This is a genomic window from Pseudobutyrivibrio sp. UC1225, from assembly GCF_900115215.1.
Lineage (GTDB): Bacteria > Bacillota > Clostridia > Lachnospirales > Lachnospiraceae > Pseudobutyrivibrio.
In genome coordinates, this window is the sequence record NZ_FOVQ01000009.1 from 57,672 (window position 1) to 111,088 (window position 53,417).

The 53,417-nt window shown below is 40.2% G+C and carries 56 protein-coding genes and 1 riboswitch (1 of these 57 only partly in view); of the genes, 5 read left to right on the top strand and 51 right to left on the bottom strand.

Annotated features, from left to right (window positions below):
• The 22 genes from secY to rpsJ form a co-directional block, all read right to left on the bottom strand.
• Window positions 1–930, bottom strand: partial view of a preprotein translocase subunit SecY gene (secY, locus tag BMZ41_RS11320; RefSeq protein WP_090169221.1) — the 5' portion only. The gene continues 384 nt to the left of window position 1, outside the view; only the first 930 of its 1,314 coding nucleotides appear in the window; its start codon is at window positions 928–930; its stop codon lies off the left edge, out of view.
• Window position 931: 1 nt separating this feature from the next.
• Entirely contained in the window at window positions 932–1,375 is a 444-nt protein-coding gene (gene rplO, locus BMZ41_RS11325) for a 50S ribosomal protein L15 (protein ID WP_090169219.1), read from the bottom strand.
• Window positions 1,376–1,392: 17 nt separating this feature from the next.
• Window positions 1,393–1,578 carry a 50S ribosomal protein L30 gene (gene rpmD / locus BMZ41_RS11330; protein WP_015548343.1) on the bottom strand — a complete coding sequence of 62 codons (186 nt, stop codon included), beginning with the start codon at window positions 1,576–1,578 and terminating at the stop codon, window positions 1,393–1,395.
• Window positions 1,579–1,592: 14 nt separating this feature from the next.
• On the bottom strand, window positions 1,593–2,102 hold the full coding sequence (rpsE, locus tag BMZ41_RS11335) for a 30S ribosomal protein S5 (protein WP_090169217.1): 510 nt from the start codon (window positions 2,100–2,102) through the stop codon (window positions 1,593–1,595).
• 11 nt (window positions 2,103–2,113) lie between these two features.
• On the bottom strand, window positions 2,114–2,482 hold the full coding sequence (gene rplR / locus BMZ41_RS11340) for a 50S ribosomal protein L18 (RefSeq protein WP_015548345.1): 369 nt from the start codon (window positions 2,480–2,482) through the stop codon (window positions 2,114–2,116).
• An 18-nt stretch (window positions 2,483–2,500) separates the two neighbouring features.
• Window positions 2,501–3,040 carry a 50S ribosomal protein L6 gene (gene rplF, locus BMZ41_RS11345; RefSeq protein WP_015548346.1) on the bottom strand — a complete coding sequence of 180 codons (540 nt, stop codon included), beginning with the start codon at window positions 3,038–3,040 and terminating at the stop codon, window positions 2,501–2,503.
• A gap of 135 nt (window positions 3,041–3,175) precedes the next feature.
• Window positions 3,176–3,577, bottom strand: coding sequence for a 30S ribosomal protein S8 (gene rpsH / locus BMZ41_RS11350; protein WP_015548347.1), 402 nt, complete (start codon window positions 3,575–3,577; stop codon window positions 3,176–3,178).
• Between the two features lie 40 nt (window positions 3,578–3,617).
• The gene (locus BMZ41_RS11355) at window positions 3,618–3,803 is read right to left on the bottom strand and encodes a type Z 30S ribosomal protein S14 (protein WP_015548348.1); all 186 of its coding nucleotides are present in this window, start codon (window positions 3,801–3,803) and stop codon (window positions 3,618–3,620) included.
• Window positions 3,804–3,813: 10 nt separating this feature from the next.
• On the bottom strand, window positions 3,814–4,359 hold the full coding sequence (gene rplE, locus BMZ41_RS11360) for a 50S ribosomal protein L5 (protein ID WP_028234422.1): 546 nt from the start codon (window positions 4,357–4,359) through the stop codon (window positions 3,814–3,816).
• A gap of 22 nt (window positions 4,360–4,381) precedes the next feature.
• Complete coding sequence (rplX, locus tag BMZ41_RS11365) at window positions 4,382–4,693, bottom strand: 50S ribosomal protein L24 (RefSeq protein ID WP_015548349.1); 312 nt, start codon at window positions 4,691–4,693, stop codon at window positions 4,382–4,384.
• A 12-nt stretch (window positions 4,694–4,705) separates the two neighbouring features.
• Window positions 4,706–5,074 carry a 50S ribosomal protein L14 gene (gene rplN / locus BMZ41_RS11370; protein ID WP_015548350.1) on the bottom strand — a complete coding sequence of 123 codons (369 nt, stop codon included), beginning with the start codon at window positions 5,072–5,074 and terminating at the stop codon, window positions 4,706–4,708.
• Window positions 5,075–5,092: 18 nt separating this feature from the next.
• On the bottom strand, window positions 5,093–5,347 hold the full coding sequence (gene rpsQ / locus BMZ41_RS11375) for a 30S ribosomal protein S17 (RefSeq protein ID WP_028234423.1): 255 nt from the start codon (window positions 5,345–5,347) through the stop codon (window positions 5,093–5,095).
• Window positions 5,348–5,387: 40 nt separating this feature from the next.
• Window positions 5,388–5,594 (bottom strand): 50S ribosomal protein L29, encoded by a 207-nt coding sequence (gene rpmC / locus BMZ41_RS11380; protein ID WP_015548351.1) that lies wholly within the window; start codon window positions 5,592–5,594, stop codon window positions 5,388–5,390.
• The gene (rplP, locus tag BMZ41_RS11385) at window positions 5,594–6,022 is read right to left on the bottom strand and encodes a 50S ribosomal protein L16 (RefSeq protein ID WP_015548352.1); all 429 of its coding nucleotides are present in this window, start codon (window positions 6,020–6,022) and stop codon (window positions 5,594–5,596) included. Before rplP ends, rpmC begins: the two co-directional genes overlap by 1 nt.
• 1 nt (window position 6,023) lies before the next feature.
• Entirely contained in the window at window positions 6,024–6,683 is a 660-nt protein-coding gene (gene rpsC, locus BMZ41_RS11390; RefSeq protein ID WP_072914965.1) for a 30S ribosomal protein S3, read from the bottom strand.
• 11 nt (window positions 6,684–6,694) lie between these two features.
• Window positions 6,695–7,084 (bottom strand): 50S ribosomal protein L22, encoded by a 390-nt coding sequence (rplV, locus tag BMZ41_RS11395; RefSeq protein ID WP_015548354.1) that lies wholly within the window; start codon window positions 7,082–7,084, stop codon window positions 6,695–6,697.
• Between the two features lie 22 nt (window positions 7,085–7,106).
• Window positions 7,107–7,388, bottom strand: a complete 282-nt coding sequence (rpsS, locus tag BMZ41_RS11400; RefSeq protein ID WP_028242197.1) for a 30S ribosomal protein S19 — start codon at window positions 7,386–7,388, stop codon at window positions 7,107–7,109.
• An 11-nt stretch (window positions 7,389–7,399) separates the two neighbouring features.
• Complete coding sequence (gene rplB, locus BMZ41_RS11405) at window positions 7,400–8,242, bottom strand: 50S ribosomal protein L2 (protein ID WP_015548356.1); 843 nt, start codon at window positions 8,240–8,242, stop codon at window positions 7,400–7,402.
• Between the two features lie 86 nt (window positions 8,243–8,328).
• On the bottom strand, window positions 8,329–8,628 hold the full coding sequence (gene rplW / locus BMZ41_RS11410; protein ID WP_028248325.1) for a 50S ribosomal protein L23: 300 nt from the start codon (window positions 8,626–8,628) through the stop codon (window positions 8,329–8,331).
• Complete coding sequence (rplD, locus tag BMZ41_RS11415) at window positions 8,628–9,248, bottom strand: 50S ribosomal protein L4 (protein WP_090529714.1); 621 nt, start codon at window positions 9,246–9,248, stop codon at window positions 8,628–8,630. The genes rplW and rplD overlap by 1 nt, the downstream gene beginning before the upstream one ends.
• 29 nt (window positions 9,249–9,277) lie before the next feature.
• Window positions 9,278–9,961: a 50S ribosomal protein L3 gene (gene rplC, locus BMZ41_RS11420; RefSeq protein ID WP_015548359.1), complete on the bottom strand. Its 684-nt coding sequence runs from the start codon at window positions 9,959–9,961 to the stop codon at window positions 9,278–9,280.
• Window positions 9,962–10,130: 169 nt separating this feature from the next.
• Window positions 10,131–10,442, bottom strand: a complete 312-nt coding sequence (gene rpsJ / locus BMZ41_RS11425; protein WP_015548360.1) for a 30S ribosomal protein S10 — start codon at window positions 10,440–10,442, stop codon at window positions 10,131–10,133.
• Window positions 10,443–10,914: 472 nt separating this feature from the next.
• Between rpsJ and BMZ41_RS11430 the strand changes: the two genes are divergently transcribed.
• Window positions 10,915–11,802, top strand: coding sequence for a class I SAM-dependent methyltransferase (locus BMZ41_RS11430; protein ID WP_090529717.1), 888 nt, complete (start codon window positions 10,915–10,917; stop codon window positions 11,800–11,802).
• A gap of 88 nt (window positions 11,803–11,890) precedes the next feature.
• On the top strand, window positions 11,891–13,261 hold the full coding sequence (locus BMZ41_RS11435; RefSeq protein WP_090169211.1) for an MATE family efflux transporter: 1,371 nt from the start codon (window positions 11,891–11,893) through the stop codon (window positions 13,259–13,261).
• Window positions 13,262–13,349: 88 nt separating this feature from the next.
• On the opposite strand, the gene BMZ41_RS11440 is transcribed toward BMZ41_RS11435, so the two are convergent.
• The 10 genes from BMZ41_RS11440 to BMZ41_RS11475 all read right to left on the bottom strand — a co-directional run bounded on the left by BMZ41_RS11440 (window position 13,350) and on the right by BMZ41_RS11475 (window position 21,539).
• Entirely contained in the window at window positions 13,350–14,639 is a 1,290-nt protein-coding gene (locus BMZ41_RS11440; RefSeq protein WP_090169208.1) for a diguanylate cyclase, read from the bottom strand.
• Between the two features lie 42 nt (window positions 14,640–14,681).
• Complete coding sequence (locus tag BMZ41_RS11445) at window positions 14,682–14,930, bottom strand: hypothetical protein (RefSeq protein ID WP_090169206.1); 249 nt, start codon at window positions 14,928–14,930, stop codon at window positions 14,682–14,684.
• A complete protein-coding gene (locus BMZ41_RS15945; RefSeq protein WP_255405334.1) occupies window positions 14,927–15,055 on the bottom strand; it encodes a hypothetical protein in 129 nt (42 codons plus the stop codon). Before BMZ41_RS15945 ends, BMZ41_RS11445 begins: the two co-directional genes overlap by 4 nt.
• Window positions 15,052–15,732, bottom strand: a complete 681-nt coding sequence (locus tag BMZ41_RS11450) for a hypothetical protein (RefSeq protein ID WP_090529721.1) — start codon at window positions 15,730–15,732, stop codon at window positions 15,052–15,054. The genes BMZ41_RS15945 and BMZ41_RS11450 overlap by 4 nt, the downstream gene beginning before the upstream one ends.
• Before the next feature lie 138 nt (window positions 15,733–15,870).
• Complete coding sequence (locus BMZ41_RS15950) at window positions 15,871–16,005, bottom strand: hypothetical protein (protein ID WP_255405335.1); 135 nt, start codon at window positions 16,003–16,005, stop codon at window positions 15,871–15,873.
• A gap of 24 nt (window positions 16,006–16,029) precedes the next feature.
• Window positions 16,030–16,374: a hypothetical protein gene (locus BMZ41_RS11455; protein ID WP_090529724.1), complete on the bottom strand. Its 345-nt coding sequence runs from the start codon at window positions 16,372–16,374 to the stop codon at window positions 16,030–16,032.
• Window positions 16,375–16,761: 387 nt separating this feature from the next.
• Window positions 16,762–17,793, bottom strand: coding sequence for an ABC transporter permease subunit (locus BMZ41_RS11460; RefSeq protein ID WP_090529726.1), 1,032 nt, complete (start codon window positions 17,791–17,793; stop codon window positions 16,762–16,764).
• The gene (locus BMZ41_RS11465) at window positions 17,793–18,857 is read right to left on the bottom strand and encodes an ABC transporter permease (protein ID WP_090169199.1); all 1,065 of its coding nucleotides are present in this window, start codon (window positions 18,855–18,857) and stop codon (window positions 17,793–17,795) included. The genes BMZ41_RS11460 and BMZ41_RS11465 overlap by 1 nt, the downstream gene beginning before the upstream one ends.
• Window positions 18,857–20,371, bottom strand: a complete 1,515-nt coding sequence (locus tag BMZ41_RS11470; protein WP_090529728.1) for a sugar ABC transporter ATP-binding protein — start codon at window positions 20,369–20,371, stop codon at window positions 18,857–18,859. Before BMZ41_RS11470 ends, BMZ41_RS11465 begins: the two co-directional genes overlap by 1 nt.
• Before the next feature lie 70 nt (window positions 20,372–20,441).
• Complete coding sequence (locus BMZ41_RS11475) at window positions 20,442–21,539, bottom strand: ABC transporter substrate-binding protein (RefSeq protein WP_090169195.1); 1,098 nt, start codon at window positions 21,537–21,539, stop codon at window positions 20,442–20,444.
• A 348-nt stretch (window positions 21,540–21,887) separates the two neighbouring features.
• On the opposite strand from BMZ41_RS11475, the gene BMZ41_RS11480 reads away from it, so the two are divergent.
• Complete coding sequence (locus BMZ41_RS11480; RefSeq protein ID WP_090529730.1) at window positions 21,888–22,850, top strand: GntR family transcriptional regulator; 963 nt, start codon at window positions 21,888–21,890, stop codon at window positions 22,848–22,850.
• A 7-nt stretch (window positions 22,851–22,857) separates the two neighbouring features.
• Here BMZ41_RS11480 and BMZ41_RS11485 read toward each other — a convergent pair whose 3' ends face one another.
• The 6 genes from BMZ41_RS11485 to BMZ41_RS11510 form a co-directional block, all read right to left on the bottom strand.
• Entirely contained in the window at window positions 22,858–23,868 is a 1,011-nt protein-coding gene (locus BMZ41_RS11485; protein WP_090529734.1) for an ABC transporter substrate-binding protein, read from the bottom strand.
• Window positions 23,861–25,306 (bottom strand): sensor histidine kinase, encoded by a 1,446-nt coding sequence (locus BMZ41_RS11490; protein ID WP_090529736.1) that lies wholly within the window; start codon window positions 25,304–25,306, stop codon window positions 23,861–23,863. The genes BMZ41_RS11485 and BMZ41_RS11490 overlap by 8 nt, the downstream gene beginning before the upstream one ends.
• Window positions 25,303–26,910 (bottom strand): response regulator transcription factor, encoded by a 1,608-nt coding sequence (locus tag BMZ41_RS11495; RefSeq protein ID WP_090529739.1) that lies wholly within the window; start codon window positions 26,908–26,910, stop codon window positions 25,303–25,305. The genes BMZ41_RS11490 and BMZ41_RS11495 overlap by 4 nt, the downstream gene beginning before the upstream one ends.
• A gap of 39 nt (window positions 26,911–26,949) precedes the next feature.
• Entirely contained in the window at window positions 26,950–27,549 is a 600-nt protein-coding gene (locus tag BMZ41_RS11500; protein WP_090529742.1) for a cytidylate kinase-like family protein, read from the bottom strand.
• A 222-nt stretch (window positions 27,550–27,771) separates the two neighbouring features.
• A complete protein-coding gene (locus tag BMZ41_RS11505) occupies window positions 27,772–29,121 on the bottom strand; it encodes an ArsB/NhaD family transporter (RefSeq protein ID WP_090169185.1) in 1,350 nt (449 codons plus the stop codon).
• A gap of 77 nt (window positions 29,122–29,198) precedes the next feature.
• Window positions 29,199–31,946, bottom strand: a complete 2,748-nt coding sequence (locus tag BMZ41_RS11510) for a glycoside hydrolase family 3 C-terminal domain-containing protein (protein WP_177184213.1) — start codon at window positions 31,944–31,946, stop codon at window positions 29,199–29,201.
• 150 nt (window positions 31,947–32,096) lie between these two features.
• On the opposite strand from BMZ41_RS11510, the gene metF reads away from it, so the two are divergent.
• Window positions 32,097–32,951, top strand: a complete 855-nt coding sequence (gene metF, locus BMZ41_RS11515; protein ID WP_090529748.1) for a methylenetetrahydrofolate reductase [NAD(P)H] — start codon at window positions 32,097–32,099, stop codon at window positions 32,949–32,951.
• A gap of 33 nt (window positions 32,952–32,984) precedes the next feature.
• Window positions 32,985–33,866, top strand: coding sequence for a serine O-acetyltransferase (locus BMZ41_RS11520; protein WP_090169178.1), 882 nt, complete (start codon window positions 32,985–32,987; stop codon window positions 33,864–33,866).
• A gap of 36 nt (window positions 33,867–33,902) precedes the next feature.
• Here BMZ41_RS11520 and BMZ41_RS11525 read toward each other — a convergent pair whose 3' ends face one another.
• The 13 genes from BMZ41_RS11525 to dapA form a co-directional block, all read right to left on the bottom strand.
• Window positions 33,903–34,682, bottom strand: coding sequence for an SDR family oxidoreductase (locus tag BMZ41_RS11525; RefSeq protein WP_090529751.1), 780 nt, complete (start codon window positions 34,680–34,682; stop codon window positions 33,903–33,905).
• 10 nt (window positions 34,683–34,692) lie between these two features.
• Window positions 34,693–35,637, bottom strand: a complete 945-nt coding sequence (locus BMZ41_RS11530; RefSeq protein WP_090529754.1) for a P1 family peptidase — start codon at window positions 35,635–35,637, stop codon at window positions 34,693–34,695.
• Between the two features lie 24 nt (window positions 35,638–35,661).
• Window positions 35,662–37,257: a DUF3298 and DUF4163 domain-containing protein gene (locus BMZ41_RS11535; protein WP_090529757.1), complete on the bottom strand. Its 1,596-nt coding sequence runs from the start codon at window positions 37,255–37,257 to the stop codon at window positions 35,662–35,664.
• A 149-nt stretch (window positions 37,258–37,406) separates the two neighbouring features.
• A complete protein-coding gene (locus BMZ41_RS11540) occupies window positions 37,407–38,915 on the bottom strand; it encodes a flotillin family protein (protein ID WP_090169169.1) in 1,509 nt (502 codons plus the stop codon).
• Window positions 38,916–39,011: 96 nt separating this feature from the next.
• Entirely contained in the window at window positions 39,012–42,683 is a 3,672-nt protein-coding gene (locus BMZ41_RS11545; RefSeq protein ID WP_090529761.1) for a C1 family peptidase, read from the bottom strand.
• A 99-nt stretch (window positions 42,684–42,782) separates the two neighbouring features.
• A complete protein-coding gene (locus BMZ41_RS11550; RefSeq protein WP_090529764.1) occupies window positions 42,783–45,059 on the bottom strand; it encodes a cyclic nucleotide-binding domain-containing protein in 2,277 nt (758 codons plus the stop codon).
• A gap of 149 nt (window positions 45,060–45,208) precedes the next feature.
• Window positions 45,209–46,114 (bottom strand): alpha/beta hydrolase, encoded by a 906-nt coding sequence (locus tag BMZ41_RS11555; protein ID WP_143002013.1) that lies wholly within the window; start codon window positions 46,112–46,114, stop codon window positions 45,209–45,211.
• A 26-nt stretch (window positions 46,115–46,140) separates the two neighbouring features.
• The gene (locus BMZ41_RS11560) at window positions 46,141–47,538 is read right to left on the bottom strand and encodes an MFS transporter (protein WP_090529767.1); all 1,398 of its coding nucleotides are present in this window, start codon (window positions 47,536–47,538) and stop codon (window positions 46,141–46,143) included.
• Between the two features lie 71 nt (window positions 47,539–47,609).
• A complete protein-coding gene (gene upp, locus BMZ41_RS11565; RefSeq protein WP_090529770.1) occupies window positions 47,610–48,248 on the bottom strand; it encodes a uracil phosphoribosyltransferase in 639 nt (212 codons plus the stop codon).
• Between the two features lie 64 nt (window positions 48,249–48,312).
• A complete protein-coding gene (locus BMZ41_RS11570) occupies window positions 48,313–49,668 on the bottom strand; it encodes a uracil-xanthine permease family protein (RefSeq protein ID WP_090169155.1) in 1,356 nt (451 codons plus the stop codon).
• Window positions 49,669–49,759: 91 nt separating this feature from the next.
• Window positions 49,760–50,512 (bottom strand): TraX family protein, encoded by a 753-nt coding sequence (locus tag BMZ41_RS11575; RefSeq protein WP_177184214.1) that lies wholly within the window; start codon window positions 50,510–50,512, stop codon window positions 49,760–49,762.
• 63 nt (window positions 50,513–50,575) lie between these two features.
• Window positions 50,576–52,114: a Na+/H+ antiporter NhaC family protein gene (locus BMZ41_RS11580; protein WP_090529775.1), complete on the bottom strand. Its 1,539-nt coding sequence runs from the start codon at window positions 52,112–52,114 to the stop codon at window positions 50,576–50,578.
• Window positions 52,101–52,985, bottom strand: a complete 885-nt coding sequence (dapA, locus tag BMZ41_RS11585; RefSeq protein WP_090529777.1) for a 4-hydroxy-tetrahydrodipicolinate synthase — start codon at window positions 52,983–52,985, stop codon at window positions 52,101–52,103. The genes BMZ41_RS11580 and dapA overlap by 14 nt, the downstream gene beginning before the upstream one ends.
• Window positions 52,986–53,052: 67 nt before the next feature.
• Window positions 53,053–53,230: riboswitch (Lysine riboswitch) on the bottom strand.
• Between the last annotated feature and the right edge of the window lie 187 nt (window positions 53,231–53,417).

Consider the following 53,417-nt stretch of genomic DNA (forward strand, 5'->3'; position numbering starts at 1 on the left):
GTTAAACCAGTTAGACTGATTCATAGCATTTAATACTTTACCCCAGAATCCCTGAACGCCGTTCTTATCGAAAAGCTGAACAAGCATTATTGGAGTCTGTAACAGGGACTGTGCGAAGATAACTGGGATAACACCTGCTGTATTAACCTTCATAGGAATTACAGATGAATTTCCGCCAACCTGTCTTCTACCCTGAATTTTATTGGAATACTGTACTGGGATACGTCTTTCTGCGCTCTGTAAAATAACAACAAATACTACAAGTGCAACGATGATTGCTGCAATAATAATTCCAGCAAGAGTTGCCTTTGGTACTGTCTTACCCTTCATGAACTGCTCATAAAGCTTTGTTAAATCAGATGGGATACGGCTGATAATGTTAATAGTAAGAACTATTGAAATACCATTTCCGATTCCTCTTTCTGTAATTCTCTCACCAATCCACATAAGGACTGCAGAACCTGCTGTAAGAGAAGCTACAACTAAAATAACATATAATGGATTATAAGCTACAAGGTATCCGCTTCTTCCAAAACCAATTGCCATAGCAATAGATTCCCCCAGTGCTAAGCCGATTGTAAGATAACGTGTAATCTGAGTCATCTTCTTTCGACCAGCTTCACCATCTCGCTGCATCTCTTCTAATTTAGGAAATGCAATTGTAAGCAACTGCATAATAATTGAAGAGGTAATGTATGGTGTAATGTTCAGTGCAAATACTGACATTGCTGAAAAAGAACCACCAGTGATTGAATCGAAGAAATTCAATGCACTGTCACTATCCGCGAAGAGACTGCTAAAGGCACTGCCGTTGATGCCAGGCACTGGAAGCAAGCTTCCAAGCCTAACAACAATAAGCATTAAAAATGTAAAACCAATTCGTCTTCTTAAATCTTTAATTTTAAAAGCATCGCGTAGTGTTTGAAGCATATTAGATCACCTCTACAGTTCCGCCTAAAGCTTCAATCTTTTCCTTTGCACTTGCGCTAAATCCGTTAGCCTTAACGTTGAGCTTCTTTGTAAGCTCGCCGCCACCAAGGATTTTAACGCCATCGCGAGGGTTCTTAATGATACCGCTCTCGATAAGTGTCTCAACAGTTACAGTAGCACCATTATCAAATCTCTCTAAATAAGAAACATTGATACCAACGATTTCCTTTGTATTTCTGTTCTTGAAACCACGCTTAGGAAGACGTCTGTATAAAGGCATCTGTCCACCTTCGAATCCAAGTCTAATGCTTCCGCCAGAACGAGCCTTCTGTCCCTTATGACCCTTACCAGCAGTCTTGCCATTTCCTGAACCGTGTCCACGGCCTCTTCTGAAATTATCGCTATGCTTTGAGCCTTCTGCTGGCTGTAAGTTAGATAAATCCATTATGGCACCTCCTTCTATTAAATTTCTTCAACTTTTACTAAGTGATTGACCATTCTAAGCATTCCGCGAACGCTGTCGTTGTCAGGAAGCTCAACAGTCTTATTGACCTTTCTAAGGCCAAGTGCTTCTACAGTCTTCTTGTTCTTTGGAACAGCACCGATTGTAGACTTTACGAGTGTTACTCTTAACTTCTTCTCTGCCATTTTAACTTTCCTCCTTAAGCAAGAATGTCTTCAACCTTCTTGCCACGAGCCTTAGCTACTTCCTCAGGTGACTTAAGAAGTCTAAGTCCTTCGATAGTAGCAAGAACAACGTTCTGCTTATTTGATGATCCAAGTGACTTTGTACGGATGTTTCCGATACCTGCAAGCTCACATACGGCACGTGCTGGACCACCAGCGATGATACCAGTACCTTCTGGAGCCTTCTTAAGAAGGACAGAAGCACCTGTGTGCTTACCCTGAATGTCATGTGTAATACTGTGGTTGTCATCAAGCTTAACTGTGATGAGCTTCTTCATTGCATCTTCCTTACCCTTGCGGATAGCTTCAGGAATTTCAGCTGCCTTGCCAAGTCCAGCGCCAACGTGTCCGTTCTTATCGCCTACTACAACAAGAGCTGTGAAACGCATGTTACGTCCACCCTTAACAACCTTTGTTACACGCTTAATTTCTACAACCTGCTCAGTTAACTCTAACTGGCTAGCGTCAATGATTTCACGTTTCATGTGTTCTCCTCCTAGAATTCTAATCCAGCTTCTCTAGCTGCGTCTGCAAGAGCTGCAACCTTGCCGGCATAAATGTAACCACCTCTGTCGAATACGACTTCCTTGATTCCCTTTTCCTGTGCCTTCTTTGCAATAACTGTACCAAGCTTTGAAGCAGCTTCTACGTTATTTGTCTTTGCAAGATCTGCCTTAACGTCTGCGTCAAGAGTAGATGCTGAAACGAGTGTATTTCCACATGTATCATCGATAACCTGAACATACATGTGATTGTTGCTTCTGAACACTGCTAAACGTGGTCTTTCTGCAGTACCGGCTAGAGTGTTACGAAGTCTTCTATGCTTTGTCTGGCGAACTACTGATCTAGATTTCTTACTTACCATTTTACATTCACTCCTTTACTATTTCTTACCGGTCTTACCGACTTTACGTCTAATAACTTCATCAGAGTACTTAATACCCTTACCCTTGTATGGCTCAGGTCTTCTCTTATCTCTGATGTTGGCAGCGTACTGACCAACCTTTTCCTTGTCGATACCCTTGATGATAATTTTATTTCCGTCAACAGTTGACTCGATACCCTCTGGATCTTCCATCTCAACTGGGTGTGAGTAACCAAGGTTAAGAGTAAGCTTCTTACCAGCCTTTGATGCTCTGTAACCTACACCGTTAACCTCAAGAGTCTTCTCATAGCCATCAGTAACACCAACAACCATGTTGTTGATAAGTGTTCTTGTAAGACCATGTAAAGACTTCATCTTCTTTAAATCATTAGGTCTAGTAACAACAACTTCTGCACCCTCAAGCTTAATATCCATCTCTGATGGAAGTGTTCTCTCAAGAGTACCCTTAGGACCTTTTACAGTCACATGATTATTTTCTGCAATCTCAACTGTAACACCAGCTGGAACTGCGATTGGCATTCTTCCTATACGTGACATGCCCGTACCTCCTTAAATATGTGTTAGCAATAAGAAATCTCCCCATAAATGGGTCCCCTCTTAATGCACTGTATGTCCGGCTTCTGTAACCGGGTTATACTTTTTGGTAATTAGTTACTTATTGTTTGGAATTGATTACCAAACGTATGCAAGAACTTCGCCACCAACCTGAAGCTTACGAGCTTCCTTATCTGTGATGATGCCCTTGTTTGTTGAAAGGATAGCGATACCAAGACCACCTAAAACGTATGGGATATCGTCCTTACCAGCGTAAATACGAAGACCTGGCTTAGAGATTCTCTTAATACCAGAAATGATCTTCTCGTTCTTGTTTGCACCGTACTTTAATGTAACACGGATATCCTTGAAGTTACCATTATCAACGATGTCGTACTTTGTGATAAATCCTTCATCTACAAGAATGTCTGCAATTGCAAGCTTCATCTTTGATGCAGGAATATCTACTGTATCATGTTTTGCAGTATTTGCATTACGGATTCTTGTAAGCATATCTGCTATTGGATCACTCATATTCATGATGCAATTTCCTCCTAATTTTCAATCTGTGCTCGTTATCTTACCATGAAGCTTTCTTAACGCCTGGGATCTGACCCTTGTAAGCTAACTCACGGAAACATACTCTACAAATACCATACTTTCTAAGGTATGCATGTGGACGACCGCAGATTTTGCAGCGGCTATATTCCTGTGTAGAGAACTTAGCTGCGCGCTGCTGCTTTACTTTCATTGACTTCTTTGCCATAACTTTCCTCCTATGCTTCCTTAGCGAAAGGCATGTTGAATAAACGAAGTAATTCTCTTGCCTCTTCATCTGTCTTAGCTGTAGTTACGAAGATGATATCCATACCACGAGTCTTGTCGATCTTATCGTACTCGATCTCTGGGAAGATAATCTGCTCCTTGATACCAAGTGCATAGTTACCTCTACCATCGAAGGAATTAGGATTTACACCTCTAAAGTCACGTACACGTGGGAGTGCAAGATTGATGAGACGATCTGCGAACTCATACATCTTCTCTCCACGAAGTGTAGTCTTACATCCGATTGCCATACCTTCACGAATCTTGAAGTTAGCAACAGAATTCTTAGCCTTTGTTGTAACAGCTTTCTGGCCTGTAATCTTTTCCATATCATTAACTGCAGACTCAAGAAGCTTTGCGTTGTCCTTTGCTTCGCCAACACCCATGTTGACAACGATCTTTTCGATCTTAGGAACTTCCATAATATTCTTGTATCCAAACTTCTCTACCATTGCTGGTACGATCTCATTAAGATACTGATCTTTTAATCTACTCAACGAACTGTTCTCCTTTCTTCAATTAGTCAATCACTTCGCCAGTCTTCTTAGCGAAACGGACTTTCTTATCTCCGTCCATCTTGAAGCCAACGCGTGTAGGCTGACCGTTATGAAGTAACATAACATTTGAAGCATCGATAGGAGCTTCCTGCTCGATGATACCGCCTGCCTGGTTAGCCATGCTAGGCTTAACATGACGCTTAACCATGTTAACACCTTCAACTGTAACGGTGTTATTCTTCTTATCTACTGCGATAACCTTACCTTCGTTGTTTACATCGCCACCTGCGATGACACGAACTGTATCGCCCTTTTTAATTTTCATTGTTGCCATTCGTTCTTCCTCCTACAATACTTCTGGAGCGAGAGAAACAATCTTCATGAACTGCTTCTCACGAAGCTCTCTAGCTACAGGTCCAAAAATACGAGTTCCTCTTGGAGTCTTGTCATCTTTGATGATGACTGCAGCATTTTCATCAAACTTGATATAAGAACCATCTTTACGACGGGCACCCTTTACTGAACGAACAACTACTGCCTTAACAACGTCACCCTTCTTAACAACGCCACCTGGTGTTGCATCTTTAACGGTAGCAGTAATTACGTCGCCAATGTTGGCATATCTTCTTGTAGATCCACCCATAACACGGATAACAAGGATTTCCTTGGCACCTGTATTATCAGCTACCTTTAATCTACTTTCCTGTTGTACCATTATAGTAGCCTCCTTTAATTATTTTGCTCTCTCGATTACTTCAACGAGTCTCCATCTCTTATCCTTAGAGAGTGGTCTTGTCTCCATAACCTTTACTGTATCACCGATGTGAGCATCGCCGTTCTCATCGTGTGCCTTAAGCTTATATGTCTTCTTAACGATCTTGTTGTAAAGTGGATGCTTTACATTGTCACGGATTGCAACAACGATTGTCTTATCCATCTTGTCGCTTACAACAACACCTGTACGTGTTTTTCTTAAGTTTCTTTCCACGTTTTTGATCTCCTTTCAAATAATTAAGATTCTAAACTAATTATGCGTTCTTCTCAGCTTCTGTGATAACAGTCTGAATACGAGCGATGTTACGACGAACTTCGCGAATTCTTGCTGTGTTATCTAACTGGTTTGTAGCATTCTGGAATCTTAAGTTGAAAAGTTCTTTCTTAGCTTCTACGAGCTGAGCATTAAGCTCTGCTACTGAAGTGTTCTTTAAATCTTCTACGTACTTTGTATTCTTCATTATGCTTCACCGCCTTCTAAATCCTCACGGGAAACTATCTTGCACTTGCAAGGAAGTTTATGTGTAGCGAGACGAAGTGCTTCTCTAGCAACTTCCTCAGATACTCCTGAGATCTCGAATAATACACGGCCCGGCTTAACAACAGCTACCCAATATTCAAGTGTACCCTTTCCTGAACCCATTCGAGTTTCAGCAGGCTTAGCTGTAACTGGCTTGTCTGGGAAAATCTTAATCCAAACCTTACCACCACGCTTAATGTAACGTGTCATAGCGATACGAGCTGCCTCGATCTGGTTAGACTTGATCCAAGCTGGCTCCATTGCAACGATACCATACTCACCGTATGCAATCTTATTTCCTCTTGAAGCTTTTCCAGCCATGTTTCCACGGAACTGCTTTCTATGCTTCGCTCTCTTTGGCATTAACATATTATTCGGCTCCTCCTTCCACATTCTTCTTCTTTGGAAGTACTTCACCCTTATAGATCCATACCTTTACACCAACCTTACCATAAGTAGTGTCAGCCTCAGCGAATCCATAATCAATATCAGCACGAAGTGTCTGAAGTGGAATAGTACCTTCATTGTAAGACTCTGAACGAGCCATATCAGCACCACCAAGACGTCCTGAACAGCTTGTCTTGATACCCTTGATACCTGTCTTCATAGCGCGACCCATGCAAGACTTCATAGCTCTACGGAATGATACACGGTTCTCAAGCTGACCAGCGATGTTCTCTGCAACGAGCTGTGCATCGCGATCTGGTCTCTTGATCTCCTTGATATCAACTACAAGCTTATCGCTTGTCTGCTTCTGGAGCTCACTCTTAATCTTGTCGATCTCAGCGCCGCCCTTACCGATAACAACGCCTGGCTTTGCTGTGTAAACAGTAACCTTTACTCTACCAGCAGCACGCTCGATTTCAATCTTTGAAACGCCTGCAGCGTAAAGCTTCTTCTTAAGAAATTTTCTGATATTATAGTCTTCAACTAAGTAGTCTGAGAAGTTCTCGCCCTCAGCATACCACTTAGAATCCCAGTCCTTAATAACACCGACTCTTAAGCCATGAGGATTAACTTTCTGTCCCATGTTTTGCCTCCTTAATTTTTCTGATCAAGCACGATTGTAAGGTGGCTCATTCTCTTCTCGATTCTGTAAGCTCTACCCTGTGCTCTTGGTCTAATTCTCTTCATTGTAGGTCCCTTGTTTGCATAGCACTCAGCTACTACAAGGTCCTTACGATCTAAGCCGTTATTGTTCTCAGCGTTTGCAATAGCAGACTTAAGTAATTTCTCTATAACACTTGAAGCGTATCTTGGATTGTACATTACGATAGCAAGAGCTGTATCAACATCCTTACCACGAATGGCATCAAGTACGAAACAAGCCTTCTGAACTGACATTCTAGCATAAGATAACTTTGCTGAAGGTCTTGTATCCTTTACATCGTTTCTCTCACGTTTAATTTGAGATCTATGTCCCTTAGCCATGATTAAAACTCCTTTCCTCTAATTAGCGTACCTTTGACTTCTTCTCGTCCTTACCGTGACCTCTGTAGGTTCTAGTAGCAACGAACTCACCAAGCTTGTGTCCAACCATGTCTTCTGTAACATATACTGGAACATGCTTTCTTCCGTCATGTACTGCAATTGTATGTCCAACCATCTGTGGGAAGATTGTAGAACGACGTGACCATGTCTTGATAACTGACTTGTCGCCGTTTGCGTTCATAGCGTCAACCTTCTTTAATAAGCTTGCATCAGCAAATGGTCCTTTTTTTAATGAACGTGCCATGTGTATCCTCCTTATTTGATTGCTCTACCATCGCGTCTTCTTACGATGAGCTTGTTAGACTGCTTGTGCTTCTTTCTTGTCTTGAGACCAAGAGCTGGCTTGCCCCAAGGTGTGCATGGACCTGGACGTCCGATAGGAGCGCGGCCCTCACCACCACCGTGTGGATGGTCATTAGGGTTCATAACAGAACCACGAACTGTAGGTCTGATACCCATGTGTCTCTTACGACCAGCTTTACCGATCTTAACAAGGTTGTGATCACCGTTACCGATTACACCGATAGATGCGCGGCAGTTAAGAGGTACCATTCTCATTTCGCCTGAAGGAAGACGAAGAGTTGCATACTTTCCTTCCTTAGCCATGAGCTGAGCTGAGTTACCAGCTGAACGAACGAGCTGTCCGCCACGACCTGGATAAAGCTCAATATTGTGAATAAGAGTACCAACTGGAATCTTCTCAAGTGGTAAGCAGTTACCAACTCTAACTTCAGCGTCAGCACCGTTCATAACTGTCATGCCGTCTGTAAGACCAGCTGGAGCAAGGATGTAAGCCTTCTCGCCGTCTGCATAGCAGATAAGAGCGATGTTAGCTGTTCTGTTTGGATCGTACTCGATACCGATAACCTTTGCAGGAATTCCATCCTTATTTCTCTTGAAATCGATAAGTCTATATTTCTGTCTATTACCGCCACCGTGGTGTCTTACGGTAATCTTACCCTGATTGTTACGACCAGCGTGCTTCTTAAGTGAAACAGTAAGTGACTTCTCTGGAGAGTTCTTTGTGATCTCTGAGAAATCTGAACCAGTCATATTTCTTCTCGAAGGTGTATATGGGTTATATGTCTTAATTCCCATTTTGATTCTCCTTTCAAAAACTCGTTTATTGTCGTGCTCGACTGCACATAAAATTAATTAACTCTTGTCTATAAAAGACCTAAATCTTAAAGACCTGAGAAAATCTCAATATCTTTGCTATCAGCTGTAAGCTGTACGATAGCCTTCTTTGTCTTTGCTGTCTTTCCGTATGTCATTCCACGTCTCTTTGTCTTGCCATCAGCGTTCATTGTGTTAACTGATGCAACCTTTACTCCGTCGAACATCTTCTCAACAGCTTCCTTAATCATAGTCTTGTTAGCTTCTGGATGAACAAGGAATGTATACTTCTTCTCAGCCATTGCGTTCATAGACTTCTCTGTGATTACAGGCTTAAGGATTACGTCATAGTACTGTACGTTTGCCATTATGCATACACCTCCTGAATCTGATCAACAGCAGCCTTTGTTACTACTACTGTGTTGTACTTAAGGATGTCATATACGTTGATTGTGTTTGTAAGAGCTGTCTTAACTGTAGGAATGTTCTTTGCAGACATAACTACGTTCTGATCGTTTGTATCAAGAACTACGAGAGCCTTCTCAACGTTAAGGTTTGTAAGAACCTTTGCGAAATCCTTTGTCTTAATAGAATCAAGCTTAAGCTCGTCAACAACGATGAACTTGTTCTCGTTAACAACTGAAGTAAGTGCAGACTTAAGAGCTGCTCTCTTCTCCTTCTTGTTAAGCTTGAATGAATAATCTCTTGGAGTTGGTGCGAATACTACGCCACCACCTGTCCACTGTGGAGATCTTGTAGAACCCTGTCTTGCATGACCTGTTCCCTTCTGTCTCCAAGGTTTTCTACCACCACCAGAAACCTCAGAACGAGTCTTAGCCTTCTGTGTTCCCTGACGGTTATTTGCAAGCTGCTGGACAACTGCCATGTGCACTAAGTGCTCATTGATCTCAACTGCGAAGATGCTATCGTTAAGATCCATGCTGCCAACTTTTTTGCCTTCCATATTAAATACGGATACTTTAGCCATTGCTAAGTTCCTCCTTTCCTATCGTAAGATTACTTTCCTGCTTTAACTGACTCTTTGATTGTTACAAGAGACTTCTTTGGTCCTGGAACAGCACCCTTTACTAAAAGCAGATTGTTTTCAACGTCAACACGTACAATCTCAAGATTCTGGATTGTAACTCTTGTTCCGCCCATCTGACCAGGCATACCCTTGCCCTTGAATACACGGCTAGGTGATGAACATGCACCGTTTGAACCCTGGTGTCTGTGGAACTTAGAACCATGAGCCATAGGTCCTCTGTGCTGACCTAATCTCTTGATAGCACCCTGGAATCCCTTGCCCTTTGATGTTGCTGTAGCGTCAACCTTGTCGCCAGCCTCAAAGATATCAGCCTTGATTTCCTGAGCGAGTGCGTAATCTGCACAATTATCAAATCTGAACTCTCTAACAAATCTCTTTGGCTCAACACCAGCCTTATCGAAGTGACCCTTCTCTGGCTTGTTTACGCCATTGCGATGAATGATTTCTTTGCGTCCGTTAGCATCCTTATTGACAAGCTTAACCTTCTTGTCAACAAAGCCAACCTGAACTGCATCGTAACCGTCGTTCTCTACTGTCTTGATCTGTGTAACAACACATGGACCAGCAGAAAGTACAGTTACAGGAATAAGCTCGCCGCCTTCATTGAAGACCTGAGTCATTCCGACCTTTGTAGCTAAAATAGCTTTCTTCATTTTTCTTACCTCCATTTTCTACAGCGGAACGCTTCTTGCCCAACTTATTTATCGGGGTAGCGGAACCGTTCATCCTAGAACAGTATCATATAAGTGGAACCAGATAAGAATTCTGAGTTGCTTCTATATAAAACCATCTTGGATGTTAACTAAAATTGGTTGAACTCAATTACTTGTTCTTGATGCTGATCTCAACACCTGCTGGCATCTCCAACTTAGAAAGTGCCTCAACAGTCTTCTGTGTTGGGTCGATGACATCAATCAATCTCTTATGAGTTCTCTGCTCGAACTGCTCACGAGAGTCCTTGTACTTATGTACAGCTCTAAGAATTGTAACAACTTCCTTCTTTGTTGGAAGAGGTACTGGACCACTAACCTGTGCTCCGTTCTTCTTAACAGTCTCGATGATTTTCTTGGCAGATGAATCTACTAACTCATGATCATAAGCCTTGAGTGTGATTCTCATAACTTGATTTGCCATAAAAAAAGTCTCCTCCTTTTTCGTTTTTTCTGACTTCTGAAAAATCGAACAAGTGGCGACTGTACACTTACCCGTGTGTATCATGGTTTAAAACTCAAAGTTCGAACCAAGTTCTCACACGTCGTCTCCGCGAATGCGGACGGTTTTCTGTTGTACAGTGACTTGTCGTCAGTTTCCTAACTTGACATTCGCTCCACGGAAAACCAACCTGAGTAACTAGGTTGCAACCTCACGCTTCATAGCTATCATGTCACAGCAAGTTATAATATACACGCGAACAGGGATATATGCAAGAAAAAGATAAAAATAATTGTATTTTATTAAGTACAATTTTAAGAACTACTAAATCTAGTGGTTAAATTGAATTTTTTGAACTAGAAGTCATTGAACATTGACAATCTTTAAGTATAATAGTCAAGGCAACTAGTTATGTCAAGACTACATATTATATATAGAAAGAACAGGTATAAAAATGCAACCAGCAAATAATTGGAAAGATTACGAAATAATAGATTGTAGCTCTGGCGAGAAGCTTGAGCGCTGGGGAGACTACGTTCTTCTTCGTCCAGATCCACAGGTTATCTGGAACACAAAGAAAAGCTCTCCTTATTATAAGAAGCTAAACGCTCATTATCATCGTTCAAACAAGGGCGGCGGTGAGTGGGAATTCTTTGACCTTCCAGAGCAGTGGACTATCAGCTACCCTATCTGCGATAAGAAGCTTACATTTAATTTGAAGCCTTTCGCTTTTAAGCACACAGGTCTTTTCCCAGAGCAGGCTGTTAACTGGGATTGGTTTTCTTCTATTATAAATAAGGAAATAAAAGAGAAGAATCGTCCAGTTAAGGTTCTTAACCTCTTCGCCTACACAGGCGGTGCCACACTTGCAGCTGCTGCAGCTGGCGCTCAGGTTACTCATGTAGATGCTTCAAAGGGTATGGTTCAGTGGGCAAAAGAAAATGCAGCTTCATCTAGTCTTTCTGATGCACCTATCAGATGGCTTGTCGACGACTGCCGTAAGTTTGTTGAGAGAGAGATTCGTCGCGGAAATAAATACGACGGTATCATTATGGATCCTCCTTCATATGGAAGAGGTTCTAAGAATGAGGTTTGGAAGATTGAAGATGATATCTTCCCATTCATCCAGCTTTGCGAAGAGATACTTGCAGATGATGCTCTTTTCTTCCTCGTTAACTCATACACAACTGGTCTTCAGCCAGCAGTTCTTAATTACATGATTAGCACTGCTCTTCTTAAGAATCATCCTGGAGAAGTTACTGCTGATGAGATTGGACTTCCTGTTACTGAATCTGGTCTTGTACTTCCATGTGGAGCCAGCGGTAGATGGGTAAGAAAATAATAATAAATAGGAACAACAAATGATTACATATTATATAGAAGAAATACTATAATTATGTCTATCATTTATTTAGAAGGAAAATAATTTTATGAATCAATCGACAGCAATGAATCCACTTGGTACAGAGCCAGTTGGAACACTACTTAGAAAATTTGCAATACCTAGCATCATCGCCATGCTTGTAGGTTCACTCTACAACATGGTAGATCAGCTTTTCATCGGAAACTTTGTAGGACCTCTCGGAAATGGTGCTACAAACATCCAGTTCCCACTTTCAATACTTAATGTATCAATTGCTCTACTCTGTGGTATCGGTGCAGCTTCTACCTTCAACCTTGCAATGGGTCGTGGCGAGACAGAGAAAGCTGGCTATTATATAGGAAATGCTGTTTCACTTATGCTTATTGGTGGACTTGCTCTTTCCATTATTACAGAGCTTTTCCTTGAGCCAATTCTTTTAGGATGTGGTGCTACTGAAAACATTCTTCCATATGCTATGGAATATTCCAGAATCTGTGCTATTGGATACCCACTATTCATATTATCTGCCGGTGGTGCTCACATTGTAAGAGCTGACGGTAGCCCAAACATGACAATGGCAATCAACATGACTGGTGCCATCATCAACACCGTTTTAGATTTCCTTTTTGTAGCTGTATTTAAATGGGGTATGACTGGTGCTGCTGTTGCCACAATTATCGGACAGTGCATTTCCGGTATCATGGTGCTTGTTTACCTTACAAAATTTAAGACAGTCAAGCTTCACAAGGAACACTTCATTCCTAACCCAGCAATGATTGCAGCTGTCACCTCACTTGGTACTGCTCCATTTATCAATCAGATTGCTATGATGCTTGTTCAGATTACAATGAACCATGTAATGGGTCACTATGGTGCACAGTCAATCTATGGTTCAGATATTCCAATTACTTGCGCAGGAATCATTTCAAAGGTTAACGGAATCTGTTTCTCCTTTGTTATTGGTATTTCACAGGGCTTACAGCCAATCATCAGCTTTAACTATGGTGCAAAGCAGTATAAGCGAGTTAAAGATGCTCTTATACTTGCTTTAAAATTGGCTGCCTGTATCACCTTCACAAGCTGGGCATGCTTCCAGTTATTCCCACGCCAGATTGTTTCAATCTTCGGTTCAGGTGATGAGTTATACTTCCAGTTCTGTGAGAAGTACTTCAGAATTTTCCTCTTTGGAATTTGCAGTGCCTTCTTACAGCCTATTTCATCAAACTTCTTTACATCAATTGGAAAGCCATACAAAGGAATCTTCATGTCACTTACAAGACAGGTACTTTTCCTTGCACCACTTATCATCTTCTTACCTATGATATTTGGATTCAATGGAGTTCTTTACGCTGGACCAATCGCAGATGTATTATCCTTTACAATTTGTTTGATTCTTGTTAAGAAGGAATTTAATCATCCAGAATTTAAGAATATATAAAAAATAAGCCAATACTCCAAGTTTTACATGCTCCCGCAGGGCACCCTCCATACTCGCGCTTGCCTAGACTATGAGTATTGGCTTTTTCTTATTTACATACGATTTGGTCACGGCCGCCTTCCTTGGCTTCGTAAAGATTGCCATCGGCGCGGCTAAGAGCTTCATCCACTGTCTCGCCTGGTTCCAAGGCTGTAAGACCAAAACTCATGGTAATCTGACGGTCTGAATCTGGTACCCAAATGGTGCGAACCTCGTCCATAATAATCTCAAGCTCGCGTCGAGCTATGTCCAGCTCTCTATTTTCAAATATAAGAAGGAATTCCTCGCCACCCCAACGGGCCGCTATACCTTTTCCAACCATTCCAGCCTTTAACTTTCCAGCGACCTTCCTAAGAACATAATCACCCATCTCATGGCCGAAGGTATCATTAACCTTTTTAAAGAAATCAATATCTGATATACATACACAATATCGTATACCTGATTCTACTGAACGAACTCTAATTTCCTCCAGCTTCTTATCAGCATAACGTCTGTTGTTTAATCCTGTCAAAGCATCAAACTCAACAAGCGTCTGTATAGCTTTAGCCATTCGTTTTCCATCGTTGGCAAGATGCTTAATCTCATCATCCTCAAGCATAAGCTCTCTTGGCATATCCACATCGAAGTTGCCATCTGCCAAGGTGTTCATATACTTGTCCATCTTCCTGATTCTGCCTGCAAGCTTTCTATTGAAGTAGATCATTATGTAACCCATCAAAAATGCAGTCAAGCCACAGGTCACACAAATAGGAAAGATATATTGTAGAAGCTCCTGCTTAACTGATTCCTGAGAACGACTAACAGCAATCATTCCGTTAATGTCTCCTGTCTCAGAAAACAGCGGCATATAATAGGCGTAGCTTTTTCTATCGTATACGAGAACATTGCTATAAAATTTGCTGGCACCTTCCTCCAAAACTTCCTTCTTTACAATTACGGATGCACTGGTACCAATAGCTCTGTTCCCATCTGAATCTTTAAGTGTAGTAATCAAGCGAACATCATCATAAAAAACAGATATATCTATCTCAAGCATCTTGGCCAAATCATCAACCATGGTGTCCTCACCGTTGATACGCTGCTCACCCTTATACATTTCAGGGATTCCATCATCATCGGCATCCTCAGCCCAATAATCACCCACATAAACTTCTTTTAATACATACTGTGCCAGTTGTGCATCACGGATAAGCTCCTCTTTAGTCTTATTAGCAACAAGCTGATAAAGACCGCTGACACTTACTGAAATAATGATGATTGCCATCAATGTAAGTGGTATCAGGGTCATACGAAGCATTTGACTATTTAGACTGTTACTAAATTTTTTCTTCGCCATAGAACTGCCTCCGTGACCCTATTTTGCCACATTTTTATGTAATTATAGTGAACTAGACTCATCTACCACAAAGTTTGTGGTACCTACTATCTCACACTGACTGTTTTTTATGTCCTCAATACTCTCCGCACCTTCATAAAGTCTGTTACCGATGCTACATTCCAGGTATGTATTAAATGGATAAATATCGCTGTCAGTCAACTCATCTTCTGAATCCATAATCTCATTGAAGGTAACTGTATAATATGTAGTCACATCACCATGAACAGAATAATGAAGAGCATATATCAATCCAACTCTTCCGTATGCTTCTTCACCAGAATTGGCAATAACGCTACATTTATATCGGCTGCTTCCATAACATTGCTGTCAATATAAGTAATCAGTTCTAGCAAAGCCAGTTTTTCATCTGTCATAAGCACACCCACCTGCAGGTCTCATTTTTCCTGTCAGCAGTACAACTAGCATAACGTAAAACTATGTCCTCATACTTGTAACAGTCTCTTATATTTTTAGCATTCATATCTCTTGTAACTGGCTTGTCAAAACAATAGAAATTAACATCGTAAACTCTGGCATCCTCATAAATCTCATCGATTATGCTGTCCATTGTTTTTTCAATGTATGCCTTATCCGTATTCTCTATATAAATATTTACACTAAAAGCTTTTACATTGCCATCTGCATCCACACCTAACAGCTCTGTAAACATCTTGTGTGCCTGTCCCTGAAGAAGTGGCTCCAGCCTCTCTTCCATCTCCTGCTGCACACCAGGTGCCTTGAGTACCCACTGATAGCCATCCTTAAAACCTTTCCCATCTCGCTCCACAGTGAATGTATCAATGACTGGATCATCTCCCTCTGCATAAGCATAAAGGCATTCATTATCTAGAAAAACCTTATTCTCTGGAACATATCCGTTATAGCAAAAGGTCTTCCCATATTTTTTATTCAGATATTGAAGCATCTCCTCTATAGCTGTTATACCAATACGGCCTGCAGAGTTAAGATCCTTCCATTCTGTAGGTAGATTTGCATTTTTTAATATTGAAATCTGTCTCTCATTAAGCTTTTGTTTATTTAGAAATCCCATAGTATATTCTCCTCAATACTAAAAATATTATTTCTCCATATTATCCAAAACAAGCTTAACGACAACCCAAATCACCGCAAGACATAAGGCAATCGCTGTTGTTTGAAATTCACTTATAAGCATTTTTAACCCTCACAATTATTCTTCTACCTGTTCCTTTTCCTTTGTTTCAGGATGATTTTTCTCATAAAGCTTCCCTAAAAATCCAAGCCCTGCTCCTAATAACACCGAGATTATTAATACATAATAACCTATAGAATTAAGTAAATTCATGTCCACCTATCTCCTTCAAAATCTTTATAATTCCATGCCGCTAAAATCTATAAGCTCTGCAAAGGTGTACACGATACTTACTGCGAAGGTATAAGGTATCCACCACATATTAGGAATCAAATTAAAATGAGCTGCCAAATGTAATAATGTAACTGCAGCCATAAATATTACAAACACAAGACTGTTAATCTTAAAGAACAAGCTGGTATTTACAAAATCATGGTTGTTCCATGCAAAAATTGTAAATGTAATCAGCAATATAACAGCAATAAAAATGTCGTATTCATACACTGTAAGATATATATATCCAACCACCGCCCATATAAATTGTAGCAGCGCATTTGTTAATCCCTTTTTATATTTTTTCATTATGACATTCTCCATTTTTAGACTCTTTTCCAATTATTTCATATCTTACACAGATTATCAATTTCTATAGAAAAAAATAGGAGTGTTCACAAAAGGTTGTGCTCCTATTCTTTCAATTTTTGATTCATATAAAACATAAAAGAAAACAAAAAAAATGCCCCCTTGTTTTACATCGCGGAGCATTTACGATGGAATCAAAAAAATTTTGCAGGGTTAAGGATCCCTGCAGCAAAACAACAAGGTTTTACAGTTCATTAGTATATTATTTTTTTCAACAATATGCAATATAATGTGCAATAAAAATGCGAAAAAGCGGGCCAATACTTGATATTGGTCCGCCCTCCCGTGGATTTGAATTATGAAAATATGAATATGAAAAAGATCAGCTTATTTATTTCTCTGTGCCTTAACAAGTGCAAAGATTGACTGCAAAATGATGAATACACAAAGGAGAGCTGCTGTTGCAATGTTAGCCCAGCTTGAAAGAAGCTTTCCGTTTGTATTAACAAGTACTGTAATTGTACCGTTGATAAGAACACCAAAGAGTGAACCAATAACGTTACCTACACCACCTGTAAGAAGTGTACCACCAATAACTGCTGATGCAATTGCATCCATCTCAAGTCCCTTTGCCTGGTTAACTGAACCTGACATTGTGTTCAAGCAGTAAAGAATACCACCAATTGAGCAAAGGAATGAAGAAAGGATATGTGAAAGCATTCTTGTCTTCTTAACATTAAGACCCATCATAGTAGCTGATGTCTGGTTGCCACCTACTGCGTAAAGGTTACGTCCAAACTTTGTATACTTGAGCATTAAGAAGATAAGTACAAGTACGATTAAAGCAATAAGTACTGTTGGTCTGATGTAAGGAGCAACAATCTTTCCATGCTTGTTTGCTTTTCCAAGGAACTCTGGAAGATTAATCTTTGAGTTAGCCCAAGCATAGAATAATGGGTTGTCTGCCTCTGTGATTGAAATCTGACCTGAACAGATAACTGCTGTCATACCTCTTGCGAAGAACATACCTGCCATTGTTACGATGAATGGCTGAATCTCAAGATATCCTACAAGGAAGCCCTGAACTGCACCAAATACCAAACCAATAACAAGAACAAGTATTACCATTGGAATTGCACCCATATGCCACTCTGTCATACCAAATACAAGAAGCATACAGTCCATAGCAATTACTGAACCAACTGAAATATCAATACCACCTGTAAGCATTACACAAGTCATACCACAGGTTACGCAGATAAGACCTGCGTTGTTGATAAGTACATTAAGAAAAGTCTGAAGATTTCCGAATCCCTTATCAGCATAAATTACACAACCAACTGCATACATGAAAACGAATAATGCAATTGTAATAAAAATAAGTACTGTATTTGAATCTAATTTCTTTTTTGTCTTCATTATGCTGCCTCCTTTACTACTGGCTGCTGAGCTCTTGAAGCTTTCTGAGCCTTTCTGGCAGCCATGTAAGCCTTAAATGCTGGAGCCTGCACAACTACAATAATAATAACGATGATTGCCTTAAATACTGGTGCCTTATCAGTTGAAACACCCATAGCAAGAAGTGTTGTTGTGATAGCCTGAATTGTGTAAGCACCGATGATTGAGCCTGCAAGATTAAACTTACCACCACCAAGTGAGTTACCACCAAGAGCAACTGCAAGGATAGCATCAAGCTCGTAATTAAGACCAATGTTGTTTGAATCTGCAGAATAGATTCTTGATGAAGCAACGATACCTGCGATACCAGCACAAACGCCGCAAACTACATAGCAGATAAAGCAGATTACATCTGAATTAATTCCTGAAATTCTAGCTGCTCTTCCGTTGATACCAACAGACTGGATATAAAGACCAAGAGCTGTCTTCTTTAGAAGAACTGCAACAATTGCGATAACAATTGCAGCCACAAATACTGGGGTAGGAATTGGACATCCCGGTATAAAGTTGCCCAGATATTTGTATGGCTCATATCGTATATACGTAATCTGATTGTTGCAAAGAAGAAGTCCGATAGCACGTGCTGCTGTGAATAAAATCAAAGTAGCAACCATTGGCTGAATCTTGAGCTTTGCAACAAGTGCACCATTCATTGCACCGCTGACACCACCCATAAGTACACCAAAAAGCATACCTACAAGCATTGGAACTGCAAGTGTTGAAACTGAGTTGTTACCATAACCTGCAAGTAACATACAGCAACTACAAGCTGAAAGTGACATTACTGAACCAACTGAAATATCTGTACCAGCTGATACAGCAACTACTAATGTCTGACCTACTGCAAGAATCGCGATTTCTGATCCACGATTTAAAATATCAATTAATCTACCAAATAAAACACCGTTGTTGATACTGATTGCAAAAAAATCAGGTGACTTAATCAAGTTTATCAACAGTACCAATATCATACAGAAAATTGGCAAGAACAGTGGCTTTTTTGTAAGCTTTCTAAAATTCTCCATTATTCTCCACCTCCTGCGATAGCTGCCATGACTGATTCCTGAGTCATTTCTCCAGAAATTTCTCCAACCTGAGCGCCATCACGCATTACATACATTCTAGAACAGGTACGAAGCATCTCTTCAATTTCTGATGAGATGAATACGATACTCATTCCCTCTTCCTCAGCAAACTTTAATGCAAGCTTTTGGAATTCTGTCTTTGTACCGATATCGATACCTCTTGTTGGCTCATCTAAGATTAAGAAATCTGGATGTGTGCATAACCATCTTGCCAAGATTACTTTCTGTTGATTACCACCAGAAAGCTGGCTGATAGGAGTTTCTCTGGATGCTGTCTTTATCTGAAGCATGTCGATAAACTTATCAGCTATTTCAATTTGCTTTGACATTGGAATTTTTTTGAACATTCCATTTCTAGCCTGAAGGGCAAGGATAATATTCTCCCTAACTGAAAGATCACCGATACAACCATCCGCTTTTCTATCATCTGGAAGGTATCCCATTCCAGCCTTTATTGCATCAAGTGGCTCCTTAATATTTATCTCTTTACCATTTACTTTTAAAGTGCCTGTCTGAGCTTTATCTGCACCATAAATGCAGCGAACCATCTCCGAACGACCTGAGCCAAGAAGACCGGTAACACCAACAACTTCGCCCTTTTTAATCTGGAAATCAAATGGTTTAATAGTTCCTTTATGACTGAGATTCTTTGCATCAACAACAACATCTTCAGAAACATTTCCTGCTCCTTCTTTCTTAATTGCTGCCAGGTCATCGAAGTCTTTTCCTAACATTGCCGCAACAAGTTTGACACGTGGCATCTCTTCCACTGAGTACTCTCCTGCAAACTCTCCATTTCTAAGAACAGTGATTGTATCGCACACTGCGTATACCTGCTCAAGGAAATGTGTAACGAATATTATTCCAACTCCCTTTGTTTTAAGATCCTTCATAACCTTGAAGAGCTTTTCAACCTCGTTATCATCAAGTGATGATGTTGGCTCATCAAGAATAAGAACCTTACAATCCATATCTACAGCTCTTGCAATTGCTATCATCTGCTGAATTGCAAGAGAATAATTTTCAAGTGCAATAGTTACATCAATATTTAAATCAAGACCATCCATAATTTCCTTTGCACGCTTGTTCATTGCGCGCCAGTCGATGGTTCCTATTTTTGTTTTTGGCTCACGGCCAATAAATAAGTTTTCTGCTACTGTCAAGTTAGGGCAAAGGTTTACCTCCTGGTAAACTGTGGCAATTCCCTTTTCCTGAGCTTCCAGGGTAGAATGATTAATCACAGGACCTTCAATGCCTGCGACATGAATCTCCCCGGCATCTAATGAATACACACCTGTTAAAACTTTAATAAGCGTTGATTTTCCTGCACCATTCTCACCCATTAGAGCATGTATTTCTCCCTTTCTTAGAGTGAACTGCGCATGATCTAATGCTTTTACACCCGGAAAGGATTTGGATATGTCCCGCATTGTAATCAAAATATTTTCATCCATATTCTCTCCTCCTAAATAAATGGGGAAGGCACTGGGCCCTCCCCCCATAAGTCAAATTCGTATTTACGATTTAGTATGAAGCCTGTGAAGCTGCATCTGTTACCTGGATAAGGTCCTCTGTTACCTCGTCACCAGCGTTGTTTGTGTATGTGATTGACTTAAGAATGTCTTCTGCAACATACCATGGCTCTGTCATGAATGTCTGCTTTGCAACTGTCTCACCGTTCTTAAGAGCCTTAACGATGTCTGCACAGTAAGAACCCTGAAGTGGGTAGCACATGAAGTCTGCGTTGATATCACCAGACTGTACATACTCAAGACCAGCCTTGCAAGCATCGAAAGAAATAAGGATTACGTCCTTATCAACACCGTAAGAAACACCAGCTGCCTTCATAGCATCCATAGCACCGAAAGCTTCGTTATCGTTCTGGCAAACAACTACGTTGAACTTACCTGCATAAGACTTACAGTAAGACTCCATAACCTGCTGTCCACCGTCCTGTGTGAAGTCACCATCCTGAGAATCAAGGATTGTCCATCCCTCAGCATCTGCGTACTTCTTGAAACCATCTGTACGTCCGATCTGAGCTGAAGAACCATTAGAACCCTCGATAACAAGGATGTTAAGGTCTGTAATACCCTTAGCCTCTGCATATGCCTTTAACCAAGCACCTGATGCAAGACCTTCGTTCATGAACTCTGAACCTACCCATGAAACATACTTATCTGAATCTTCGATTGTTCTATCGATTACAATTACAGGAATACCAGCATCCTCACACTCTGTAAGAACTGTGTCCCAACCTGTTGAAACGATAGGATCGATTACGATGTAATCAACGTCGTTCTGGATGAACTGTCTAACTGCCTCAATCTGCTTAGCTGAATCGTTATCGCAGTCAACGAACTGTAAATCATATCCATTAGCCTCTGAGAAAGCATCTTGAACTGAATTTGTAGAAGCTGTTCTCCAATCTGACTCGTGTCCAACCTGTGCGAAACCAACAGTAATCTTTTCCCCGCTGTCTTCTGCTGTATCGCCAGCTTCCTCTGTTGTCTCAGCAGCTGTATCTGCTGATGTGTCTGCTGCTGTATCTGAGCTTCCACAAGCTACCATTGATGCAGCCATAAGTGCTGTGAGCATTCCTGCTACTATTCTTTTTTTCATAAGGTTATCTCCTTCCTTCTCCTGCCAGGCAACCTTTTTCCTGGCCCCTTTGTTTTTCTGATACTAATTTAGCATTATGAATTTTTTACAACAATGAAATAGAATCAAAAAGAAGGGTTTCTATTTTTGAGATAATACCAATTTATATTTCCAGAGATTTTTGCATACCAATTTTCAATTTAACGGGATTCTTTCCAAAAAGTGTTGAAAATTTTTTAATCGATATAAGATATTTTTACGATTGGTATGTTTTCAATTCCAACAAATTTCATACCAATTTTATTACAACTATGCTAGAATCTTATATAGACGCGTGGAAACTCTTTGAATAAAGGGGAATAATTTTTTATGGTTCCAAAATATATAGTTCTTAAAGAAAAAATAAATGAGGATATTTTATCAGATATTTATCCACTGGATTCAAAATTACCTACCGAAGTAGAGCTTGCTGAGAAATATAAGGTCAGTCGTTCTACTGTAAGACAGGCTTTGGAGCTATTGGTAAATGATGGTATTATCAGCAAACGTTGGGGAAGCGGAAACACAGTCATTTCCAAAAGTGATTCTTCTAAAAAGAAGACTGTCATGATTCTCATGCCAGAAATGAAATCTGCACAAGCTCAGTCTATTCTTGATGATCTTACCTCCACTTTATTGAAGGAAGGCTATGCAATAGAAAGTCACGAGACTCTTCAACAGTACTCTCTCGAGCGAGAGTATTTATCAACAATGCTGACAGATATATACAGTGGTCTTATCATCGCCCCTGTTCTTTCTGCCATGCCATCCACCAACTCAGATTTGCTTCATCTTTTACTGAAACGTCAGCTTCCTATTATCTTTTTAGAAGCAGCACCGACTGGTGTGTACAACGCCACTGTAGTAGCTTCCGACAACTACGGCCGAGGCTATCAGATGGCAAGACGCTTTATCAATTCTGGAAGAAAAAAACTTGGTGGAATATTTATCCACGACAGCGCTGCATCCATCGCAGCCTTTTCGGGTTATGTGGATGCCATAAGGGATGCAGGCCTTGCCATATGTGATTCCTGCTTCCTATGGTGCAACTCTGTGGACCCACAGGGAATCAACACCAGAAATGTCACCTTCATCAATAAATTTCTTAAGCATGCCTGCGAGGAGGCAGAGGTTATTTATCTAGATGATGAAAGAATTGGCACAGAGTGGCTCTTCCCTGTTAAGACGAATCAGCTTGAACTGAACAAGCCACTTGGCAAAGAGGCCGCAAAAAAATTTATCGAAATAAAAAAGAATGGCAACGCAACAGGCATTACCATTCCTTATCATTAAAATATAATTAGAATCTTCTTTTTTCTATTATTTCAGGTGCGAGGTTGTCAGCTGTAAAGCATTCCTCATGAACGTATGTGATTTTTGGAACTGCATTTCCTTTTTCAAGGCGACTTATAAGATTATAGATGTAAGGGCCCTGAAGGGGATTGCATTCCACCTCCACACTGATGTGTCCGTTCATACATAGTACCATTGCCGAGTTCATGGCATCAAAGGATACTATTTTTATTCCTTCTTTATTTCCATATTTAACGCCAGCCTCATTCATTGCCTGAATGGCACCATAGGCTTCCTCATCATTTTCACAGTAAGCAACATCAATGTTTTCAGCACCAAGCTCCTCTATAGCCTGAGCCATTATTTCTCTACCCTTAGCCTTTGTAAATTCTCCACAATCCTGAGCCACAATATTCCAATTGCTATGTTCCTTAACTGCTTCTTCGATTGCCTTGGTTCTACCCAACTGAGCTGAGGAACCAAGAGTTCCCTGGATATGAACAATATTTATCTGTCCATCCTCATCATCCTGTATATACTTTTCCAGATTCGAAACTGCATATTCTCCCTCGGCTGTAAAATCTGAGCCCACAAAAGCTGTGTAAAGGGATTCATTCTCTACAACAACATTTCTATCGCAAATAATAACTGGAATCCCTGCATCCTTTGCCTCGGACAAAACTGTATCCCATCCAGTCTCTACTATAGGACTAATAATTATGTAATCCACTCCCTGCTGGATAAAGGTACGAATATCCTTTATCTGATTATCCTGCTTCGAGCGGCCATCCTTGTAAATAAGCTTATAGCCTCTTTCTTCAGTAAAATTCTCTTTAACAGAATCTGTAAGAGCAACACGCCAGGTTGATTCTGCTCCTGGCTGGGAAAATCCCACCACTATCAGATTTCCATTATCTTCATCAAATTCTCCAAAAGCTGACTGAGAACCACAAGCCGTTATACTTATAGCCAGCATTACCGCCATTAAGGCGCTTATTTTTTTCTTAACCCTAAACATTTATTATCCCCTTTTCACTGCTCTCCACCTTTGGTATTACCGCTGTTATGGTGGTGCCTACCCCCTCAGAGCTTGATATCTTAAGACCATATTCGTCTCCGTATAAAAGCTGCATTCTCTGGTGAACAGTTCTAAGACCAAAGCCTATCTTCTCACCATTTTCAAGGGCATTTCTCAATTCCGCAAGACGCTCCTCACTCATGCCTGCGCCGTTATCCTTTACAGTAAGCTCGATAATATCACCAAGGTCTACCGCATTGACTTTAATTACTCCCTTTTCGCGCTGAAGCTTAATGCCATGGTAAATACTGTTTTCAACCAGTGGCTGTAATGTCAACTTTGGAATTGAATATCCGTAAAGACTTTCTGGAATACTAACATCATAGTCCATACGATCCTGATATCTTGTTTTTTGGATGGAAAGATAACTCAGCACGTGCTTCTGCTCTTCCTCCAGTGTAATAACATCCTTGCCCCTGCTAAGACAGAATCTAAAAAAATCTGACAGGGCACTAACCATTTCGATACTATCCTGTTTTTTATCTGCCTCTATCAGCCAGATAATAGTATCCAATGTGTTGTATAAGAAATGCGGATTAATCTGGGCCTGCAAAAGCTCTAACTCCGCATGACGTTTTCTTCGTTCAGCCTTTTTATTCTCCTGGATGAGAGAATTAAGCTGACCAACCATTTCCTCAAAACCATCGGACAAGGTCTGAATCTCTACCGCCGTGGCTTCAACAGGAATATGCTGTTCAAAATCCCCCCTCTGAATATCCTTTACACGATTGGTAAGCTTGGTAAGAGGTGAATTGATTTGCTCAGTAAGATGTGAGGTATACACAGCAATTGTCACTATCAAAACTACAAACAGACCAAAAATACCAAGTATCACATACTGCAACTGCTCAGTGATTTCATTCTGCAGCTGGCTCAGATGTGCAGACTCATAATACAGATAATCATACATATAGCTCTGAATCAGCTCGGTCAAAATATAAATATTATTTTCCAGCTGAGTCATGCCCTCATCATAGGAACCTGCACCATCGATTTCATCCATGCGAAGCTCCAGAGTCACACACAAATCACGAACTGATTCTATAGCCTCGATACTTTTCTTTTGGGTGGTGTGTAAAAGCAAGGTATCTGCCAGTTCTCTGGCGCGTTCTACCTCGTCCACAGGCTTTCCTTCAGAATATGCACTGTCGCTTACGTAGTAAAACATTTTCAGATCAACATCATTTTTGAAGTTCTGACTGAAGGCTGATGCAGAAGTAACATTCTGCAGAATAGTCCTATACTGAATGGAATACCAACACAAAACACCTATGAGAACGGCTACAACTATACTCATGGGAACAAGGGTAACTGCTATAAGTCTTCTGAGCATGTTGCTGGTGGTAGACTTTTTCATAAATGCAGTATTCACTCTCATGCGCCCTGCCCCTTTGCTCTGAATTCCTTAGGGCTAAGGCCATAAGTCTTTTTGAAGATGTAACTGAAATAATGTGGATCCTTGTAACCCACCTGCTCAGCAATTGCCTGAGATTTCTCTCCGGTAGTAAGAAGCATATTCTTGGCATGCTCCATACGCTTTGCTGTCATGTATTCCACGAAGGTTGTTTTATTCTCTCTTGAGAACATTGCGCTCAGGTAGCTTGGAGAAATATTAACCTCCTTAGCCACTTCATTTAAGCTAAGATTGCTATCTGCGTAATGCTCATCCACATACTTAATAGCAGCAGAAAGCTGTGATTTAGACTGTGTGCCTACTACGTTTTTACGTTTTGAAATGGCAATGGCAAACATGCGCTCCACCAATTCCATTACAGTCTCTGGCTCCACATTTTCTATGGAAGCTCTGGTATTTGCTTCAAGTGCTGTAGATGGGTCCATCGAAAGCTTACGTAAATAATCGCATACGCACATGTACATAGTCATAGCAAAATACTTGCTAAACAAAACAGACTTCATAGCATTCTTCGTCTGCTTATTTATAAGATTTCCAAGGAATCCCTGTATCTCGGATTCCTCTGCATTTTCCAAAAACAACATAACCAGTCGCTGGTCGATGGCTGCTGTATCGCTTTCCTCATTATTGTTTCTAATGGTTTCAATATCTAAATCTGTAAATATATGACCTGATGGATTCATGTATCTACAGCTAAGTCTCTTATTTGCAATCTGACACGCCTTAGAGAATTCGGAGAATCTCGTAATAGGTCCACTTTCAGCAAGATACCAGTTTATCTCATCCTCATAAACCATACATCGACGCTGTATGTTTTCGATGAGTGTTGTAGTATGACTTGCTATTGTATCCACATCTCCTTTTACAATAATTGCATAGGTATCCATGTTCCAGTGGAACACAATATATTCTGGACAGCACTTCAAAAACTGCATCAGCTGCTCCGAAAGACGAGCCATGTATTTTGAATATACAGGCGCTGCTGCCACCTCTGTCATAGGTGAAAAATCAAGAAGCACAAGATTATAGTTTGTGGCATCAAGAGAAAGCCCCAGCTCCTCAGATTTCTCATAGACCTCTGAGACAGACATGGCGCCGCTTACAAGCTGATTAAAGAATCTTACTCTAGCGAACTGTTCGTACTCCTGACTTTCTGCTTTGAATTGCTCTAGATAATTATCTTTCTCATTTTCTTTATCCAGCTTGGCCTTAGCATCTGCCATAACCTCCTTCAGCTTATCCTTAGTGATAGGCTTTAACAGGTAATTGTCTACACCAATGCTTATTGCCTCCTGGGCATAAGAAAAATCATCGAAGCCACTAATAATTATTATTCTTGTATTAGGTAGCTCCTTCTTAATCATTTTAGATAAGGCTATGCCATCCATAAAAGGCATTCTAATATCTGTAATTAGAACGTCCGGCTTAGTCTGTCTGATAAGTGGCAATGCCATCTCTCCATCAGCTGCATCTCCTACATAAGCGAAACCATACTGTTCCCATGGAAAGCTGGCCTTTAACCCGTCGCGGATCACAATTTCATCCTCGACCAAAAATACACTATACATTATTCCCCAAAATCCTTCTAAAACTTACTAAAACTAATACTACTTCTCTTTTTCTTTCAGGTATTCTGAAATCAGGTGATACAGGCCCTCCGCAGTAGCCTCTACACCCATCAAAGAACTGTTAACGCAGAAATCATATCCTCTGCTATCGCCCCATTTCATCTTAGAGTAATAGTTGTGATATGCCTTTCTCTTTTTGTCGTGACGGAACATCTTCGCCTTTGCCTCAAGCTTATTGAGGTTGTACAGGCGGCTGATACGCTCAACCTTGGCATCCTCCTCACCTCTGACAAAAATAGAAATCAATGCTGGATTGTCACGCAAAACATTCTCTGCGCATCGTCCAACTACCACAAAGCTTTCTCCAGATGCAGCTTTTTCTTTTATGAAATTGAATTGAAGCTGTGCTATTGAATCCTGAACAGAAGAAGAATGGCCTCTGACAGTACGGTGAAGACCCTGACGCTTCATCTCTTCATGCTTGTACAGATTTTCAGCATCAATGCCGTTTTTCTCTGCCCACTGATCCAACATGTTTCGATCATACATAGGCAAATTTAAACGCTCTGCCAAAATTGAAGCGATGTAGTGTCCGCCACTGCCGTACTCTCTACTTACTGAAATGATAAACTGCCCCATAAACTAACCCCCTTCAGTATTTTGTTAATTTTATTTTATATGATTCCCTAAATAAATTAAAGCCCCCAGTTACGCTCTCAATCCTAAGAAAAGCCTTTAGTTACGCTCTCAAGCCTTAAAAAAGAGCCTTCAGTTACACTCTCAATCCTGAGTGTTGACCGGTCGCGAGATTGGCTTCCGGTTCAACACTCAGAGATTGATAGCTACTGAAGGCTAATCGACTTATAGATAACGCAAATAAATATTAAGCATTGATACGACAATTACAATGATGGTGCCTGGTACGAGCTCCTTGCAGTAGGTTGCCCAGCTGATAGGATAACCTTCTTTACCTGCAGTAGAGATACCAACTACGTTAGCTGAAGCTCCGATAGGAGTCATGCTTCCACCGATATCTGTACCAACAGCAAGTGTCCATGCCATTGTCGAAAGATCTACACCTGTAGTCTGTGCCAAAGCATTGATAACAGGAATCATAGTAGCTGAGAATGGAATGTTATCAATGAAGGCTGATGCGACTGCACTTACCCAAAGGATGATGGCAATCATAACGTGTGCATTACCACCTGAAATCTTTGCGATAACATTTGCTATAGTAACAAGTACGCCTGTCTCCTCGAGACCACCAACTACAACAAAAAGTCCGATGAAGAAAAACAGAGTCTCATAATCAACTCTTGTGATAAGCTCTTTGAATCTCTTTCTTCCTGCACAAAGTGTGATGATAGCTACAAACACACCGATGAATGCAACAGTAAGACCTGTCATAGCATGTGTAATAAGAAGACCAACTGCGATGGCAAAAATTACAACGCTCCAGAAGAACATCTTCTTATCATTAATCTTAATATCCACATCGATTGTGCTAGGGTCTACCTTGTCCGCTGGATTCTGAAGACGATTACGCATTGTAAAGTAAAAATAGATGATGATAATCACAAGGGATACTGCAGCAAGGGCTCCTGTATTCATTACGAAATCTGCAAAGGAATATCCAAGAGATGTACCGATAATAATGTTTGGTGGATCACCGCACATTGTGGCACTACCACCGAGGTTTGCACAGAAAATCTCCGCCATGATAACTGGCACTGGATTAAACTTTAATGTACGTGCCAAACGGATTGTAACTGCTGCAAGGAACAGAATAACTGTGATTGAATCAATAAACATAGCAAGTACAGATGATAGTACCATGAATGCTACGAAAATCTTTCTAGGCTCAAAATTTGCAAGCTTTGCAATCTTGAGACAAAGCCAATCAAAGAAGCCTGCCGCAGCCATACCTTCTACCATTACCATCATGCCCCAAAGGAAAATGATAGTAGCCCAGTTGATACCTGAAGTCTGCTCAGCAGCCTCTCCTGCTGAATACCAAAAACTAGTTTTAAAAATGTTCTTAAATGCTAACGTATTTACGAATGCATGAGCGTCTCTCATACCAATACCAAATACAAAAATACTGGTAAGAGCAGCACAGCCCAATGTCACATAATGCTTTGGAAATCTATCCCATACGATTAGTACGAACATAGCCAAAAAAATGACTATAGCAAATATCTCTGCTAACATAAAAACTCCCTTCATATACTTTATTTTTCCAACATATTGTATACGAAGAGAGTTTGATTTTGAATAAACATTTTGCACTAAATGTTTGCGTTTTCTATTAATTTTTTCATCGATGCAGTATTTTTGTATTCCTCTAACAAATGAATAGCCGCCTGCTGCAAATCACCAAGTGCAAGATATGGTCCACGATTAAATCCTTTATAGGTAATCTGCCTTGTTCCATCCGCTTGCTCTTTAATCTTACATAGACCTTCTTTTTGTAGTTCGATTGCCTTCTCGCTAACCTTCTTTCCCGGTTCAACAATAGTAGTTACACGGGCATCACCCTTTTTATCCAACTTGAAAGAACCCCATTTTTCATATCTAATCATTGGCATTCCATAAAGATATGCTCGTTCGACAACAGAGACATAACCATCTGGCTCAAAGGTTGGAGATACATTCATCATAGATTCCAAAAGCTTGTCTGGATCATAACCTGGCATAATCAAATCGCAGCCAGCATGAATATCCTCGCCCTTATCTGACATTGAGCCCCAGTCGGACATGATAAATCCGTTAAAGCCCCAGTCAACTCTTGCTATATCAGTAATAAGTCCCTTTTGAGATGAGGTGAACTTGCCATTTATCCTGTTTCCAGAAGTTAAAAATCCTGCAGGCTTTATTATGCTTACACATGCAGAAAATGGTCTTAAGTAAATTTCTGCAAAGGCTCTTCTTGTAAGGTTAATATCTGCATCCCATGTAAAGGTCTCCTGATTGGTGGTTACGAGATTTTTTAATATGACATTTCTGCCCTCATATCTCTTTACACCCATGATAAAGCCTGCACCAAGAACACCTGATAATGCAGGATCCTCAGAATAGAATTCAAAGCTTCTGCACCACATAGGATTTCGATTTACATTTAAAAATGGAGCAAGACAATAATCAATATCATATTCCTCCATCTCACGGCCATAGGCGCGGCCCATTCTAACCATGGCACTCATATCCCAGGTCTGTGCCATATTCATGGGTGATGGAAAACAGGTACATGGAATACCAACTATTCTTAGTCCAGATGGACCATCCGCGAAATTAACTCTTGGAATACCCAAGGTAGTCTCAAACTGATTAGTGGATTTAGCGGCGATATCAATCTTCTTGTCATCATTATTAAATTTGAAACCAAATCTACTGTCGTTATCAAGTCTCGATTCTTCCACAGAACCAATTACGATTCGCGCTAAAATTTCTGGTGATAGTGAAGCGACAAACTCCTCCATTGTAACCTTGCCCTTAACCACATCAATAAACGTAGCGCTTCCGCAAGGCTTCACCTTTTCGATTTTCTCATAAGCCCTGAAAGGAATATCGTAGGCATTATTGTTAACATATGAGAGATAATTGCTACCCTCGGTGACATAGGTAGTAAATTCATCCTGTGGCACAACGTCTCTGTTCAAGGAATTGTAATCGTCACCTGACAGGGATGCCACAAGTATGTATCCTGTCTCCTCTTCCTTTCGTGGAGGTGGTGTAAGATAATTTCCAAAATCACGCTTCTCGACAAACTGAGTAACCTTCTTCAAGATAGTTGTTTTGTCCAAAACCATCTTTGCACAAATCTTTGTATCTCGAGAATCGCTTCCCAATCTGAATATATAATCGCCCTCCTCCATAAGGAATAGAGATTCTTCCTCATCGAAGGAAGTAAGCGCCATCATTGGAATCTTTACAGTTACTTCCTCTGATTCACCTGGCTTTATCTTACCAGTCTTTCCAAAGCCGCAAAGTACCTGGTATGGTTTATCAAGCTTGCCATCTGGAAGAGTGCAATATACCTGAACCACCTGTCGACCAGCGCAGTCTCCAGTATTTGTCACCTTCACTCTCATCATTATTGATATCCAGCTTGCCTCGAAATATTCAAGGTTCATATCAAAGCTGGTATAACTCAAACCGAAGCCAAATGGATACAACGGCGTGATATCAAAGGCATCAAAATAACGATATCCTACATAGACACCTTCTTTATAGTCTATTGAGTTTTCCCTGACTGCCTTCGTGGTTGCAGAATGATTGTAGCAGGTTGAATAATCCTTGAATTTCTTCGCCCATGTACAGGTCAGACGTCCACTTGGGTTCACTGCTCCCGTGAGAACATCTGCAAGGGAATTTCCCGCTTCCATGCCAGGAACTCCCATAAGGATAATACCCTTTACGCTTTTCATTCTTGCAACAGTTGCAATCTCTAAAGCATTGGAATTTAATACCAGAATTACATTCTTGAAGGATGATGCTATACGATTAATATTATCCATCTCCTCAGGAGAAAACTGATATGTTTTATTATTCTCAAAAAATTGAGGATCATCTATAAAAGGTCTTCTGGCTACATATACACATGTATCAGTTCCAAGAATAGCTTCTGCCATATCAGCCTCTGAAATTGGAACCTCAGGTGAAAGCATTTTCATTCCGCCAAACATAATATTCACCCGATTTTTCGAATCTGAATACTCACGTTCAGCCTGCTTCACAGCCTTTTCCATCTTGTTCAGCCAGCTATCGGTGCTAAACGTAAATCCGTTATTTTCGAGGCCATCCCTGACGTTTACATTTTTATCTGTGTAAACTCGGTTGTAAAAAATGCCGCAAAAAAGAGTGTCAACAGCCCCTGATCCAAATAACGCAATCTTACCTCGCTGAATAGGAAGAATGCCATTATTTTTCAGCAATACCATACTGTCGGCACCAAGTTGGCGGACTAAGTCCCTGTGTTCAGGAAACGCCATTTTTCCACCCTTAGTAATTATTCCCCTCAATTGTCTTAGGTTCATCTTCAAGTACTCCTTAGCAATTACATAACCCCGAAAAATCCCTCCCCAGAAATCTTTCATTTAGACAAATTATATGATAATATTTTTTTATTTAAAAAATGTGAAAAAAAAGTGATTTTTGCGCATTTTAAAAGGATTAAGGAGGTCTGCATGTTTAAAGATATGTTTGAGAGAGATTCATCTCTTTCCTTTGAAGTATTCCCGCCTAAAAAAGATGATGAATTTGAAAACTGCTACAAGGTTCTGGATTCTCTTGCTGAAATCAATCCAGATTTCATCAGTGTAACCTACGGTGCTGGCGGCAGTCGTTCCAAAAAAACCGTTGATATTGCTTCGTATATACAGAATCAACTAAAGATAGATGCCATGGCACACATGACCTGTGTAGGCTCAACTGAAGAAGATATTTTAGCTGTCACAAAGGATCTCGAGGCTGTTGGCGTCAATCACGTTCTTGCCCTTCGCGGAGATAAGCCACGAGATATGTCAGATGAACAATTTGAGCAGCGAATCTTTCCTCATGCAACCGACCTAATACATTTTATTAATCAAAATACTAATTTAATTGTATCAGCATCTTGTTACCCTGAAAAGCATCCAGAAGCAATTTCCATGGATTCTGATATAGCTTTTATGAAAATGAAGCAGGATATGGGCGCTGAGATGTTTATCTCACAGCTCTTCTTCGACAATTCGGATTTTTACAGATTCATTGAACGTGCCCGTCGCGCTGAGATTACAGTACCTATCGTAGCTGGAATCATGCCTATTACCTCTGCTAAGCAGATTGGCTCTACGGTTACTCTTGCTGGTTCCTCTGTTCCAAAGAAGCTTGCCGATATCTGTGCAAAATACGGAGAGTCGCCAGAGGATATGCGCAAGGCTGGTATCGCATATGCGATAGACCAAATCAATGACTTGAAGCGCTGCGGAATGGGACACATTCACATCTACTGTATGAACAAACCTAAAATGACAAAAGAAATCTGTGAAGGTATATGTTAAAATATAATCATTATTAATGATTGGAGAAATATAATGGATGGTAAGAAAATTGAGCAGGAGATTTTAGAAATCACCGAAGAGCTCATAAAGGATTATAAATCAGATCGTGCGATTGATAAGATGGACACTTTCCATCAGCCAAACAAGGACAGCATAATCGATATCACTAAGAAGCTTCTTAGAATCGTTTATCCTGGCTACTATCGAGACCACGTTTACAAGGTTTACAATGTAGAGACAAACCTTAACACTTTAATGGAGGATGTTGTTTACAATCTCAATAAACAGATTGCGCTTATCCTCTGCTACAGTGCAGATTACTGTGGATGTTGTGATGATGAGTGCGCAACAAAGGCTGAGGAGCTTTCCCTTGCATTCCTTAAGCGTATTCCAAAGGTTCGTGCTTTGCTGGATACTGACCTTCAGGCTGCTTACGATGGCGACCCAGCTGCAACAAGCATCGATGAAATCATCTTTGCTTATCCGGGAATTTTAGCTATTACTATTTTCCGTCTGGCTCACGAGCTTTACGATTTAGGAGTACCTATCATCCCTCGTATTATGACTGAGCATGCCCACTCTCTTACAGGAATTGATATTCATCCTGGTGCTACCATTGGCGAATATTTCTTCATCGACCACGGTACAGGTATCGTCGTTGGTGAGACTACTGTAATTGGAAAGAATGTAAAAATCTATCAGGGTGTTACTCTTGGAGCTCTTTCTACAAGAGGCGGTCAGAATCTTCGTGGTGTACGCCGTCACCCTACCATCGAAGACAACGTTACTATTTACTCAAACGCTTCTGTACTTGGTGGCGATACAGTCATCGGACATGATTCCATTATTGGAGGTTCTACCTTCATCACAGAATCTGTTCCACCAGAATCAAGAATTTATTATGATGTAAAATAAAATTAAGGCCTGCTCAAACTGAGCAGACCTTTTTTATTACATACAAGTATATCCACCATCTACTGGAAGAATAACACCATTTACGTATGAACTTGCAGGTGATGCAAGGAAAATTGCGGCTGTATCCAGCTCGCCCTCCTTACCATATCTGCTAAGTGGAATCATTGTCTTAGCGTACTGCTGGAAGAACTCACTATCCAGAGTCTCCTTTGTAAGTGGTGTTTCGAAATAACCCGGGCATATCGTATTTACGGTAATTCCTTTTGCGCCCCACTCAGCCGCAAGTGCTCTTGTCAGATTAACCATACCACCCTTTGCAGCATGATAGGCTGCGGCTGGTGCAATGTTATTTCCAACAAGACCATACATTGAAGCAATGTTTATCACACGTCCATAACCAGCAGGAAGCATTGCCTTCTTAGCCACTGCTCTTGCCATCTTAAAGCTCCCAGTTAGGTCGATTGCAACCTCACCTTCAAACTGCGAATCTTCCATATCTTCAGCAGATGTAGCTCCCGAACCGGTGCCTGCATTATTGATAAGGATATCAATTCTGCCACATTCCTTAAGCACCTCATCCACTGCTGCATTTACTCTGTCAGTGTCAGTGATGTCACAAGGAACTCCTATAGCTTTTACTCCAAACTCCTTTGTAATCTCTGCGGCAACCTCTTCGATTAGATTCTGACGTCTGGCTACTGCAACAATGTTGCACCCCTGTGCAGCCAGTGCCTTTGCCATCTGCACTCCAAGACCTGATGAGCAGCCTGTTACCAGTGCAACTTGTCCCGATAAATCAAAATAATTCTTCCCCATACTTCTCCTCCTACAATATGGTTACACTTCTCTTTATCGCTTCACAAATCACATGATTTGCAAGAGTTCCCACTACATCAAGGGTCGCCTGCACATCTCCAAGTGACATAGCATAAATGCTGTCACCATCCATAGAGGTATGAACTGGACGAATAGAACGTGCATATCCATCGTGTCCCATTCCTGCAAGCTTGCAAAGCTGTGTCTTATTAAACTTGGCATTTGTAAGAATGATTCCTATGGTTGTATTTGTGGTCATACCTGCTGGAGGATTCACATACATATCATATAAAAGCTCCTCGCAGGATACCTTATTCAATCCAGTACCCTTCTCATTTTTGACGCCTGCAATTCTCTTGCCATTTTTAGCATCGTACACATCACCGATAGCATTTGTACAGATGATTGCACCAACCTTCAGTTCTCCAAGCTCTACAGCATAGCTTCCTATTCCAGATTTCCAACATCTGTCAGGACCAAGCATTTTTCCTACTGTGGCACCGCATCCTGCGCCAACACTTCCATCTTTATAATTTCCATGCTTTCCTTTGAAAGCAAGCTCTGTAGCCTTATAGCCCATAGCCTTATCAGGATATACATCGCTGCGACCATATTGCAAATCAAAAATATCTGACTGACAAACAAGAGGAACTACAACATCCCCAACAGGAAAACCTATCTTATGCTCTGAGAGATACTGCATTACACCACTGGCTGCCTCAAGTCCAAAGGCTGAGCCTCCACCAAGAACAACACTATGAATCACCTCTGCTGCTGCGAGTGGATCAAGTAATCCCGACTCACGACCTGCCGGGCCACCGCCTCTGATATCAAGACCACAGGGAGCTCCCTCAGGAACCACAAAGACAGTGACACCTGTTCCAGCCTTTTTGTCCTCCGTCTGACCAATTCGTACATTACCTATAGAATTTATATTGATTTCTTTGAGTTTCATTTTCCCCTCCCCTTACTAATAAAACTATCTATTTATCTGATACGTATATGCGGTATTGTAAGTAGCCACATAAAGTGTATCATCTTTTATTTCAAACTGATCTGCAGCTGATTCCAGCTTAATCTGTTCTACCTTTTCTCCAGTATTTTTATCAAGAAGATATAAGTAATCTGGCTCTGCTGTGAAGCCGTATCCACAAATTATTGTATCGTCTACAATCTGGAAATTGCAGGCATTGCTTACCTGTGGCTCACTTCTCCATAACACCTTGTCTGTGCTCATATCAATGGCCACCATATAGCCTGACCATGGTGCTTCGGAAGTATATCCATTATGTGCCAGTGATACATAAAGCACACCATCCATAGCCTTTGCCCAATGAATATACTGACTGGATTCTTTACCTTCCTCTTCATCAGGTCCATTGCAAAGAACAGACATATCATAAGTATGAAGAAGCTCATTAGTTTCATAATCATACAGGAATAATGTTGTGAACTCATATCCCCAATCGCCACCATCACCTGGTGCGTAATAATAGTTTCCATCACCATAGCTTAAGAATGGTTCTTCAAAACCATTCTTCTCTCGCCATACTGAAGTATCAAGCCATTCACTCGTATCCTTACTTGTCTCAGTAAGTGTAATGTGCTTAGCAGCTGCTGGCTTTGCCGAATCACTAACATATTTATGCCAGGTTGGATTGGCTACAGTTACACCTGCAGCGCCATCATCATATCCATAGTCTTCGCCATCACCCATTTTTGTTGGCTCAACTGTCTCTGTCTCAGCTGTCTCCTTAGTAACGATTGAGTCCATATCCTGTTTTCCAGATGGCTTATAGTTTTTCTGGATAATTCCAGCGATATCATCCTCAGTAATAACTACATCCATATCACCCGCTGCATAGCTTGCAATTTCATATGGTGAAAAATATATATGAATACCCTCATATGACATGGTCCAAGTATAGCTGTCTTCGCTCATCTTGATTTCGAATGGATCTCCATCCATAGCACACTCACATACCAGGTAATTTTCTATTTCCTCTTTATTTTCAGGATACTTTTCAAAAATCTTTTCACGAATTTTCTTCCAAAGAGCCTCTTTGTCAGTAACCACTTCTGACAGATTTATGCTGTGTCCTGTATTTGTATCAATATTAATTGAATATGTATAGTGACTAGGATGAGCTCCACCTGCATCCGAATAACTCGAAATCAGCGCTGAAAACAATCTGTCATCTGCACGAACTATTTCAATAGAAGTCTCATCTACATAGTCTACCGAGTATTCTTCGCCATCCTCCTCAGCGTACTCCTGCTTCATGTAACCAAAATCCGCTACTGCTGATTTCGCACTTTCTGCCCAGCTCAAATTATAGTCATCTATGCTACTTGCAAGATTTGGATAGTTGTTTGCGTATTCCTCAGAGAGAATTACCTCTGGGTAAAACCCCGTAGCGTAAACAGTTTCATCTTTTTTAGCCTCAAGTGGATGATATACAACTGTAATACCAATCTTAGTATCATCGTTATCACCCATTGTCACCTTATCACAGCCTACTAGCGACAGTGAACATGCCACCGCCATAACACAGGCCAATAATCTCTTTTTCATTACATCATTTCCTTTCAAATCTCATAATAAAATATTATATCTTTCTTTAAAATATTACCAAATTATCTCTTTTATGGCTATAATCTCCTCCTTATAGGCAATAAAAATAGAGCTGACTATTTAAAGTCAGCCCTACACATTAAATATATTTACTTTTCTTCAGTCTTTACGCTTACATCTGCGCCAGAGATGTTTACGTTCTTGTTTACCTTAGCATCGTATGTGTTAGCTCTCATAATCTCTGTGAAATCTACACCTGTTGCCTCGCTCATGGTATCAAAAACCTGCTTCATAACGATTGGCATGTTAGCTGAAATTCTGGCTGCTCCGCCTTCGCCGCCATCACCTGTCTCGTAAATGTTAATCTTGTCAATCTGTGAAAGTGGCTTAGCAATTTCAGCTGCGATTTCAGGCATTACCTTAATCATCATTTCTGCCATAGCAGCACCGTTGTACTTACGATATGCCTCTGCCTTCTTCTCCATTGCCTCAGCCTCTGCAAGACCCTTTGCTTTGATTGCTTCAGCCTCTGCCTTACCTTTTGCTGCGATACCAGCTGCCTCAGCATCATACTTAGCCTTGATACCAGCTGCTTCCTGCTCTGCAGCAAACTTCTGAGCCTCAGCCTGCGCCTTCTTTGCATCAGCCTCACGCTCCTGCTCGTACTTAGCAGCCTCAGCCTTCTTCTGTCTCTGAATTAATTCTGCCTCAGCTTTCTTCTCTGCCTGATACTTTTCAGCATCTGCCTGTTTCTCAATCTGGGCTGCAAGCTCCTGCTGCTTAACTACTACTTCCTTCTGCTTCAGTTCTGCCTCGCGCTCTGCCTTAGCAATCTGAGCATTTACAGTAGCTGCTTCGATTGTCTTCTGCTGTTCCTGCTGCTGGATTGAGTATGCTGCATCTGCAACAGCGTTTGCTGTATCAGCCTGCTGCTTCAACTCTGCCTGCTTAATAGCAAGTGCATTGTTCTTCTCAGCGATTTCTGTCTGAGCTGTAACTCTTGCATCGTTTGCTGCCTTGTCTGCCTCAGCCTGTGCGATTGCCACGTCTCTATCTGCCTGAGCCTTTGCAATAGCTGCGTCCTTCTTAATCTTAGCTGTGTTATCCATACCAAGATCATTGATAAGTCCATTTTCATCAGTTACATTCTGGATGTTGCAAGAAAGGATTTCGATACCAAGCTTGCTCATATCGCGGGAAGCTTTCTCCATAACCTGATCAGAGAAGCTATCTCTATCAGTGTTGATAACCTTAAGAGAAAGAGTACCGATAATCTCACGCATGTTACCCTGTAATGAATCCTGAAGATCCTGAGTAATCTGCTCTGGGTTCTTATTTAAGAAGTTCTTTGCTGCAAGCTGGATAGCTGCTGGATCTGTACCAATTCTTACTTTTGCAACTGCATCAACATTTACATTGATGAAATCGTTTGTAGGTACTGACTGCTCTGTCTTAATATCTACTGTCATCTGTCCAAGATAGAGCTTATCAACTCGCTCAAAGAATGGAATCTTGATACCAGCACGACCAACTAAAATTCTAGGATTCTTTCTAAGACCTGAAATGATAAATGCTCTATCAGGTGGTGCCTTTACATAACCTGCTACAATGATTAATACAAGTACAATAATTAGTGCAATAATAGGGATAAGTTCCATACATTTCCTCCTTCTGCGACTAGGTCGCTATAACTATCTCTTGATAGTTATATGTTATAGCGTTACTCACCAATTATACATATCTGGTTAAGAAAATTAAAATAGTATATCTTTCAATTTTTGCGAAATAATTGACCATATAGAGGATTTTTTACTACTCTTACTTTTCTTTTTAGTCTTTTTGTCTTTAGCTTCAATCTTCTTGGTCTGTTTCTTTTTATTTTGCTTTTTCGAAGATTTATACTTCTTTTTGTCTTTTTTCTTTTTTGAGCTCTTTTCGGAGTTATTCTTTGTCTGTTTGTTTTTATTAACCTGTTTCTTAGATGAATCTTTCTTATTATCTATCTTTTCATTTTCAACATTCTTTGAAGATTCATTATCTATCTGTGTTGAATTTTCCTCCACTAAGAGACTTGAACTCTGATTAATTACCTGCTCTGCTTCTACTGTTTTTTTCTCCGGAGTATCAGTCTTCTCATCAGCCTTAGTATCTTCTTTTTTCTCCTCAGGTTTCTCTTCCTCAGGTTTCTTTTTTTCCCTGTACTGAGGATAAAGTATCACCTCTGTATCAACTATAAATGACTTTTGATAGCTACTGTAATGACATTTAAACATCTGATCTTCTGTTATTTCAGTAACAGGCTGCTCTCCCTCAGGGTCTAGTGACCAATATGCAAATTCCATATTTGAGCCCTCAGGAATATAGCTTTCCGGTTTTATTACACTTTGCGTAGCATTATCAAGATCAGGGATTTCATAAGGCATATCATCAATACTAATCTCATAATCAATATACATTAATTCATCTGAATAGCTCTTTAAATCCTCATTTGGGGCATAGTATGCTAAATCTCCATACTGATATCCCCACTTTGGATATAAAACCAAATCACCACTTAATTCTGCCAAATCACAATTTGGCACAGGCTCAGTTAATTCCTCATCTAAATACCAGTCGTAAACCGTATATCCCTTTTTGTAAAAGCCTCCACCTATGTAATAAGGGCTATTTTCAGAATCACCAGGATAATAATATTTTGGCAACTTAGTTACTTCAACATCATCACCAAACACATACTTTAGCTTGTATGGCTCAGTCGATGCATAGAATACGGTTCTATAGCTGTCGTAGGTTCCTATTATTGCTGTATTTCCCTTTTTCCCATAAAAGGTAACAAGTCCGTTTTCATCAACGTCCGCCACATCTGGATTTCTAGACTCCCATGTAACCTTTGAAGCATCATCTACAACTGAATCTGCACCCATTACAATCTGGTAGGTATCATCCTTATGTCCTCGAATGCTTTCTTCTTTGACTGTAAGTGCTTTTTTCTCGTCAGAGGATTCCTCATTATTATTTGTGTAAAGGAAAACTCTTGGATCATATTCATACTCATCGCCATTTATTGTGCATCCATGATCAACTGGGCAATCGATTTTATAGGATTCACTTGTGAGAGTGTAATTGTACTCCACTGGAACACTAACCCAACCATTATTCTTGTCAGTGTAAGTAAGGGAAACCGTTACATTAGTATCCTTTTTTATCTCAATTGGATTATCTAAATGAAGGGTATAAACACCCTTATATTTATTGGCTAAATGCCCCTTTGCAGTCTTTCCCGCAGCCTTAACTTCAACATCCATTTCCGAATAGGCATTATCTATATATGCTGCAACAGCTTCTATTGTTTCTCCTGCATTCACCTTGTAATCTGTTGTCACAGTTGCCGACTCTGAATCAACATAATAGTTATCCCAAATCAAAGATGATGAATATGAATATGTATTGTCATAAGGATGAAGACTAGTTGTAAACGCTGTAACAGTACCTGTCCAGTTAATACCATTATCGTAATAGGATACCCAGAAATAACCATTCATTCCATAATCATTTAGGCCCCAGCTATTTCTAATCAACCAGGCACCATCGCCTGGCGCAGTGGTTTTGAAGTTTTCAGCTGGGAAATTATCATCCCATCCAACTATAGTAACCGCATGATCCGGCATACAATCCTCCCCATCACTATAGTTATACATGGAATCTTCCATCCAACTAAAATACTCGCCTTTGGTGCAGACAAGTGTATATACTGAGCCATGCTTTAAAATAGCATCTTTAACGTTATCTCTTTCGCTTGTCTTTATACGATTAATACTTTCCAGTCTTACGCAATTGTAGTCCATAGCATATTTGGAATCGACATCCTCTTCTGCCCTGCTATAAGGAACTACCGACTCTGGAACAGCTCCTACACCATTAAACATTGCGTTATAAATATATGAATCATGTCCACCATCCTGGAGATAATCACTTCCTTCGCCAACAGTATATACATCGTTATCATGGCAATTCTTAGGATCATCATAATAATGAGCACAGTAATATGCTAACTGTAATTCTGATAAATCAAAACTACTATCAACACATGTGTTTCGGTTAATAACGTCGGTCTCGATAGCACCTACAGTTGCATGTGCCCAACAGGTACCGTAGCCTCCCTGATCTCTTATTGTCGGCAAATTGCCCTGCTCGTAACCATTATAAGCTGCAGGAGGCTCGTGTTCAGGACCCTCGTAAATTTCTTTTTCATTATGCTCAACATATGGGCAATCCGGACAATCTGGGTCTTCTTCCTCGGGACAATCTGGACAGTCTGGGCAATCTGGATCTTCATACTCTGGGCAATCCGGACAGTCTGGGTCTTCTTCCTCGGGACAATCTGGACAGTCTGGATAATCCGGACAGTCTGGATCTTCTTCCTCTGGGCAGTCAGGACAATCTAAATTCTCATCATACTCTGGCCAATCTGGACAACCCAAATTCTCATATTCTGATTCCTCTGAATCTTCTTCCTCAGCACCCCAGTCAAATAATTTAGCCAGCTTTGATTCAACAAAACTTCCTACCTTATGAAATAATGAAGTAAATAATCCTGTTTTTGCTTTCTTTACTGGCGCATTTTCTTCAACTGTATCTCTTTCCACTTCGGGATTTTCTATTCCCTCAGATGGAATATCTTCGTCATTTACTTTTACAGTAATTTCTGGAATAGAAACTTCTTCGTCGATTTCATAATCACCATCAATAACAGGTGCAAATGTATAGGATCCAAGCATCTCATTATAATCAGTAACCGGCTCCCATTTTGAGATTTCTATATCTATCTCATCGCCTTCTGTGTAGGCCACAAGACTCTTTGGAAACTTCTTTTTAAGGCTGACGAAGGCTAGCTTATACTCTGTTTCTATAGGCTCAAGTTCGTCAAAGTCTGTAATAAGTTCTGAGGTTTCTTCCTCTTCTTCTAGCTCTTTTTCCTTTAGCTCCTCTTCATCTAATTCCTCTTGATCTTCTTCCTCTGAATCCTCTATGGATTCCTCTTGGTCTTCTTCCTTCTCAGAGTCTTCCTTTAAAGAATCTTCCTTTACAAAGTCATCCTTTGATTCAGATTTTTCTTCAGATTCTGGAAGTTCATTTTTTTCCGTGGATTCTTCTAATTCCTTCTTTGAGTTTTCAGATGAATTATCTTCTAATTCCTCTGTAGATTCTTCCTGGGAAATATCCTTTGAATTATCGTCTGATTTTTCTTTAGAAATTTCTTCTGAACTGTCATTAGAATTGTCTTGTAGAGCTTCTTGCGTAACTTCTGTTGTTTCTTCCTGCGATATATCTGCAGTTTCTGTAGCAATGGAAACGATACTATCACTACAAAGTAATGAAACAAGAAGCAAGCAGGATACTGCTCGCATTTTAATCTTTGTTTTCATACATTAAACTCCATAACTTAATTTTTGCCCAATTAGTTTATCATTCTATAATACTGTGGTCAAACAAATGGCAGGTCCATCGGACCTGCCATAATCGCATTACATTTTCAAGTATTCCAATCCCTGTTTTACCTCATCAGGCACAACGCCTTCGTTTTTCTCCACCTTATCTATCATGGTTTTCAAATGGTTATACGCCTGGCTGCATTTTATCTCATGCCGGGAAATAACCTGTTCATACATTGGATGATTTGCTACCTTTGAACGATACGCTTTTGCGAAGGTACAATGCTTGTTCAGGATATTTCGCTCCGCCTTATTCAAGCGGATACTGCCCTGGGCTTCGAAATTAATCCAAATGGTGTACTGCTTTGTGAAAGCCTCACGCATATTATTACGTGAAGATTTAAGCAATGTTTTTACCTTCTCTTTATTCTCAGCCGACAATTCCTTGTTCTTTCGATAGAAAGTGAAATAATCGTAGAAATCTGAAGTAAGACACTCTGAACCAATATCGTTCCAACGAGAGCCCTGCTCTTTTCTGCAAATCTCCCAACGGAAAGCACCACAGCAATATATCATCAGCTTATCCAAATCATCGAAAGTGAACATCGGAAATACGAATCGTCCTGGTGAATCCACCTTAATACCACCGCACTCCTGCCACATCATAGCACGCATTCCACAGTTTGGAAGTAGCACAATATCCGGCTGGACACGCTTCAAGTAGGATTCACTCTTAACTCCAGCCTCCATATCTGTGAAAAATCCTTCGCGAAGGAAAATGCCATAATCCACTTCTTCAATCTTGCCCATAGCCTCTTCAAGCTTTGCCTTTGTCAGAAGTGTTTTCATAACATCTCCTCCAAAATCTTCCTTGGTAAGAATTGGACAGAATGATGACATCTTTCCAGAAGTAGTTCTGTTTGCAGAAATGAAAAAATTGTCCATCTCGAATTTTACCTTCTGCTCCTGGTCGTTCATCCAATTTGGCATATCTGCTTCGGAAATATTTCCAGCCTTACGTTCCTCAAGAACGAAGCCTCTATAATCAAGATCCAGCTCGTTTCTACTAGGCTCACGCTCACCAGCGTAAACAGCTCTAAGCCAGGTATAGATTGTGAATACATGCTCTCCCTGACACAGCGTTTCCATTCTATCCATGATGTCGGCCAACTCATTAGTTAGGTCATCACCAACAGCATCATATTCAATATATCCCATATTTAGGAACATCTTTATGATGGTATCAAGCTCTCCACCGTATGCTTCGAACTCCAAAGCTCTAAAGAAGGTTTTCTTGTAAATCTCATAGAATAGATCCACAGCTTTCTTACGAACCTTACGCTCGTTATCCTCTTTTCCTTCTCTATCTGAAAGGGCAAGGTATTCAGCAATTTGCTCTTTATACTCAGCAGTCTTATCCTCATCAATCTCAGCAAATTCACATATATGCTCAAAGGTCTGAGTAAATTCAGCCTGCTTCATCATCTTAGCCTCATCGAAGTTTGCAGCTGTAGCGGCAAAGTCATGACTATCATACTCTGTCCAGCGCTCTTTTATCAAAGCTTTGTCATAAAGACCTGACTGGGACATGAACTTATAGAGCATCTTCATTAGCTTCTTTATGTCATCCTGCTTTGCTCCATGCTGAGCAGCATATATCTGAAGATTAAAGATTAGCTCAAACATATCCCCTTTGTCTGGTGAAAGAAGAATTGATGAAAATTCCTCCAAATAAAAGCCCATTGTCTCGATACACTCGATGGCACGCTTCATATAGCCGCAGCTGATTCCAATAACACCTGTAGCAATCTCATTGCGGCTTCCATAAATATTTTCAATTTCTTTATTATCAACGGAATTCAGGCTATCGATGTAGTCATGCTCCCACTTAAGAATTTCATCCTTTAAATCCAGCGGTTCTATTTCTTCCAACATTGGAATTTCCTGGATTTCTGCACCAATGGTTCTGCACTGCTTCTTATATTCGTTATTGATTCCTCGGCAATAGCTATAGAAATCATCAACCTGTTTTTTTCTGTCATCGTAAATCTTGAAAACATCACGGCACTGACGAAATGCGCCCTTTGAGAAACCAAATATATACACCGGCTGCGCCTCAAAAATAGCATCGAAATCATTCATGTTCTTGTATGGACATTTAATTACCATAGCATCCTCTGCCACAGTATAATCTGCCTCATAAGAAACATTCAGCGCATCAGAAAGGCCCGCAATTGTACCTGGCCCCAGTGTCAAATGCTGGTCCTTCCACACCTGCTCAATAGTGCCTGTCACAATTACATACATGCTATCTACAGGATCGCCTTCATTAATTAACTTTTTCCCCTGCGCAACATTAATAGGTTCCAATCTTTTCTCCTTAAGGTGTGCATTATACCCCAATATTGTATAGCTTAATTATAAAATTGTCTGAAAACTATTGCAATCTTACGTAAATCATTTCACAAAAAATTAAAAAACCCGTTCACTAACAAGGCTCTAGAGTGTAAAAAAGGAGGCTAATATATAGCCTCCAAAAACTTGCTTACTATGTTGTGATACTCCTGCCTTGCATACAAGTAGCTTTCTGCATGGCCTGCCCCTGAAATCAGATGAATTTCCTTGTACTGCTGGCAGGCTTCGTATCCTGCTTTGCTATGTTTAGGTAAAATAAACTTATCATCAGCTCCATGAATAAAGCAAACCGCTGTGGTAGTATTTTTCTTAAATGAATCAATTGGTCTGATTCTATCCAAACGATAACCATGTACTATCTGACTTGCTATAGATGCCAAATGCGATAAAGGCTTTGGAATATGAAACCAGCTCCACCCCAAATCTTCTAGTAACACTGAAAGGTCTGTAAAAGGGCAATCGGCAACACAAAACTCAAAACATTCATCCAAACCAAGTGCAAGTATCGAACTGGCTGCGCCTAAACTTTCCCCATGTAAACCTATGCTTATCTCACGACCAAACTTTTCCCTGAGAAGTCTGGCTATATTAACAATATCCCTGCTCTCTTTATATCCCATTGAGCAATAGCAATCTGCATTGTCACCATGATGTCTAATGTCGTATATATAAGCATTGTAGCCAAGCTCATGGAAAATGTTTAAATACTTAACTCCACCCAATCGATTGTAGGTATATCCATGGGTGATAATTACAAACTTGTTATCATCTCCTGATGGGATGTATGTGCCATGAATAAGATATCCATCATCCATTGTGAAGTTCATTTCGACCTTTTCATATGAATCATATGGTCCCCACAAATCCTTGCTTTTTTCTATCTCAGGTGCCTTATCAACTGGCACACGATTTTTAGGCAAAGTAACGAACCTTAGTAGGCCAACAGAAAACACCACTAAAACTAGTAAAATCACAAATAACACAATAAAAATAATCAATAAAATCTTCACAAAACCCCACCTCTATTTATTTAAATCTATTTAAATGTATCCACTGTAACCTGATCCAGATTAACGAACTTGGTCTCTTTAACCTTGGTCATTAATATTATAAGTGATAATGCCATAAACGGAACACAGATTACTAAGAATAGAACATCAATAGGAATAAACTTTTGACCTATAATAAATGCAATCTGTCCTATAAACATGCCGGCTCCAATAAGGACTGATATGGTACCCATAACAGATGAACGCATGCTTGATGGAGATGATTCTGCAGGCATTGTAAGAATCAGTGTATCTGACATGGACCAAAGGCCACCTATAGAACAACCATAAGCTACTCCTGCTGTAATTGGACCCCAGCCTAGTCTACATGCTAATACAAAAATTAAAAGTCCCCCTAAGGCTATTGTTCCAAGTAAGAGACAAACTCTTTTTCTTCCTAATTTGTCCGAGAAAAGACCGCTCAGTATAGTAACAATTCCATTGCAGAATGGATATATCAAAAGTGCCAATGACACCATCTGCGTTGTCATGGCTCCCTCTAAAACTGTTGCATAGTAGGATGTGTAGAAGGTTGTTGCAAAGAATAAAAATCCTGCGATTAAAATCCATCTCAATTGCTTGTTTGTAAATATAAACTTAACTGCATTAAAAACTCCACCTTGGCTGGAAGTATTGTTTTCCTTTTCTGTCTGGCGGCGTCTTTCCTTCTCTTCTTCAGTTAAAGAAAGATAAAATATTCTTTGTTCTAAGAACACAGGTGTTTCTTTAACAAAAACCACTGATAAAATTCCTACCACTAATGCCACTACAACAGGTATGGCATATACATATTTCCAACTTGATGAGACTCCATCATTCAAAAAAACTTTCGAAAGAACGCCAATAGATGACACTGAAATAAGGGCTATGCCCTTAGCTACAAAGCTGTAGGTGGCACGTTTCTCCTTTGGTGCTGTCTCCATAATATAAAGAACCTGCATATCACTTGGTGTGAAAAACAGCATGAAAAGCATACCTATTATGTATTGAAGAACACTTGTTGAAGTCATAACAACAAGCATACCTAGCCCCATACCTATGGTGTTAATCATAAGAAATAATCTTCTTCCATAGCGATCGGACAGAGCCTTATAAAAAGGCGCTATTATCAGGAATAGGTTTGACAGCAAATTCCAACTTGCCACGTAGTTTAGCGACTCCTTATATTCTGTTGAATTAACGTCCCTGGATGATATTTTGAATAAATCAAAAATAATGTATGGCTGCATAGCCGAATTGATGTTAGATGTAACCTCATCAACGATGTAGATAATAGTAAGAACCACCATTATCATACCAAGATAGTAAGCAGGCTTAGATGCACTGGCAGCCTTTCTAAGGCGCACTAACTCCTTGGCCTCCTTCTCAAGAGTATTATTTCCCATATAAAATTCCCCCTTATCATTTATACCCTAGACATAAGAGTATCACGATAAGAGGGAAATGCAAGACTTGATTATTTTGTACCAAAGATTCTGTCGCCTGCATCGCCAAGACCTGGGCAGATGTAAGCATCTGAATTAAGCTCGCGATCAATGTGTCCGATGTAAATCTGTACATCTGGGTGAGACTCGTGAAGAGCACGAACTCCCTCTGGAGCACCGATGATAGCCATGAACTTAATACGCTTTCCACCGTGCTGCTTGATGAGGTTGATTGCATCGATTGCAGAACCGCCTGTAGCAAGCATAGGATCTGTAACTACGATGAGACGCTCCTCGATTGGGCTAGGAAGCTTACAGTAATATTCGTGTGGCTCATGTGTCTCCTCATCACGGTACATACCGATGTGACCAATCTTTGCTGTTGGTACAAGACGCTGAATACCATTAACCATTCCAAGACCAGCACGAAGGATTGGCACGATTGCCATCTTACGACCAGCGATAACTGGTGCCATGCACTTCTCGATTGGTGTCTCGCACTCGATTTCTACTGTCTGTAAATCGTTGAGAGCCTCAAAAGCCTCAAGCATAGCTATTTCTTCTACAAGTGCACGGAACTCTGCTGTACCTGTGTTCTTGTCTCTAAGCATTGTAATTTTGTGCTGAAGTAAAGGATGTGTTAACTCTACTACGTTATCTAACTTTTCCATTAGAATAATTTCCTCCTAAAATTTCTTTTATTAATAAGGTGATTCGGGCCATTTAAATATGCCTTTACCATCCCTCTTTATCAAAACGATATCTCTCAGGATTACCATACTCGTAATCTCTTCCTGGGATAATCGCATTGAGAACTACACCTGCGATTGCAGCTATTGCTAGACTTGTAAGTGTGATGTCTGTAGAACCTACTGTGAAGGTAAGTCCATCAGAGAAACCAAGACCGCAAACTAAGATAACTGCTGCAATAATAAGGTTTCTTGAATGTGTGAAATCAACATGATTCTCAACCACATTTCTAATTCCTATTGCACTAATCATACCATAAAGCATGAAGCTTATTCCACCTACGATTGCGCTAGGCATTGTGCCGATGATGTCGGCCATCTTAGGAATAAATGAAAGTACAATAGCGTAAACTGCTGCAATTCTGATAACCTTTGGATCGTGAACCTTTGAAAGCTCAAGAACTCCTGTGTTCTCACCATAAGTAGTGTTAGCTGGACCACCAAAGAATGCTGAAAGAGCTGTAGCAAGACCATCACCTACAAGTGTACGGTGAAGACCTGGATCAGTAACAAGATCCTCTCCAACTGTAGCTGAGATTGCTGACATATCTCCGATGTGCTCCATCATTGTTGCAATGGCGATTGGTGCCATAACAAGAATTGCTGAGATATTGAACTTGCAGATGAAGAAATCTGGGAGACCAACCCAGGCTGCCTCATTAACAGCTGTGAAATCAAGGATTGCACTGCCGTCTGCATTTGTCATACCAAGTGCGTTGAAGATAAGAGCGCATACATATGAAATTACTACACCCATGAGAATAGGAAGAATCTTAAATAATCCCTTTCCCCAGATGTTAAAGATGATTACTACTGAAAGTGCGATGATGGCAAGAAGCCAATTTGAAGATGCATTAGTGATTGCTGATGGTGCAAGTGAAAGACCAATGCAAATGATGATAGGACCAGTAACAACTGGTGGAAGATACTTCATAACTTTGTTGATACCAACAAGCTTGATGATAAGTGCAAGAAAAAGGTAAAGAGCTCCGGCAACAACAATACCGCCGCATGCATATGGAAGCTTTTCGCCCATAGTCATATTTTTGAAAATACCTGTATTTAAATTAGCAACTGTGTGAAATCCTCCGAGAAAAGCGAATGAGGAACCAAGGAAAGCTGGAACTTTTAATTTAGAACATAAATGGAAAAATAAGGTGCCGACACCTGCGAAAAATAAAGTAACCTGAATTGAAAGACCTTCGCCATTGAAATAATTATTGACGAGAATTGGAACTAAAATAGTGGCTCCAAACATTGCAAATAAATGTTGAAGACCTAAGATGAGCATTTTCGGAATACCTAGCGTAGAGGCATCCTTGATTGGTGCATGTGTGTTCATACATTTCCTCCCATGAATATGAATTGATACATTTCGTGATTACATTAACCAGCCTGATTAATGAAATCTTGCTTAAACTTTCAGTATTCTATCACAACAGGATTGCTCTGACAATCCCAATTATTAAAAGATGCACAGGATAAAAATAATTGAAACAATATCTGATAATTTTAGAAGAACTACCTCGTTTTCCATTATATAAGGCGATAGGAATAAGCATCAAAAATGCCCATGCCTCCATTGTTCCGCATCCAAGTGCGAGAATAGCTACACCTGTTGCAAATGCAAGCATACGTTTATTTCTATCATCCCCATGTAAGACATACATTAAAACTATGACAGCCACACCTACCATGTTGTAATCAACATGAGCAAAATACGCGATAAGAATTCCCGCTGCATAGCACATAAGTACTACAAGCTTTTTCACTATAAAATTTTCAATACCCCAGAATTTCTCTTTTTTTGACTCTTCTAAAATCCAAATCAAAATAAGACCTATTAAAAGAGTAAATACTACATTGGTCTTTCCCCAGTTAAAAGGTATTCCAAATAAACTCCAGTCAAAAGGAATCTCTGAAATCAATGCCAAGATAAACAAACGTATAACATACTTTTTCACATTTCTGGTATGGAAAAATCCCTCCACCAAAAGAAAGCAGTATATCGGAAAGGCCATTCGCCCAACGCCCCTTAAGAAACGATAGAATTCCCAATTCAAGCTGTTGTCTGCCATGCCCTGTGTGTAATACAAGCCATAGGCAACGTGATCCACTAACATTGTGATTATTGCGATAAGCTTTAATGTATTCCCCGTTATTCCAAATCTAACTTTATTCTCCATTTTCAAAAACCTTCTCAAAAAAAATCTCCCTGATGTAACACACATCAAGGAGATTATACCACACTATGCTTTTTCTTGTCCTTTTGAAAGACCCTTTATTCCGAATAAAGTTCCAATCATTATTACAATACCAATAACCAGACAGATGAACCAGTTTCTCACAAATCCTGAAACAATATAAGAAACTAGTGAAACTGCAGCAACCGTAAATGCATATGGAAGCTGAGTACTTACGTGTCTGATATGATCACAATCTGCACCAGCTGAAGCCATGATTGTTGTATCTGATATTGGTGAGCAGTGATCACCACAAACTGCACCTGCCATGCAAGCTGAGATGGAAATAATCATAAGCTCATTATTTACATCTCCACTAAACACATTAACTACGATAGGAATGAGAATACCAAAGGTGCCCCATGATGTTCCTGTTGCAAATGCAAGGAAGATTCCAACAAGAAATACGATTGCAGGAATAAGGCTCATAAGATTTCTGTTATCGGCAATGTTAGCAACAAGTCCACCTACGTATTCTGCTGCTCCAAGAGAATCAGTCATTGATTTAAGTGTCCACGCAAAAGTAAGAACTAAAATAGCTGGCACCATACTCTTGAAACCTTCAGGAATAGCATTCATACATTCGTTAAAGCTTAATACCTTTGTTATAAGATAGTTGATGATTGTAAGAATCAAAGCAACAACCGAACCATAAACAAGTCCAACAGATGCATCTGAGTTTGAGAATGCATCAATAAAGTTCGCACCCTCGAAAAATCCGCCAGTGTAAATCATTCCGATTACACAACAAACAATAAGAGAAAGAATTGGGAACACCAGATGTGCAACCTTTCCTTTTTCTGAAACAGGTGGATGTGGCTGATCTTCTGCACCAGTAAGTGATGCAGCATCCTTCTTCTTGCGCTCCTTTAACTGAGCTCTGTGATTAAGCTCTGCCAAATTCATTGAACCATAATCAAAATTCATGAAAGTAATTGCAAACATCATTACAAGTGTAAGCAATGCATAGAAGTTGTAAGGGATGGCTCTGATGAAAAGTGTCAGTCCATTCGCCCCATCAACGAAGCCTGTTACAGCCGCTGCCCATGAAGAAATAGGTGCGATGATACAGATAGGCGCTGCAGTAGCATCAATAAGATATGCAAGCTTCTCTCTTGAAATACCATGCTTATCAGTAACTGGTCTCATAACCGAACCTACTGTAAGGCAGTTGAAATAATCATCGATGAAGATAAGCATTCCAAGTACAATTGTAGCAACCTGTGCTCCTGCCTTTGTCTTAACATGGGTAACTGCCCACTTACCAAAGGCGGCAGAACCTCCGGCTCTGTTCATAAGCATTACCATACTTCCTAAAACTACAAGGAAGATAAGGATACCAACATTCCAGCTATCAGAAAGCTGACCAATCATACCATCTACAAAGATGTGCTCCATGGCAGCTGTAAGATTAAAGCTTGAATATAAAAGACCACCTGCTAAAATTCCAATAAATAAAGAAGAGTAAACCTCCTTTGTAATAAGTGCCAATAAAATGGCTACAAGTGGTGGCAATAGCGACCAAATTGTGTTAGTAAATTCCATAGTTCTTTAATTCCCTTTCTAAAACCTTTGCATGAGCCTCCTCCATTTCTGTAAGTGGCTTTCTAAGAGGACCAGCCTCAAATCCCATAATATTAAGAGCCTTCTTAACAGGGATAGGATTAACTTCTGAAAATAGTGCATCTATAAGTGGAAGTGCCTTAAGCTGCATCGCAGCTGCCTTTTTAAAATCTCCATCAAGACATGCCTGACATAAATCATGTGTCTGCTGTGGTGCAACATTTGAAAGAACTGAAATAACTCCAAGTCCTCCAAGTGACATGATAGGCACTATCTGGTCATCATTTCCTGAATAAATATCTATGCATCCATCAGCCAACTGTGCAAGCTTTGCAATCTGGCTGATATTTCCACATGCTTCCTTGATTGCCACGATGTTATCCACATCTTTTGCAAGTTTTACTGCTGTCTCAGGAAGAATGTTGCAACCAGTACGTGAAGGAACATTGTAAAGAATGCAAGGAATCTTAATTGCATCAGCAGTATCTTTAAAGTGCTCGTAAAGTCCCTTCTGAGTAGCCTTATTGTAATAAGGAGTTACAAGTAGAACTGCATCTGCTCCAGCCTTCTCAGCTTCCTGTGAAAGATAGATTGCTGTTTCAGTTGAATTAGAACCAGTTCCTGCAATTACAGGCACACGCTTATTAACTGTCTGAACGCAACGCTTAATTACGTCTATATGCTCTTCATGAGAAAGTGTAGATGCTTCGCCAGTTGTACCGCAGATTACAATTGCATCTGTGTTGTTTTTAATCTGGAACTCAATCAGATTATCAAGCTTCTCATAGTTAACCGAACCGTCACCATTAAAAGGTGTTGCAATAGCTACCGCTGCACCAGTAAAAATACTCATTTCTTTATCCTCCTTAATCCAATAAAAAAAGCTGACCATAATAAATGGTCAGCCTACAATCGCGTAATCGTATGATAGCTCCCCACTTATTACTAAGTGACAGTCATACGAATATTCTTCGTATGCCCAAGACAAACACACACAGGAGTGTGCTCTCTTTCGGCGAAATCCCCTTTTATCTCATATCACTTGGGCCTGTCCCATCAATGAGATTACTAATGTTTCTCGCAACCTCTATCTTTTATTAAGTTGAAATTATACTACATCAGCGTCTATTCTCTGTCAACAGCAAATTTATCACTTATTTAGACATTTATCAATTGTCTCTTTATATTTTGGCAGCGTAAATTTGTACTCGGAAATCACAGAAAAGACTATCCCTGTGTTTTATGATAAGAATTAGATTTGTTATAATCTTACTCTTTTTCTCTT

What these genes read in the sequence shown, in the direction of transcription:
- rplV (WP_015548354.1), bottom strand. Translation starts at nt 7,084, where the DNA reads ATGGCTAAGGGACATAGATCTCAAATTAAACGTGAGAGAAACGATGTA.
- BMZ41_RS11575 (WP_177184214.1), bottom strand. Translation starts at nt 50,512, where the DNA reads ATGGAGAATAAAGTTAGATTTGGAATAACGGGGAATACATTAAAGCTT.
- rplO (WP_090169219.1), bottom strand. Translation starts at nt 1,375, where the DNA reads ATGGATTTATCTAACTTACAGCCAGCAGAAGGCTCAAAGCATAGCGAT.
- BMZ41_RS15945 (WP_255405334.1), bottom strand. Translation starts at nt 15,055, where the DNA reads ATGACAGATGAAAAACTGGCTTTGCTAGAACTGATTACTTATATTGAC.
- BMZ41_RS15950 (WP_255405335.1), bottom strand. Translation starts at nt 16,005, where the DNA reads ATGAATTTACTTAATTCTATAGGTTATTATGTATTAATAATCTCGGTG.
- BMZ41_RS11475 (WP_090169195.1), bottom strand. Translation starts at nt 21,539, where the DNA reads ATGAAAAAAAGAATAGTAGCAGGAATGCTCACAGCACTTATGGCTGCA.
- rplP (WP_015548352.1), bottom strand. Translation starts at nt 6,022, where the DNA reads ATGTTAATGCCAAAGAGAGCGAAGCATAGAAAGCAGTTCCGTGGAAAC.
- BMZ41_RS11355 (WP_015548348.1), bottom strand. Translation starts at nt 3,803, where the DNA reads ATGGCAAAGAAGTCAATGAAAGTAAAGCAGCAGCGCGCAGCTAAGTTC.
- BMZ41_RS11570 (WP_090169155.1), bottom strand. Translation starts at nt 49,668, where the DNA reads ATGAACACACATGCACCAATCAAGGATGCCTCTACGCTAGGTATTCCG.
- rplB (WP_015548356.1), bottom strand. Translation starts at nt 8,242, where the DNA reads ATGGGAATTAAGACATATAACCCATATACACCTTCGAGAAGAAATATG.
- BMZ41_RS11485 (WP_090529734.1), bottom strand. Translation starts at nt 23,868, where the DNA reads ATGTTTAGGGTTAAGAAAAAAATAAGCGCCTTAATGGCGGTAATGCTG.
- rplN (WP_015548350.1), bottom strand. Translation starts at nt 5,074, where the DNA reads ATGGTACAACAGGAAAGTAGATTAAAGGTAGCTGATAATACAGGTGCC.
- BMZ41_RS11540 (WP_090169169.1), bottom strand. Translation starts at nt 38,915, where the DNA reads ATGGAACTTATCCCTATTATTGCACTAATTATTGTACTTGTATTAATC.
- BMZ41_RS11430 (WP_090529717.1), top strand. Translation starts at nt 10,915, where the DNA reads ATGCAACCAGCAAATAATTGGAAAGATTACGAAATAATAGATTGTAGC.
- upp (WP_090529770.1), bottom strand. Translation starts at nt 48,248, where the DNA reads ATGGAAAAGTTAGATAACGTAGTAGAGTTAACACATCCTTTACTTCAG.
- BMZ41_RS11455 (WP_090529724.1), bottom strand. Translation starts at nt 16,374, where the DNA reads ATGAAAAAATATAAAAAGGGATTAACAAATGCGCTGCTACAATTTATA.
- BMZ41_RS11530 (WP_090529754.1), bottom strand. Translation starts at nt 35,637, where the DNA reads ATGAAACTCAAAGAAATCAATATAAATTCTATAGGTAATGTACGAATT.
- BMZ41_RS11490 (WP_090529736.1), bottom strand. Translation starts at nt 25,306, where the DNA reads ATGAGAGTGAATACTGCATTTATGAAAAAGTCTACCACCAGCAACATG.
- BMZ41_RS11450 (WP_090529721.1), bottom strand. Translation starts at nt 15,732, where the DNA reads ATGGGATTTCTAAATAAACAAAAGCTTAATGAGAGACAGATTTCAATA.
- BMZ41_RS11520 (WP_090169178.1), top strand. Translation starts at nt 32,985, where the DNA reads ATGGATGGTAAGAAAATTGAGCAGGAGATTTTAGAAATCACCGAAGAG.
- BMZ41_RS11510 (WP_177184213.1), bottom strand. Translation starts at nt 31,946, where the DNA reads ATGAACCTAAGACAATTGAGGGGAATAATTACTAAGGGTGGAAAAATG.
- rpmC (WP_015548351.1), bottom strand. Translation starts at nt 5,594, where the DNA reads ATGAAGAATACAAAGTACGTAGAAGATTTAAAGAACACTTCAGTAGCA.
- rplF (WP_015548346.1), bottom strand. Translation starts at nt 3,040, where the DNA reads ATGTCACGTATAGGAAGAATGCCAATCGCAGTTCCAGCTGGTGTTACA.
- BMZ41_RS11500 (WP_090529742.1), bottom strand. Translation starts at nt 27,549, where the DNA reads ATGGGGCAGTTTATCATTTCAGTAAGTAGAGAGTACGGCAGTGGCGGA.
- rplD (WP_090529714.1), bottom strand. Translation starts at nt 9,248, where the DNA reads ATGGCTAAAGTATCCGTATTTAATATGGAAGGCAAAAAAGTTGGCAGC.
- rplX (WP_015548349.1), bottom strand. Translation starts at nt 4,693, where the DNA reads ATGGCAACAATGAAAATTAAAAAGGGCGATACAGTTCGTGTCATCGCA.
- BMZ41_RS11470 (WP_090529728.1), bottom strand. Translation starts at nt 20,371, where the DNA reads ATGGATGAAAATATTTTGATTACAATGCGGGACATATCCAAATCCTTT.
- BMZ41_RS11495 (WP_090529739.1), bottom strand. Translation starts at nt 26,910, where the DNA reads ATGTATAGTGTATTTTTGGTCGAGGATGAAATTGTGATCCGCGACGGG.
- rpsE (WP_090169217.1), bottom strand. Translation starts at nt 2,102, where the DNA reads ATGAAACGTGAAATCATTGACGCTAGCCAGTTAGAGTTAACTGAGCAG.
- BMZ41_RS11465 (WP_090169199.1), bottom strand. Translation starts at nt 18,857, where the DNA reads ATGGAGAATTTTAGAAAGCTTACAAAAAAGCCACTGTTCTTGCCAATT.
- BMZ41_RS11560 (WP_090529767.1), bottom strand. Translation starts at nt 47,538, where the DNA reads ATGGGAAATAATACTCTTGAGAAGGAGGCCAAGGAGTTAGTGCGCCTT.
- BMZ41_RS11480 (WP_090529730.1), top strand. Translation starts at nt 21,888, where the DNA reads ATGGTTCCAAAATATATAGTTCTTAAAGAAAAAATAAATGAGGATATT.
- rpsJ (WP_015548360.1), bottom strand. Translation starts at nt 10,442, where the DNA reads ATGGCAAATCAAGTTATGAGAATCACACTCAAGGCTTATGATCATGAG.
- BMZ41_RS11435 (WP_090169211.1), top strand. Translation starts at nt 11,891, where the DNA reads ATGAATCAATCGACAGCAATGAATCCACTTGGTACAGAGCCAGTTGGA.
- BMZ41_RS11580 (WP_090529775.1), bottom strand. Translation starts at nt 52,114, where the DNA reads ATGGAATTTACTAACACAATTTGGTCGCTATTGCCACCACTTGTAGCC.
- rplR (WP_015548345.1), bottom strand. Translation starts at nt 2,482, where the DNA reads ATGGTAAGTAAGAAATCTAGATCAGTAGTTCGCCAGACAAAGCATAGA.
- BMZ41_RS11505 (WP_090169185.1), bottom strand. Translation starts at nt 29,121, where the DNA reads ATGTTAGCAGAGATATTTGCTATAGTCATTTTTTTGGCTATGTTCGTA.
- rpsS (WP_028242197.1), bottom strand. Translation starts at nt 7,388, where the DNA reads ATGGCACGTTCATTAAAAAAAGGACCATTTGCTGATGCAAGCTTATTA.
- rplW (WP_028248325.1), bottom strand. Translation starts at nt 8,628, where the DNA reads ATGGCAAACGTACAGTACTATGACGTAATCCTTAAGCCTGTAATCACA.
- BMZ41_RS11460 (WP_090529726.1), bottom strand. Translation starts at nt 17,793, where the DNA reads ATGAAGACAAAAAAGAAATTAGATTCAAATACAGTACTTATTTTTATT.
- BMZ41_RS11535 (WP_090529757.1), bottom strand. Translation starts at nt 37,257, where the DNA reads ATGAAAAAGAGATTATTGGCCTGTGTTATGGCGGTGGCATGTTCACTG.
- BMZ41_RS11525 (WP_090529751.1), bottom strand. Translation starts at nt 34,682, where the DNA reads ATGGGGAAGAATTATTTTGATTTATCGGGACAAGTTGCACTGGTAACA.
- BMZ41_RS11440 (WP_090169208.1), bottom strand. Translation starts at nt 14,639, where the DNA reads ATGGCGAAGAAAAAATTTAGTAACAGTCTAAATAGTCAAATGCTTCGT.
- BMZ41_RS11545 (WP_090529761.1), bottom strand. Translation starts at nt 42,683, where the DNA reads ATGAAAACAAAGATTAAAATGCGAGCAGTATCCTGCTTGCTTCTTGTT.
- metF (WP_090529748.1), top strand. Translation starts at nt 32,097, where the DNA reads ATGTTTAAAGATATGTTTGAGAGAGATTCATCTCTTTCCTTTGAAGTA.
- dapA (WP_090529777.1), bottom strand. Translation starts at nt 52,985, where the DNA reads ATGAGTATTTTTACTGGTGCAGCGGTAGCTATTGCAACACCTTTTAAT.
- rpsC (WP_072914965.1), bottom strand. Translation starts at nt 6,683, where the DNA reads ATGGGACAGAAAGTTAATCCTCATGGCTTAAGAGTCGGTGTTATTAAG.
- rpsH (WP_015548347.1), bottom strand. Translation starts at nt 3,577, where the DNA reads ATGAATATGAGTGATCCAATAGCAGATATGCTTACAAGAATCCGTAAT.
- rplC (WP_015548359.1), bottom strand. Translation starts at nt 9,961, where the DNA reads ATGAAGAAAGCTATTTTAGCTACAAAGGTCGGAATGACTCAGGTCTTC.
- rpmD (WP_015548343.1), bottom strand. Translation starts at nt 1,578, where the DNA reads ATGGCAGAGAAGAAGTTAAGAGTAACACTCGTAAAGTCTACAATCGGT.